The organism is Paraburkholderia sp. EB58 (assembly GCF_050436665.1).
Lineage (GTDB): Bacteria > Pseudomonadota > Gammaproteobacteria > Burkholderiales > Burkholderiaceae > Paraburkholderia.
In genome coordinates this window covers 1-54,495 of the sequence record NZ_JBNDMQ010000052.1, presented here as the reverse complement: position 1 = coordinate 54,495, position 54,495 = coordinate 1, and the positions used below count along the sequence as shown (strand labels likewise).

Genomic DNA, 54,495 nt, shown 5'->3' with positions numbered 1-54,495 from the left:
ACAGATCTACCCGTAGACAGAAACCGGAACCCCGAACTCAACCCGAGTGCATGTGGCACAAGGGCTAACTCGCCCAGTCGCCACTGGAACTTCGGTTTAGCGCATACGCCATAGCGATGATGACGCCGACGAGCGCCGCGCATTGTGGGTCCGACATCATTCGGATAACGAAAGACCGGTCGATTTTGAGCCGGTTTAGCGGAAAGCGCGTCAGATACGCGAGACTCGAATAGCTGGTGCCGAAATCGTCCACCGCCACTTCGACGCCCAGCTTGCGCAGTGCATGCAAGGTTTGCAACGCCTCTTCGGTATCGCCGAGCAACACACCCTCGGTGATTTCAACCTCGAGGCAGGACGGGTCGAGCCCCGCATCGCGCAGCGCGCTCTCGATTGTCGCGCGCCGCACTGATGCCGGCCCACGCGTGAGCAGATGGAAAACGCCGTCGAAATCTACTCCTGCCCATAACCAGCCCGCTCTCAGAATTCTTTGAATGGTGACTCCCGCAACCGCAGCTCCTCAGCGCGCAGCCGCTAACGGCCTGGCAACACCCTGCCGCTCTCCCCGCCCTGCCCAGATATCATCATAGTGATTTCGGCTTGACCATCCGCATTTACGCCGCCATGCGACGGTCGGGATGTCTGAAATTTTCACCATGTCAGCCGCAACAGACCGGCTGCTAAACCTGTGCGCGAAAGTCGCGTAATTTCCGCCTGAGGTCTCATGAGCGCCCCCACTACTCTCCCGCTCGATGGCATGCGCGTCGTCGAATTCACCCACGTGGTCATGGGTCCGACCTGCGGCATGATCCTCGCCGACCTGGGCGCCGAAGTCATCAAGATCGAGCCGCCCGGCGGCGATAAGACGCGCAGGCTGCCGGGCCTCGGCATCGGTTTCTTTCGCTCCTTCAACCGCAACAAAAAGAGCGTGGTGCTCGACATCACGACGCCCGAAGGCCACGCCGCCGCGGTCGAACTGATCGGCCAGTGCGACGTGATGCTGGAAAACTTCCGCCCCGGCCTGATGAGCCAACTGGGGCTCGACTACGAGACGCTGTCCAAGCGCTATCCGCGTCTGATCTACGTTTCGCACAAAGGCTTTCTGCCTGGCCCCTATGAGAAGCGCCTCGCGCTCGACGAGGTCGTGCAGATGATGGGCGGCCTTGCCTACATGACCGGCCCGGCGGGCAGGCCTTTGCGCGCCGGCACCTCGGTCAACGACATCATGGGCGGCATGTTCGGCGCCATCGGTGTGCTGGCCGCGCTGCGCGAGCGCGACACCACCGGCCGCGGCCAGGAGGTGCAAAGCGCGCTGTTTGAAAACTGTGTGTTCCTGAGCGCCCAGCACATGCAGCAGTTTTCGATGACGCACGAAGCGCCGCCACCGATGCCCTCGCGCGTCTCCGCATGGAGCGTCTACGACGTATTCACGCTGGCGGACGGCGAACAGCTCTTTATCGGCGCCGTCAGCGACAAGCAGTTCGTCACGCTGTGCGAAGTGCTGCAATGCCCGGAACTCGCCGCCGAACCGCAATTCGCCACCAACGCACTGCGCGTCGCCGCGCGGCCGCAACTGCTCGCGCGGCTTGGCGCGATTCTCGAGGACCACCGCGCGGACGCGCTCTCGCTGCAACTAGAAGCTGCGGGAATTCCCTACGCGCCGATCGTGCGGCCCGACCAGTTGCTCGACGATCCGCACCTGAAAGCAAGCGGCGGACTGGTGCCGATGGAGACCGAGGACGGCGGCACCACCGACGTCGTGCTGCTGCCGCTCCTGATGGGCGGCCGCCGGCCGGGCGTGCGCCAGGCGCTTGCGAAGGTGGGCGAGCACACGCAGGAAATTCTTGCGCGGCTGAAAGCACGCAAACCGTGACCTGGCGCGCCGAATCGGCGTGCTCGGGAGCCGCGCACCCGCGGGCTCAGATTCGAAGGAACCTTGCATTTATCTCGGGGACGCCCACTCACGCGGCCGTTGCGAAAAATTTTTTTGCGCCCGTGTCGATTTCCCGTCTATTCGCTCGTCATGGTGATGAAGCCCCGCTGAACGCAGCAGGATCTTCCGACTCACGAACCCGCTTATACAAGGAGCGACCGCCATGTCCGCACCCGCTGTCAAACCGATTCCGGAAGGAATGCACTCGCTGACGCCGCATCTGATCTGCGCCGGCGCCGCCGACGCTATCAAGTTCTACACCGAGGCGTTTGGCGCCGTCGAACAGTTCCGTTTGCCCGGTCCGGAGGGCAAATTGATGCATGCCTGCGTGAAGATCGGCGACTCGATGCTGATGCTGGTCGACGAAATGGCCGGCTGCTCGATGCTTGGGCCGAGGTCCCTGAAAGGCTCGCCGGTGGCGATTCATCTGTACGTCCCAAACGTCGATGCCGTGGTCGCACAGGCCGAAGCGGCCGGCGCCCGTGTCACGATGCCCGCCGCCGACATGTTCTGGGGCGACCGCTTCGCCCAGCTCGAAGATCCGTTCGGCCATCGCTGGTCTGTGGCGACACATCAACGCGATGTACCGATGGAGGAGATGCAGGCAGCCGTTCGCGCGATGCAGCAGTGAATCGGCGGCCGTGCGAGCATGCGGCGACGCAGGGCGCGTCCGCATGCTCGCGCCAAATCGAAGTCACGCTACACCGGAGGCCGCGCCGTGCACGCGCCGGTATGACGCGGCCCACCCGCTCAGCGCGTCACCGCATCGAACGAAAACGTGCCGAGCGCCGCCCGCACCTCGTCCAGCGTGCCTTGCGTGACCTCTTTCGCTTGCTGCGTTCCGGCACGCAGGACGTCGAACACATAACCGGGCTCGCGCGCGAGTTGTTCGCGCCGCTCGCGGATGGGCGCAATCAGTGCCTGCAACTGCTCTTCGAGGCGGCGCTTGACCACCATGTCCCCGAGGCCTCCCGCGCGATATTCGGCTTTCAGGCGCTCGACGGTGGCGCGATCTTCGTCGAAGGCATCGAGATACGTGAAGACCATGTTGCCTTCCACCGTACCCGGGTCGGACGCACGCAGATGGTTCGGATCGGTGTACATGCTGCGGACCGACTCACGGACTGCATCGGCCGAGGACGACAGCGGAATCGAGTTGCCCTGCGATTTGCTCATCTTGGCCTTGCCGTCGACTCCGGGCAGACGGCCCATGGTCGGAATCAACGCTTGCGCCTCGAGCAGCACATCCTTACCGACTTGCCGGTTGATGCGGCGGACGATCTCGTTGGTCTGTTCGATCAGCGGTGCCTGGTCTTCGCCGACCGGCACAACGTGGGCCTTGAAAGCGGTAATGTCGGCAGCCTGAGCGACCGGATAGCAGAGAAAGCCCGCCGGAATATCCCGGCCGAAGCCACGCGCCTGAATCTCTTCCTTGATCGTCGGATTGCGCTCGAGGCGCGCAACCGTGACGAAGTTCAGATACAGCAGGGTCAATTCGGCCAGCGCCGGCAGTGCCGACTGCACCGCAATGGTGGTCTTGTCAGGATCGATACCGACCGCCAGATAGTCGAGCGCGACCTCCAGCACGTTGCGGCGCACCTTGTCGGGATCGTGCGCGTTGTCGGTCATGGCCTGCGTGTCCGCGACCAGCACGAACTGCTGGTGCGTCTCCTGCAACGCCAGACGGGTCTTCAACGAGCCGACATAGTGGCCAAGGTGCAGCGCGCCGGTCGGACGGTCGCCTGTCAGTACAGTACGGCGCGGGGATGCGGTGTTGGTGTTGTCTTGCATAAAACGGGCTCTCTGAAAGAGCCGCCGCAAGACAAGCTAACCGGGGATACAGCACCATGTCAGCCGGACTGCGGCGGTCATGGTCGTAGTAAAGACGTGACGATGCCGCTCCTTCAGGAGCACCACCAGGCGTAGATCAGGGAAGAGGTCATCGTGCACATGACGTAAGGATGCCATAGGTGCGCGGGGATTGACAACGCGGGGGCTGGCGACGAACCGAAGAAGAACTACGAGAAGAAAGCAAACGGCAGCGTAGCGGCCAGATAAATCGCCAGTCCCGTCGCCGGCAGCCCCACTGCAATCGCGCCAGTGGCGACCACGCTCGCCGCCACCGCCAGCGCAACCAGACGGGCACGACGCGCGCGACGCGCCGTCAACGCAGGGCAGCGTGGGGCCAGCCGAGTGTCTTCGGATAATGAAGTGACGTGTTGACCGATATTCAGACTCGACATGATCGTGCCTCGCTCATTGACCAGCGGATTCTGGCACCACACGCATATCGGACGTCTAAATAGTGCAGCGGGAAACGCAAAGGCCATGTATAGGAAGGCCGAACAAACCACGCAACGTTGCCGCAGCCCAAGCGGCCCCAGCAACCCTCACGTCTCAGACCAGCGGCGCAACCGTCGACTCCGCTTCCGGTGCGCAATGCACGTTGAACCCGATCAGCTTGGAGGGTCCAAAGGTATTGCTCAACGCCACATCAGCAGCATCGCGCCCGAGCGCCATCAGCACCCGGCCCGTGCGGGCCACGTTATTGCGTGGGTCGAATGTCTGCCAGGTTCCGCCCAGGTAAGCCTCGAACCATGCGGCGAAATCCATCGCACTATACGGCGGTGGCACGCCGATATCGCTGATATAGCCCGTGCAATAGCGCGCCGGAATATTCATCGCACGGCACAGCGCCACAGCCAGATGCGCGAAATCGCGGCACACGCCAGTGCGCTCGTTCCATGCCTGCCACGCCGTTTTGGTCGGCCGCGCGTGCCCGTAGCCAAACACGATATGACGATGCACGAAATCGCAGATCGCCTGGACCCGTGGCCGTCCGAGCGGCGTTTTGCCGAACAGGCGCCACGCGAGGTCGGAAAGCAGATCGGTCTCGCAATAGCGGCTGCCGAGCAGAAACATCAGCGTTTCATTAGGCAACTCTTCGACCGGATGCTGGTAACTGTTCGGCGCGATCGTTTCGGGCTCGGCGGAAATCTCGAGCACCGCCGTGGTCGACAGCGAGATGCGTCCCGCCGGCGCAACGATGCGGCTGCACAGATTGCCGAAGACGTCCCTGTACTGCGTAATCGGAACCGGCGGATCGACCTTCAACACATCGGCGGTCAGTACATCCTGCACCCGCGAATAGTGCGTGTTCAGCATGAGCATCATCGGAGTGGCTTGCTCACACTCGTAGACCAGATCGTAACCAACGCGCAATTTCATCGGACCACCCTTGCTTCAGTTAAGACCTTCAATTAGGACCTTCAAACGTCTTCCGTCACGGATACGTCGACCTGCAGGCCGCGGAACGAATGGGCCGCTCCATGCCAGGTGCCCCACAGCGGCAACGCCTGGTAGTAGTTCCAGGCCACCGCCACGCGAATCAGATGGCGATTGCCGATAATGCTATTGGTCGGATCGAAATCCACCCAGCCGGCACCCGGCAGGTAAATCTGCAGCCACGCGTGGGTCGCGCCGCCGCCGAGCGTCGTGTCGAAATCGGGCACGAAAATGTAGCCGCTCACAAAGCGTGCGGCGAGTCCAAGCGAGCGCACCGCATCCATCATCAACACCGCAAAATCGCGGCAGCTGCCGCTGCGGTGACGCAATGTATCGGCGGGACGGTAGACGCCCTTCTCCGTACGCCGTACGTAGCGAAAACCGCTCTTGATCTCCTGCGTCATGGCCCGCAACAGCGTCATGGTGGCAGTCGAGCCACGCGGCGCGAGAAAGCGGCGGGCCCAGAGATCCACCTCGGCATCGGGGTATTGCCGGCTGCGCGCGTTCACGAGATCCGAGGCTTCCTCGTTGGTGTACGCGAGGGGCCATGTGGCGGCGTACCGTTCGAGCGCGTACTCCGGCAGCGGCGATTCGTAATGCTCGAGCGCCACCTGGCTATCGAAATGCAGTTCGGACGCCTCGCCGGAAAACGTGGCGACTCCTACCGAATTGTCGAACACATCGTGCAGCCAGTGCAGCCGCGACGGCGCCGGCCTAATCACGAGGTGAGTGGCGACGACGCGCACATCGTGCCCCGAGCGCGGCCGGAACATCATCCGGTGTTCGCCGAAGCGCACCGGCTCCGAATAGCGGTAGACACTCACATGCCGCACGGTCAGGCGTTGCGGCTCAGTAGTTTTACCGGCCCCCTGGATCAACTCGATGGTCACGTTACCGCCCATGAAAACCTGCTGGAACAGCAGGGACGGCAGCGGCTGCCGCCGGCGTTATGTCGCCGCGTCTGACATTCAGGGTGGTGGCACTGATTGCGCAGAAAACATCCTCCGGCCCAGCATACACCCGCCAGATTGGTTGAAAGCACTCATTTGGGCGCAGCTTGCGGTGGGGTGTGCGGAGAAACTGATAGTTATCCCCAGTTTCTGTCCATAAATCTGTTGATAACTATCTGACGAAACGACTAAGCGGTTGATGCGGTTCGACTTTATCGGGCGACATCGAAACGGAGCAGACCGCCCTGACAGACAGCGGGTTTCGAACCCACCTGAACGTCATCAGTTCAGACGCCGCGACCCGCCGTATCGGTATCCCCGGCCTCGCGCACGTTCGACGCCGCCTTCTCCTCCTGCGCCCATCGCTGCCGCGAGCGGTACATCTTGCCGAGCGCGAGCCGCGCCATCCTCACCCAGCCGGACGGCCTCGGGTCGGCCAGCATGCTCAGCGCACGCGCATAGTCGAGTGTGAGCCCGGGTGTCCACGCCATCGTCGCGGCGCGTTTGCGCACTTGCGCGGCCACCCACAATTCCGGCGTCGTGACCACCCGCAAGAAAGGCTTCCAGCCATTGTGACGACCCCATACGCGCGCGGACGCCCCTTCGATCGCCGCTTCGAGCGCACGCGAGACAGTGCTGGAGCAATTGCGGTAAGTGAGGTTGTAGGTCGTGTCCTCGCGGTAGGTTTCCCAGAAGCGCCGCAGCCGCTCCGGATCGTAGTTGCGGATGCGCACCTGCACCGTCGACGGACACCAGGCCTTCGATTCGGTCCCGTAGTCAGGTTGAAACAGACCCGGCACGTCGTTCTCACGCGTGGCCCGCAAGAGCCGTGTGAATTCATCGGGCGACCGGTCGATCTCCACCCCAGGATACAGGCTGATATAGACGCCCTCGGGCGATTCGAGGGCAGCGTGTCCGGTCGAGATCACACCGTTGCGGTCCACCGCGGCAATGTACCGATCGATGATCGGCTGGCGGCGCGCCTCGCCCTTCGACGATCCAACCGGCGTCCACACGTGCACGGTCAGCGCGGCCTCATCAGCGGCCGGCGGGCCGTCCCACACCGCAATGGCCGGCGCTGCCTGCTGCGGCTCGGCGGTCGCGCTGGCGGCCTGTTCGGCACCATCCGCTGCTACCGCCGGGTTCGACGACAACCGCCGCACGCGCGACGCCAGCAAGATCATGTTCCAGCCGCCGAACATCAGGCCAAGGCCGAGGCAATATGGAACAGTGCCCACGTAGTGGGTCGGAAACGGCTGATAGAAGAAAATGGCGAGCGCGATTTCGACGACGCCCCCCGCTACCGCAACGCGCCAGGTGCGATAGCGCACGACACGCGCGGAGATGATCTGCAACAGACCATCGGCAAGAAAGAGCGTGCCGAAAATCATCGACAGGATAAAGTTACCGTGATGATGCCCGGCGAGGATCAGGAGCGCGGCTACACAAAACGCCAGCCCCTTCACGTAACGCAGCGTGCGTTGGCCGCCCATGCCGGTCCAGGCGACCGTGAGCGTGGCGAGACCTTCGAGCAGGAGCAGGCAGGCAAACGGTGTGATCGGGAAGTACAGCGCGCTGTCGAGCGCGTCGATGAAGACGGCAATGCCGACTAACAGACTGATCCAGCCTGCCGTCGTCAGCGCGCGCCAACGGGTACGCAGATAGTCGACTCCCAACAGGATCATCACCAGGCGAACCATCGTCAGTCTCCGGATGCCAGCGCTGTGTTCGAGCGTTGCCGCACCTCAGAACCTGCGAAGGGGGCGGCAATGCGCGTTTCACGGTTTTATAGCACGCTCGCGGCATGCTGCAATGGCGCCGCACCGAAGCTGCGAAAAAATGCGGGAACTCGCACCGCCCGTTCAGGCAGTGCGTCTGCGCTAGCGATCACCTCGACCGTCGCGCTATCTTGCCCTTAGGTGGATTGCCTCAACCGTCGCGCCGCCCTGCCCGCACGGGCACAGTCGCGCCGCGCAGCGGTACGGGACGCGCTTTCTGCGCCTTCCATTTCTTCGCGATGGCGGCGAGCAGCAACAGCGCGCCGATCACGACCACGTCGCCCGCCAGCCCGTTTAGCCACGCAGGACCTCTCGCGAGCCGAACGGCCGTATCGACGCCAATCGACACGACCGTGCCGCCGACGAAGCACACGAGGCCCTGCTTGCCGACTGTCACAACGGCTGGCAACCGCTCGGCCAGCCAGCGTACTGCCTGCACGCGCACCGCCTGGGCTACGAGCCAGGCAATCGCCACAAAACTGACGACGCGCACCGCCGCGAGGTTCTGCTTCATATAACCCGGCGTGGCCTGGGTTTCGAGGCACAGTTTTATAAACGCGAACGTGAGCGCCACCACGATGGCCGCGATGGTCAGCGAACGTCCCGCCTTCGCGACCTGAAACGCGTTCGACACTGGATGCAGACGGCACAGGATACCGAGCATAAACATCAGTTGCCATGCGAACGGATTGAAGGCCCAGCCGCCGGGGTCGGCACTCGGCAAAACACGCGCGAGCCATGCACCGGCCAGCCATACTGCCAGACTGGCGAACAGCGCCACCGCTGGCCGTCGGTTGGCCAACGGCACAGAGAGCGGCACGCACAGTGCAAACAGCGTGTACATCGGCAGCACAGCGGACAAGAACGGCTGATGACGCAACGTGACGATGCCCAACAGTGTGCCCACCGGGTGACGCAGCAGATCGCCCCATCCTGTCTCCCCCACTACCGGGGAGTCGACATGCCAGACCATGAGCGCCGCACCAGCCAGCAGCATCAGGGCCGCCGTCAACAGATACGCGCGGTAGATTTCCCATGCGCGCACCACAAAACGCCTCTTGGCCGCATGGACGCTGCGATACGTTGCAACATTCATAAAGGCCGCCGCCGAGGCGTAGCCGCCAAGAAACACGAACACCTCGGCCGCGTCGCAATACGCATAGTTGTGCAGCATGAAACGCGACAGCACGCTGCCCTGAACATGGTCGAGCGCGATCACGATTAACACGACTCCGCGCAGGAAGTCGACTTCGAGTGATCGCCGAGCGGGGGAATTCATTAACGGCAACTCCGTTTGCTGTTCGGCCGGAATTTGTACCGGCGCGCATTGCGTTACTGATCGGGCAGTTCTCTCGACGCCGCCAAGCAGTACTGAACGCTAGGTCATGAGAGACCGCAATTCAATGACGCGCATACACAGCGATTTTTCAGCGTATTACATCACGGATGCAGGCCGCGCTATCCCTGTGCGACACGGGTGCGCACGAGCGGTTCCCCGCACAAATTGCTTCGATATATTTCATGCGATCTGCATGCGACGCGGCCACGCATGGGGTCAGGAGAACCACCAGCTCAGGCGATCCGAGCGGCCCAGTTCATTGCTCAGCGGCGAAGTGGAGAGCATCGCGACAAGTAGCATTGCAGCCAGCGTAACAAACACCAGCAAGTACCCCACCGGCGTCAGGGGCGCGCCGAAATGCGCGAGCCGCAGGGCCGCACGCGCGACGCGCTTGCCCATCGCTGCGATGCGTCGCGCAGGCGCATGCCGCAGCGCAAGCGGGCACGTCAATGCCGGCGCGAGCGCCACCCTCGGCAGGCGCACTGCGCCTTTCAACTGCAACACCAGTGACTCGATGAACATGAACCGATCCCGTCGAGCCCGCGTTGTGCGGGCGCTGTATCAAGACGTGACGACGCGTTGCAGGGCAACCCCGCAACGGGCGTCAAACTTTGGGAGCGTGCTGAAAACAGGCCTTAAACAGCCTGTCGATCGTGAAGCGCGCTAGCCCGGCCGAAGCGAGCTAGCGGCGAAGGAGGACCCTGCGTTACGCTATTTCGCGGCGGAAAAACCGGCTGATACCGGCATCGAACTTCGACCACTCAAGCAACCATCCACGAGGGACTCCTGTGATGTAACGACCATGATTCTATTCGGCGCGCGAGCGCGACGGCAAGTAAAAAAGTCATAAAGCAGCTCGGATTCACGGCTCACCGTGACACCTGGTTACAAAATAAATCCTGCGATATTCCAGAGACTTTCTGCCCGCTTGCACGCCCCTTTCACCTTGCCAAACGCGAGAGCATCAAGCCGCCGCGGCTTGCAACATCGCGTCGCCCTGCTCACCGCCCAACACCTCGACGATGTCGGCAAACATGCGCGCGAGCTCGCCTGTCATCAACGTCATATCCGAGTCGAATACCTCGTCGTCATTTTGCGCGGTGGGATCGCTCGCGTCCTTGATCACATCGAGCGCCGTGACGCGCTTGATGGTCAGCGACGGTGTGAGGACAAATGAAACGCGATCGTTCCATGTCATCGCCAGACGCATGCATTGCTTGCCGGCTTCGATGTGGCGGCGCATGTCGTCGACATCCAGCGAATGTCCGACGTAGCGTACGGTCGCATTGCCTTGTGCGGGGGAAACCAGCTCGGTGTCCTGATCGAGCGTGAAGCCGGCGGGCGCCTCGCCCGACAGCAGCCACTCCGTCATCGCGGCCACCGGCGACTGCGCGACGCGCACGCTTGCGAGCGGCAACTGATCGATCGATTTGACCAGTAAGCCGAGCACTTCGTCAGCCACCGCTTGCGACGCCGCATCGATCACGAGCCAGCCATGCACCGTGTCGATCCAGACGCGCGTGTCGCGGCGGATGCTGAAGGCGCGCGGCAGCAGTTCGTCGGTGACCTGCTCCTTGAGTTCGCGCATCTGTTTGCGGCCGAGCTTGAAACCCTGCTGCTCTTCGACTTCGAGCGCACGCGCCTTGGTTACCTGCGTCACCACCGACGCGGGAAGCAGCTTCTTTTCGACGCGGAATACCAGCAGCATCTGGCGGTTGATGGAATAGACGAGCGCGTCGTTATCGCGCGGTGACGCCCATCCCTGGGTTTGCATCTCGACGCTGCTGCCCGGCTGGAACGCATGCGGCGCGAGCCACTTTTCCATCTGTTCGGGGGTGACGGTCCACGGAACGGGGAGACGATGAAGCTGAAGGTTTTTGAACCACATGAGCGTACGGGCAAAGCGCATCATTCTATACGACACGCTGGCGCGGACCGCCGCGTCGTCGAAAACTGGCACCTGGAAGACAACCTGACGCTGCCCCAGGCAACTGGGCGTCGTCAAACTGTAAAAAGGCGCGGATCACCGGACCGCCATCCGTCATTTTTCGCCAGATCACCTAGACTTTTGTCATGTAGTGGAAATGGATGGAGGCTGCCATGGCTGAATCAATGGTCAGCATCGTGGTAGGACTGGTGGTCATCGTCACCGGCGTCATGATCTTCGGCGCGCACTACCGGCGCGACCATCACAAGACGGGACAGCCCTCGCGGCTCTACAGCCACCGGCTTTGGGACAGGATGCGGCACCGGCATTAACACCCGTCGGCACCCGGACGCCGCAGCACCGCCGACCGGGCGCCCGGCTGCGGCGCTCGAAGAGCGCACCACGCACCCTGCACGCACGGCCCGAACGGAGACAACCATGTCCGATGAAACCCACGCCTGGCAAATGGTTGAATACGAAGGCTTCGAGATCCACACGTCGCCGCGCCCGAAACAGCCCGACGCGAGCCGCTTTACCTACATCGGCTATGTGTGTCATCCGGGGGCCGACCCGGCACTGCCGGGTCACGTGGTGCCATTCCATGCAGACGGCGAAGAGTCGTTTGGCAGCCTCGCGGATGCGCTTTACGAAGCCGTGCACGCCGGGCGCAGTATCGTCGACGGTACGCATCCGGATTTGTCTGTGCTGGCGCTCGTCACGAGTGGCGTGTGAGCAGGCGGAGGTAGCGACTGGCCTCGCAACCTGATCGGCAACTGAGTTGCCAACCAGTACGGAAGCTAAGGCAGCCGCCCCGCGACCGCCGAGTCGCGGCCGTTCCACGCTAGCCCGGACGGACCGTCGCCGCCGCCGGAAATCTGCTGCGCGAGCGTCAACATGCGCTGATTCGCGCTCTCTGGCGCGAAGGTGGCCACTTTCCTGTTCCCGTTCTGCACCACGCTTCGACGCAGCAGGGTGTCCGTGTGCAGCCGCTCGATGGCACGCGCCATTTCGTCAACATCGCCAATCGGTACCAGCAAGCCGGCCTTGCCGCCCTCCAGCAGATCGCGCGGCCCCGTGGGGCAATCGGTCGAGATCACCGGCGTGCCGAGCGCCATCGCCTCGCCGAGCACCATGCCGAAACCTTCGTAGCGGCTGCTGAGCACAAGCATTTCCGCCTGACGAATGAAAGGAAACGGGTTCGAGCAGAAACCGAGGAAATGGACGGACTTGCGAATCCCGAGTTCGACGGCCAGTTGCTCCAGCGCCACCTGGTCGGGCCCTTCGCCGATCAGCACGAGGTCGGCCGAGCTCAGCCGTTGCGCACGCACCTGGGCAAACGCGCGCAGCAGGGTCTTGTGATCCTTTTGGCCTTCGTCGAGGCGTGCCACCGAGACGATAAACGTCTCCGCCGGACGCTCGATCGCCGCACGCGCCTTCTGGCGCAGTGATTCGACGTCGATGACGTTCGGCAATTCGACGAGATTCACCCGGTCGGCCGGGAACAGCGCCTGTCCCTCGCGCAACATGTCGGGCGTCAGAACCGCGATTGCGGCATAACGGGAATACTGCTTGACGCGGCGCGCCAGATAGCGCGCGCTCTTCTCGCCAAGCCGCGCGGCGAGACTGAAGTGACTCACACCGATCCACGGTACGTTGCAGGTGCCGGCAAGGTGCCGCAGCGAAAAATCGAAGTCGCAGACAATATCCTGGTCCCGCGCGATCTGCCGAAAACGAAACGCGGCGAGCGGCCGGATCACCCCATAGGTCAGCACCTTGTACAGCAGCTTCAGGTGGCCGCCCAGTTTGCCCTGCCGGCGTGTCTCGTGCAGCGTGTACATCCATTGCGAGGGCGCCAGCACGTGAACCGGGACGTCGTCGGGAATCGAATGGGCACGCCAGAACAGCAGTTCGTCAGTCGGATAGGTCACGCAGACGCTGGGCGCAAAGAGTTGCCGGTCAAGCGTCTTCAACCACGCCAGCAAGGAGGTTTCCGTACCACCTTTGCCGAAATCGTTGATGTGAAACAGGATGCGCCGCGGCGGATCGAGCGATTCGGTGCGGTCGTGTCGACTATCGTATTTCATGCTCTCAATGCGTCCAGACCTGACTTCAACGGGTGAACGGCCCGCGCGAGCCGCGCCGCGATCCGTCCTGAACAAGCTGCTGCGCAGTGCCCAACAAAAGGCCCGCGAACGACCAGAAAGCGAGGATGGTGGTCTGCCACATGAAATCATCCGTAGTATTTTTCGCGATCATACCGGCAACCAGCGCAATGCCCGCGGCACACAGCCACGGATCCTCCCGCCGCACTTTCCAGAAGCTGGCCACGAGGCACAGCAGCAGCGCTGTTTCCAGCACGACACCGATCACGCCCGTCTGCAGCCAGGTGTTCAGAAACAGATTGTGCGCGTGAGTCAGCGCCTGCGGTTCGATCACCAACAGGCTATGCGGCACTTCCTGCTGATACACCATGCCCGGCAACGGCTTGCCGAAGCCGACGCCGATCCACGTATGCCGCTTCGCTTCAGCGGTGTAAAAGGCCCACAATTTAGGCCGCGTGTCGGACGACACCGTGTCGCCGATACTGGAAAACGCCTGCGGGACCAACACTTCGTGCCCCTCGATCGCCATATCGTGCGCCGCTGCCGCGGGCACGGCGGCGCCGAGGCGCAAGCGCGCACTGTATTCGAGCGTGCCGACGCCCGCCGCGCCGATCACGGCAAACGCGAGCAAGGCGAGCAGCACATGCCGCCGATACAACGGAAACAGCGCCACTAGCAGCACCGCAGCGGCGGCCGGCCAGAAAAACCGGTTGAGTGTGGCAAGGCCAATGAACAGACACAGCACGAGGCCGCTCAGGCCGAACACGCGCCAGCCGGGGCGCAACAGCACGCCGGCAAACAACGCCATGGCAAACACCGCCAAGGTGCTGGTGTGGCCGACCCGGTTATAGAAATGCAGCGGAAACGTGTTCGCGGTAGGCGGCTGCAGATGCCCCCAATAGAGCGCGCTGATCAAGGCGAGCAGGACGCACGCAACCCATGTCACCAGTACGAAGGGGGCAAGCCGTTGCGTGCGTGTGCCGAGCAGCCAGAAGCCCCAGAACGACACCAGCGGATACAACACCTCATCGCACCACGCATGCATGCTGACCGCCGGGTAGCCGGACCATGCTACGGCAGCGAGACTCCAGAGCGCCCAGCAGGCGATCGGCACGACGAGCGGCCAACGCCACAGGGATGGGCGCTGCGGCGAAAATATCGCAGCCAGCGTGCCGAGCGCGAGCAGCGCCAGCGCGATGAACACGATGGCTGTCATGTGGCCGAACATCACCGCGAACAGGATAACCGGACACGCAATCCACAGGACGCGCTCAACGCGCGCGAACGTGTTAGTCATTACACTTCCATCAGAACGTTTTGCAATGCGTGGTACACCGATTCGACCGAGATGCGCCCCATGCAGTCAGCGTGATCGCCCTTCCAGGCAACACAGGTCTTCCAGTTACGGTCACAGCGCCGAACCCATGCAACCTCGCGCCGGAAAATAAACGGTTGATCGCGGCACGGCATCTGCGCAATCGTCACCGGTGCGAACGGCACCTCACTCCAATAGCGGCCCGCGCCATGAATCTGCGCGTTGCCTGGGCCGAATAGCGCGACCGTCGGCACGCCGATCAGGCGCGCCAGATGCGCGACGCCCGTATCCGGACACACCACGGCATTGGCACCGGCAAACAGATGCCACAACTCGCCGAGTCCGACCCGCCCCGCCATATTCGGATGATGCGGGTCCGGATCGATGGTGCGTATCAGTTCGGCCTCGCCCGGACCGCCGCTCCACACGGGAATATAGCCGAGTGACTCGACCCGCTGCGCAAGTTCACGCCAGCGCGCATCGGGCCAGCGCTTGACTTCGGTACTCGCGCCAGGATGCAGGACGACGTAAGGATGCGCCAGCAGATCGGCATCCGGCAACGCCGCATGCCGGGGGGCCGGCCAGTCGGCGGGCCGGTAAGCGCGGGGCGGCGGCCCATCTACCAGTTCGGTTGCCAGATCTGCCCACGCTGCCGGCGTATCGGGATACGGCACGCTCTGATTGACCGGCCAGTTCTTCCATGCGGGCACGTCGCCGGCATGCGCCACGATCCAGCGGCAGCCCGCGCCGAGCGCGAGCCAGCTATGCCGGTTGTCACCAAGCACAAAGCCGAGATCATACGGTCCGGAGTCGAGCACCGCCTTGACGGAGGCGAGGTCACGCGGGTCGAACGGCAAGGCGTTCACGCCAAACGGCCGCCCTGCGTAAAGCGGCACGATCGCCTTCGGACAGGTGAGGTCGATCTGCGCCTGCGGATATTGCGCACGCAGCTTGGCCAGCAAGGGCGTCAGCAGCAACGTGTCGCCGAGCAACAAATGGTGCGCAAGGAGAATGCGTTGCACCGACGACGGCTGGCGGCGCAAGGGCTTTAAAACGAGGCGCGGAATGGCACGCGCAAAGATGCGAATACGCCCGGAAAGTCGGCTCATTGGGTCATCGGCACGTTGCTCGCGTCCGCGATCTGGCTAGGCGCCGGTACCCGGCTTGAGGTGGCGTTCCCCATGCAGAATCTCCAGCAGTCTTCTTGTCGATGACTCTCGCTTCAATGCCACCCGGAGGCGCGCACGGCAACGCTGACGCGGTGGCTGCGGGCAACCTGCACCCGCGGTCTGACTGCGCCGACACTGAAAGCGAAGTGAAAAAATGGAGTGACTGGCTCGTGGTCGAACCACAGGCTCTATATGCAAAAAGTATAACATGGGCGCCCGGCTGGACCGCAGGACGGACGGGGCTGTGCGGGATTTCACCGAGGACAGGCAAGCGTTTCCGGCACCCCAAGTGCATCAGTCAATTCTCGCCGCGGATACGCCTCGCCAACGCCAGCAGGGCGTCGACGTGGCCGGCCACGCTGGCGTCGTACAGCACCGCGCCGTGCGCCACTTCGGCCTGCTCCCGCGGCGCTGCGGCGAGCCGCTGCTGTACGGCACGCTCGAGAGTCGCGCGCAGGTCCGCCTCGTCATCCGGTGCGAAGACGAACTTCGCGTGCGGCGCGATCGCGTCGCAGCAACCGATGCTCGACGGAAAGATCACCGGCGTGCCGCACATCACCGATTCGACGCCGACGAGTCCAAACGGCTCGTACTTCGACGCGAGCAACGTGAAATCGGCGGCGCGGTAGCCGTCCTCGATGTCCTTCACGTAGCCGATGTAGCGCACCCGTTCCGAGGTGCGCGCGGGCGGACGCCCCGCCACCGCAAGCACCACGGGCAAAGCGGTATCGCGCAGCGCGGCTTCGATCAGCGGCAGGCCCTTGCGCTCGTGACTGCTCGAGGGAAACAGCAGGACGACTTCGTGATCCGCGAAGCCGAACTTGCGCCGCAGTTCGGCACGCCGTGCGGGGTCCACGGGCGTGAAGCGCGCGCCGTCGACCGGCGGATACAGCACGCGGATCTTCGTTTCTTCGACACCGTAGAGTTCGCGCAGCTCGTCATGCATCAACTGCGAATGCGCGACGATCACGCTCGACTGCTCGTATTGGCGGTGCTCGAGCGCAATCTGCCAGCTGTCCGAACGCTTTTCCGGCCGCCCGGTGGCGCGCAGGAAACCGAGGTGGGTGCCGCCGCAAATTGCGATCTCGGACGAGTCGACGCGGTTGCAGCCGATCAGCACGTCGACCTTGGCGGCGCGGCGCGCGCGGCGCAGCCGCCAGGAGAACCAGCGGTCGCGCAGCTTGCCGGGCAGGAACGAGACCTTGATACGATGCCGCTCGACCATCCGGCTTTCCGGCACCGACATGTCGAAACGGCGCGCAAAGAACGCCAGCTCGATGCCCGCGGCAGCGAAGCCGCGCACCAGATCCATCGCATAGCGCTCGAGGCCGCCACTATGTTTCAGCGCATTACTGGAGAGTCCGATTTTCATTATTCAGACGGGCACGCGCGGGGCGTCGGGTCAAACGTCAAGGGAAAGGCGGCCGAGCATGGCTTCCCGCCGGCCGCGGCACGCCCGCGCTCAGCGAACGTGCCGCGGCACGGCACGGATTAGAGCACACCAAGTATGCGTTTAACTTTCAACGCAGCACAGTGCATCAGGCCGCGTTCTGCTGGAACTGGATGCGGTGCAGATGCGCGTACAGACCGTCTTGCTCCAGCAGTTCGCGATGACTGCCGCGTTCGACGATACGCCCTGCTTCCAGCACGAGAATCCGGTCCGCGCGTTCGATGGTCGACAGCCGGTGCGCGATGACGAGCGTGGTGCGCCCCTTCATCAGCGTTTCCAGCGCGGACTGCACATGGCGTTCCGATTCCGAATCGAGCGCCGAGGTGGCCTCGTCGAGGATCAGAATTGGCGCATCCTTGTAGATGGCGCGCGCGATCGCGAGGCGCTGGCGCTGACCGCCCGAAAGCATCAGGCCGTTGTCGCCGACCAGCGTCTCGGTGCCCTTCGGCATGGACCGTACGGTGTCCCACAGGTTCGCAGCCTGCAGCGCAGCCTTGACCTTCTCCGGATCCGCCGGTTGACCGTAGGCGACGTTGTGCGCGATCGTGTCGTTGAACAGCACGACGTCCTGGCTCACCATTGCAATCTGGCTGCGCAGCGCGTGAATGCCGTATTCCGGCAACGCCACGCCATCGACCAGGATCTCGCCGTCGGTCGGATCGAAGAAACGCGGCAGCAGATTGACGAGGGTGGTCTTGCCGCTGCCCGACGGGCCGGCCAAGGCCACCATTTCGCCCGGCGCGACCTTGAACGAGACGCGGTCGAGCGTATGCCGGTCGTGCGTGCTGGTCGCGCCGTAGTTGAACGAGACGTCGCGGAACTCGACCTCGCCCGAGGCGTGCTCGAGCGGCTTGCCGCCGCCTTGCGGCTCGGACGGCTCGTCGATCAGGCCGAAGATCAGTTCGGCCGCGGTCAAGCCGCGTTGCAGCGGCTGGTTGACGTCCATCACGTGCTTCAGCGGCGAGACGATCAGCAGCATCGACGTGATGTACGAGACAAAGCCGCCGACCGTGGTGTCCCCATGCGCCGATTGCACGACCGCAATCGTGACGACGACAGCGAGCGCGATCGCCGCCAGAAACTGCGTAAGCGGCTGAGCCAGCCCGCCGGAAGTCACCATGCGCAGCGAGTACCCGCGCAGGCGCCGGCTCATTTCGGCAAAGCGGTCGGCCTCGTACTTTTCGCCGTTGTGCACCTTGACCACCTTGTAGCCGGCCACCGTCTCTTCGACGATGTACGACAACTCGTTGGTGAGCATCTGGTTTTCGCGGTTGAGCCGGCGCAGCTTCCGGTTGATCTTGCTGGTCACCCAGCCGATGGTGGGCAGCATCACCGCGAGGATCAGGGTCAACTTCCAGTCCAGATAGAACAGATAGCAGAGCAGAAAGAAGACCGTTAGCGAATCGCGCACGAGCGTGACCATCACGCCCAGCAGCACGTTGAGAATCTGGTTGACCTCGAAGACGATTGCGTTGATGACGGTACTGGCGGTTTCACGCTGGAAGAAGCCCACGCTGGCGTGGACCAGCCGGTCGAACATCTCGAGGCGCAAGCGAAGCAGGATCGTATTCGATACGTAGGCAATCAGATATCCCGAAGCGTATTGGCTGACGCTTCGTACCAACGCAAGTGCGATCATGCCGAGCGGCACCAGCCACACCAGGTTGTGGCTGGCATTCGGGCCGAAGCCCTTGTCCAGCAGCGGCTTGAGCAGCATCGCAATGAGCGCGTCGCTGCCGGCGCTGACGCCCATCGCGACAACGGCGCCAACCAGGGTCCACAGGATCGGCTTGATATACGGCCAAAGCCGGCGCAATAAGGCGAACGGGGAAGAGGCGTCGCCTGATGAACCGATGACTTTGCTTAACGTGGGCTTCGCGCTCAAGGAATCCTCTGGAAAGGCGAACAGCGCGTCCACCCGGAGGGCAGACGCACAAAATACCGCATTGTAATCGCTTGGACGATCCCGGCGCCGGAGCCGTTGCGCCGGGCTAACACCCGTGCCGACAGGCGGCGGAGATGAGGCTGCCTCGCGCTGTGTATACTTGCGCGACGCATTTTGCCCACTCCGCACCCTCTACGCTATTCAGGCATGAAAGAAACCACCCTCGGCGTCGCCATCATCACCAAAAATGCGGCGCCGCGCCTGGCCGAGTGCCTTTCCGCGGTGGCCTTCGCCGACGCGATCGTCGTAATCGACGGCGGCAGCACCGACGGCACCGTCGAGATTGCCCAGGCACATGGCGCGCGAGTGCTAGCGCAGGCCGACTGGCCGGGCTTCGGGCCGCAGAAAAACCGCGCGCTCGACGCGCTCGACACTGACTGGATCCTCTCGATCGACGCCGACGAAATTGTCTCGCCGGAACTGGCTGCGGCAATCCGCGCCGCGATGGCCGCACCGGCCGCCGATGTGTACGCGGTGGACCGGCTGTCGAGCTTCTGCGGACACTGGATCCGCCATAGCGGCTGGTATCCGGACTGGATCCCGCGTCTGTTCAAACGCGGCGGCGCCCGTTTCTCCGACGACCTCGTGCACGAGCGGCTGGTGTTCGACACCCCGGCGCAGCGGCTGACGGGCAAGCTGATGCACTACTCGTACGAAGACTTCGAAACCGTGCTGCGCAAGCTGGACGCGTACTCGACAGCGGGTGCGCAACAGCGCCATGCGGCAGGCAAAAGCGGAAGTTTCGGCAAGGCACTCGGGCGCGGGGCGTGGGCGTTCATCCGCACTTACGTGCTGCGGCGCGGATTTCTCGATGGCCGCGCCGGATTCATGATCGCGGTGTTCAATGCGGAGACGGTGTACTACCGGTTTCTGAAGCTGGCGCAGTTGGGCTCGCGGGAGCGGTAAGCGCGTTCTTCTGCGCCGGTGGCCAGGGGGCCGGGCGCCGGATGCTGACGCGCCCAGTGCCAGGCGCCGCTAAGCAGCCCGCGCAGGAAAGCGCGGGCCGTTTTTTCTATCAATAGACAATCTCAATCGAACTTCCGGCGAACTCGCCGCGCAAGGCTGCGAGCAGTTCGTCGGTGGGCTTTACTCGCCAGGCATCGCCGAGTCGCACCTCGCCTTCCGCGTTCCCGCTGCGATAGACGATCTGCACCGCCAGTCCATTCGGAATCTGCACGGCCTGACGCTGACGGCCGCCGTCACCACCAAAGCCTCCACCGCCGAAGCCTCCTCCATTGCGGCCACCGCCACCACCGCCCCGCGTTGGCGCCGCAGGTGCTTGCGCGGCTTGCGGTTCATCCGCACCGGCGCTGTGCGCCTCCAGCACGCGACGCAGCGCAAGCGCATCGGCATTGCCGTTCATCTGCACCTTCACGGCTTCCGCATAACGGCAACGCGCGCGACCGAGATCCATCACGGTGTCGACCGTAAAGCGGATGCCACCCGTGAACGCGTCGTTCCGCGCCTGCCCCTGCACCACCAGCAGTTCGTCTTCCTTGAAGAGTTGCTTGTGGGCTTCGAACGTCTCGTTGAAGACCGTCACTTCGCATTGACCGGTGCCGTCGTCGAGCAGCGCGATCAGCATCTTGCCGCGCTGGGTCATCTGCGTGCGCAGCGAGGCGATCACGCCCGCGATCAGCTTGTCGCGGCCTTCCTTCAGCTCGCCGATCTTCTGGCGCGCGAAGCGACGCACTTCGTCCTTGTAGGCGTCGAACAGGTGGCCCGACAGATAGAAACCGAGCGCGCCCTTCTCTTCCTGCAGCTTCTTCTTCTCGGGCCATTCGGCCTCGTCGACCAGTTCGTGGCCTTGCGACGGCGCGTCGCCCATGTCGAACAGGCCCGCCTGCATCGCGTTGGCGCTCGCCTGGTCGGCAGCTTCCATGGCTAGCGACACCGACGCAATCAACTGCGCGCGATTCGCGTGGAGCGAATCGAACGCACCGGCGCGGATCAATGCTTCGACCGTGCGGCGATTGACCACGCGACGGTCGATCCGGTTGCAGAAGTCGAACAGGTCGATAAACGGACCTTCTTCGCGCGCCCGCAGGATTTCTTCGATCGCGTTCTGGCCGCTGCCCTTGATGGCGCCAAGACCATAGCGGATCGTCTTTGAACGCTTGCCGTCGGCTTCCGCCACTGGCTCGAAGCGATACGCGGACATATTGATGTCCGGCGGCAACACGGCCATCTTGTTCGTGATGCAGTCTTCGAACAGGATCTTGACCTTGTCGGTGTCGTCCATGGCGAGCGACATATTCGCTGCCATGAATTCGGCCGGATGGTGCGCCTTCAGCCACGCGGTGTGATACGCGAGCAGCGCATACGCAGCAGCGTGCGACTTGTTGAAGCCGTAGCCGGCGAACTTCTCCATCAAGTCGAAGATTTCGTCGGCCTTCTCGCCGGTCAGGCCGTTCTTGGCCGCACCTTCGCGGAACAACGCGCGGTGCTCGGCCATCTCTTCGGCCTTCTTCTTACCCATCGCGCGACGCAGCAAGTCAGCGCCACCGAGCGAGTAACCGCCGATGATCTGCGCCATCTGCATCACCTGCTCCTGATAGACCATGATGCCGTAGGTCTCTTTCAGGATGGGCTCGACGCGCGGATCGGGATACTCGACCACCTCGCGGCCGTGCTTACGCGCACAGAAGCTCGGAATCAGGTCCATTGGGCCCGGACGGTAGAGCGCCACGAGCGCGATGATGTCCTCAAAGCGGTCAGGCTGTGCGTCTTTCAGCATGCCCTGCATGCCGCGGCTTTCCAGCTGAAACACGGCGACCGTGTTGGCCTTCTTGAGGATCGAGAACGACGCCGGGTCATCGAGCGGCACTTGCGCGAGCGACCAGTCTTGCTTCGACGGATCGAGACGGCGGATATAGCGCTCGGCCCAGTCGAGGATCGTCAGCGTGGTCAGACCCAAGAAGTCGAACTTCACGAGGCCGACCGCTTCAACGTCGTCCTTGTCGTACTGGCTCACTACGCCGCTTTCGTCGCCCTGCGTGTACAGGGGACAGAAGTCGGTCAACTTGCCGGGCGCAATCAGCACGCCGCCCGCGTGCATGCCGACGTTACGCGTCAGCCCTTCCACGCGCTGCGCAAGTTCGATCAGTTGATGCACTTCGTCTTCGTTGTCGAAGCGCTCCTGCAGCAGTGGCTCTTCCTTCATCGCGTCGGCGATGGTGACGTGCTTGCCGGGCTTGAACGGAATCAGCTTGGCGATACCGTCCGTAAACATGTAGCCGAGATCGAGCACGCGACCGATGTCGCGCACGGCTGCCTTCGCGGCCATCGTGCCGAAGGTGGCGATCTGCGACACCGCGTCCGCGCCGTACTTTTCCTTCACGTACTGGATGACGCGATCACGCCCGTGCTGGCAGAAGTCGATGTCGAAGTCAGGCATCGACACCCGTTCCGGATTCAGGAAACGTTCGAACAGCAGGTTGTAGCGCAGCGGATCGAGGTCGGTCACGCCGAGCGCATACGCGACCAGCGATCCTGCGCCCGAACCGCGGCCCGGCCCCACCGGCACACCGTTGTTCTTGGCCCAGTTGATGAAGTCCGCCACGATCAGGAAGTAGCCGGGGAAGCCCATCTTGATGATCGTGCCGCACTCGAATTCGAGGCGCTTGTAGTAGGTTTCGCGCTGTGCTTCGCGCTCCGCCTCATTCGGATACAACTGTTCGAGGCGTTTTTCCAGCCCTTCCTTGGACAGATGCACCAGGTAGTCGTCGAGCGACATGCCGTCCGGCGTGGGGAACAGCGGCAACTTCGGCTTGCCGAGTTCGAGCGTCAGGTTACAGCGACGGGCAATTTCAACCGTATTGGCGAGCGCCGACGGAATGTCCGCGAACAGCGCCGTCATTTCCTCTTGCGAGCGGAAATACTGCTCGGTCGTGAAGCGCTTCTGGCGACGCGGATTCGCGAGCATGTCGCCTTCCGAAATACACACGCGCGCCTCGTGCGCGGTGAAGTCGTCGGGCGTCATGAATTGCAACGGATGCGTGGCGACCACTGGCAGTTTCAGCGACGCTGCCAGCGTCACCGCCTGCTGCACGTACGCCTCGCCGCCAGGTTGGCCGCAGCGTTGCAACTCGATATAGAAACCGCTAGGGAAAACCTTCGCCCAGTGTTGCGCGTTACGCTTGGCCGCTTCTTCGTTGCCGGCCGCGAGCGCCATGCCGATATCGCCTTGCTGCGCACCGGAGAGTGCAAGCAGCCCCTCACCCAGGCCGGTTTCGAGCCAGCCGGCTTCAACTTCTGCGCGGCCGCGGTATTGATTTGTGAGCCATGCCTTGGTCAGCAATTCGCACAGATTCAGGTAGCCGCGTTTGTCCTTGACCAGCAGCAGCAGGCGCGAAGGCTTGTCGCGATCATCCGGATTGGTGATCCAGACGTCGCAGCCGGCAATGGGTTTGACCCCTTTGCCGCGGGCTTCCTTGTAGAAACGGACGAGGCCGAAGGCGTTGCCGAGGTCGGTAAGGGCGAGCGCGCCCTGACCGTCTTTGGCCGCGGCCGCGACGATGTCGTCAAGGCGCACGATGCCATCGGCAATCGAGAATTCGGAGTGAACGCGGAGATGAACGAAGCGGGGATCTGACATGGACGTTATTGTAACTCCACCCTTCCGAAGATTTGAGTCGAAACCGGCGCGTTAGCCATCTGGCCAGGAGGTGACTCGCGCGCGGCGGATGAGCGTTGCGGCGCCAACCATTTGCATAGCCCGCGAGCCACGGGCGGCGCGCCGCGCGGCGGGTGTGAATTGCGGGCTGCACAGGACAATACGCCCACGTCTTGCGCTGCCTCAACCGGATAACCATTCGGCCGACTCGGGCAATCCGGCCGGTTGAGGGATAATACGGGTTTCGCCCTGTTTGCCGTGGCCGCGCCACGCGCGTGGCCACCTTGTGCCGCTTGCGCTGTTTGCTGCGCCGCCGGGCCACTTTACCGCTGGACCATCATGAGCATCGTCAATCTCGCCGCCTATCAATTCGCGACCCTCAAAGCCACTGCCGAATGGCGCCCGCTCGTTACTGAGCGGTGCAACGCCCTCGGTCTGCGCGGCACGATCCTGCTCGCGCCGGAGGGCATCAACCTGTTCGTCGCGGGCACGCCGGAAGCCGCGCGTGGGTTTATCGACTACATCCGCAACGATCCGCTGTTCGAAGGCAAATTCGCGAGCCTGCAGTTCAAGGAGAGCGTGTCTGAGAAGCAACCATTCCGCCGCATGCTGGTGAAACTCAAGCGCGAGATCATCACCATGAAGAAGCCGGCGATCCGCCCCGAACTGGGGCGCGCGCCGTCGGTGGATGCGCCTACACTCAAGGCCTGGCTCGACCGCGGCCACGACGACGAAGGCCGTCCGGTGGTGATGCTGGACACACGCAATGCGTTCGAAGTGGACGTCGGCACGTTCGACGACGCGCTTGACTACCGCATTACGAAATTCAGCGAGTTCCCGGCAGTCATTGAGCAGAACCGCGCGGACCTGGAAGGCAAGACGGTGGTGTCTTTCTGCACAGGCGGCATCCGTTGCGAAAAGGCGGCGATCCACATGAAGGAAGTGGGCATCGAGAACGTGTACCAGCTCGAAGGCGGCATCCTGAAGTATTTCGAGGAAGTAGGTGGCGCCCATTACCACGGCGAGTGCTTCGTATTCGACTACCGCACGGCGCTCGATCCCGAACTGAAACCGACCGCGACTGCGCAATGCTTCGGCTGCCGCGCGGTGGTAAGCCCGGAGGCCCAACTGTCACCGCTCTACGTCCCCGGCAAAACGTGCCCGGAATGCCATCCGGAGCGGAACGCCGCGCGCGCAGCGTGATGGCCGAGACGGCTATTGCGCGCGGATTCTTGCGTGGCATCGTGCGTGGATGACGATCCCACGCGTGATTCGATACGCGGCCCGAGACGTCTCCCGCCGAGACGTCTCCCGATAGGTGAGCCGACGCTCTGCATGAAGGCCCTTGGATCAGCGGCGGCAACGCGCAAGCGTCGGAGCAAGAGCGAGAGCGGCACCGGACCGAAAACCCGAACATGAGCTACCGCGGCCGATTTGCCCCGTCTCCTACAGGGCCATTGCATTTTGGCTCGCTGGTCAGCGCACTTGCGAGCTGGCTGGACGCACGCGCGCATGAGGGCGTGTGGCTGGTCCGGATCGAGGACATCGACGGACCGCGAACAGTGCCTGGCGCAGCCGAGGACATCCTGGCGACGCTCGACCAGTTCGGCCTACGCGCAGACGAACCGCCCACTTGGCAAAGCGAGCGCATCGGACGCTACCAACAGGCGCTGGACCAGCTCCGGGGCGCGGGCCTTGTGTATCCGTGCGGCTGTACACGCAAAGAGATCAGCGATTCGCTGCTAAACGCCCGCGCCCGCAACACCACCCTTGCTTACCCGGGCACATGCCGCAACGGCCTGCACGGCAAACCTGCGCGCGCATGGCGGCTGCGCGTACCGGACGGGGATGACGGGGAAAACGCCGGCGCGGCCTCTGCTCGGGACGCAGCGGGAAACGTCGGAGAGGCCGCTGCCTGGAAGGCTGCGGGGAACGCCAGCGCCTCTGCATGGAACGCTGCAGCGAAAGCCGGCGGCGACGCCGCGGCAAAAACTGCGCTGGATGCTGACCGAGATACTGCGGGGAAAACTGCCGAAGACGCTGCAGGAATCACGGAACGGAGCACTGCGACGATCACGTTCGACGACCGCTGGCAGGGTGTGCAGACCCAGAACCTGGCGACAGAGGTTGGTGATTTTGTTTTGCGGCGAGCGGACGACCAGTGGGCGTATCAACTGGCGGTGGTGGTGGACGACGCCGACGCGGGTATCACGCACATTGTGCGGGGAGCGGACTTGCTGGACTCGACGGCGCGTCAGATTTATTTGCAGCATTGCCTGGGCGTCCCGACACCGGCGTACCTGCATGTCCCGGTGGTAACGAACAGCGAAGGCGAGAAGCTAAGCAAGCAAACCGGCGCAACGGCGCTCGACGCGAACCGCCCGCTGGATGCACTGCACGCGGCGGCACGGCACCTGATCCTGGAAGTGAACGTGGACGGCCAGAAGCACACCTCGCTGGAATCGTTCTACGACGCCGCGACAAAAGCCTGGGCAAGACGCTTCAAATGAAGCAGTAATGCGGTGAGAAAGTGGCGCAATAACGCCGCGACTAATTTGTGCGGGGACGACGAACGATCAAATCGCGGCGCGAAGCCAGCACGGGGCACAAACAGGGAAAGTAAAGACCGAAGGGAGAATGACCCATCGGCGGCGCGCAGCGCACGCTGGAGCGGATGACTGCTGTGTCACGGGGGGGAGCGGTGCGAGAGCGCAACTCGTCTCGGACCACTACCGGGGGGGGGACACAGAGGTGGACACCTACAAGCTGGCGGTGTGAGCCCGCTTTCTTTTGCCTACTTTTCTTTGCGGCCGGCAAAGAAAAGTAGGTGCCGCCCCGCACAGGGGCAACGCCAATCGACCACTAAGCAAGCAAGGAAAGGCCAACACCCGAAGAGCGCCCCCAAAAAACCGCCGGAGGCAAACAAGCCAAGTTACGACGAAGTACTCTTCCGAACAGGCATCCCAAACCCACCCAGCAACGCAGCAAGCGGCTGCTTGGAAGCCACCTTAGTGACACCAACATCAGCAACTTCATCGGCTTTACGACTAGAAGGCGACGGCTCATACGGCCTGGAGAAAAAATCATCGACAGGCGCTTGCCGATGATGATGCGGCCGCTCAAACGAAGACGAAGCAGCACCAGAACCAGAAGCACGCCGACGGCCACCACCGCGCTCCTCACGCCCTTCCCGCTCACGCCGCGGACTACGCTCTTCATGATGGTGCCGCACAGGCACATCCACGGTAAGCCGTTGCACATCAAGCGGCCGCTTGATCAGCTTCTCGATATCGGCGAGTTGTTTGCGCTCATTCGGGCTACACAAAGAAAGCGCATCGCCCGACGCCCCAGCCCGCCCGGTACGCCCGATCCGATGCACATAATCTTCGGCATTGAACGGCAGATCGAAATTAATCACAGCCGGCAATTCGACAATATCGAGCCCACGCGCAGCGACATCAGTCGCCACTAAAGCCTCAATCTCACCACGCTTGAAAGCGTCGAGAGCCTGCATGCGCTCGCTCTGCGTGCGATCACCGTGAATTGCGGTCGCCACGACACCATCGCGCTCGAGACTTCGCGCCAGACGGCTCGCGCCGATCTTGCTGTTACAGAACACGATCACCTGCTTCAGACCGCGCTCGCGAATCAATTGCACCACCGCGCCCGTCTTGTCGCCTTCGGCCACTTCATAGACGGTCTGCGTGACATTGGTGGCCGTCGAATTGCTGCGTGCCACTTCGATAGTCTGCGGGTTGCGCAGATACGTCGCGGCCAGCTTCTTGATTTCACCGGAGAAGGTCGCCGAAAACAGCAGGGTCTGACGTTCCTTCGGCAGCAGATTCAGAATGCGCTGCAAATCCGGCAGGAAGCCCATGTCTAGCATGCGGTCGGCTTCATCCAGCACCAGCATCTGCACCTGGCCCAGATTGGCTGTCTTCTGCTGCACGTGATCGAGCAGACGCCCAGGCGTCGCGATCAGGATCTCGACGCCGCGGCGCAGTTGCTCGGACTGCGGATTCATATCCACTCCACCGAACACCACCGCGCTGCGCAGCGCCGTATGCTTCGCGTAAGCATGCACGTTGGCGGCAACCTGGTCGGCCAATTCGCGGGTCGGCGTGAGAATCAGCGCGCGCACCGGGTGGCGAGCCGGCGAAGCGCTCGTGCTCGCGTGCTGCAGCAGTCGCTGGATGATCGGCAGCGAAAAGCTCGCGGTCTTGCCGGTACCCGTCTGGGCAGCGCCCATGACGTCGCGACCTGACAACACGACAGGGATCGCCTGCTCCTGGATCGGCGTGGGCGTGGTGTAGCCCTGCTCGACAATCGCTCTCAGGATGTCGGGCGCGAGGCCAAACTGGTCAAAGGTCGCGGTACTGGGCGTGACAGCTGTGTCGGACATGGTGGCTTTCGCTAAAAATGCGCCTGCGCGGGGGGCGCGGCAGCGGCCGGGGCCGCGGAGGGCATCAGGATGAAGCGGAGCCACGGCGTGCCGCACGGTACCCGATTTAGTCAGGGAAGGATGCAGCCGGCTCCGGCCGACGGAAACACCCGCCGGAAAGGCCGGTATTGTAGCACTTCAGCAAAAACACTCATGGCGCACGCGCCCGCTTTCTGCTCACGCCCCGGCCAGGCAGGCGACGGCATGCGGGGAACGACCACAGGCTCGCACAGACTAGGGCACGCAGACGACAGTCCTGTGACAGCGGCGCAGCAGTGCGCCAACCCCGCTCTGCGTGCGACGAGGCGTCAGCGGCCGGCATTGGAGACACGCGGCGCTTAGACCACCAACCGGCCCGGCGGAGGCGCCAGCGCCTCGGCCAGCCATCACCCGTCGCCCACTTACCACGTCTCGCGCATCACCATCAGCCGCAGCTCGGTCATATCCTCGATGGCGTAACGGATGCCCTCGCGCCCCAACCCGGAGTCCTTTACCCCACCATACGGCATGTTGTCCACGCGGAACGACGGCACGTCGTTAATCACGACACCGCCCACGTCCAGCCGGTCCCACGCCTGGTGGGCATGCGCGAGCGAATCCGTGAATACGCCCGCCTGCAGGCCAAAGTCGCTATCGTTGACGGCCGCGAGCGCCTTCTCGAAGTCGTCGAAACGCTCCAGGATCGCCACCGGACCGAACGCTTCCTTGCGGTACAGGTCCGAATCGCGCTTCACACCTTCGAGCAGGGTCGCCTCGAAGTTCGCGCCGTCCACCTTGCCGCCGGCCACGATCTTCGCACCGTCCTGCACCGCGCTCTCCATCCAGCCGGCCAGACGCTTCGACTCCGATTCGGAGATCATCGGCCCGACAAACGTCTTCTCGTCCTTCGGATCGCCCATGATCAGCGACTTCGTCTTTGCGATCAGCTTCTCGCGCAGCGTGTCGTAGATGCTCGAGTGGACGAGAATCCGCTGCACGCCGATACAGCTCTGCCCCGACTGATAGAACGCGCCGAACGCCAGCCGGTCGACCACATAGTCGAGCTTGCCGCCCTGATCGCCGTCCACAATCGCCGCCGCGTTGCCGCCCAGCTCCAGAATCACCTTCTTCTTGCCGGCCTTTTTCTTCAGCTCCCAGCCCACTGCCGGCGAACCGGTGAAGGACAGCAGCTTGAACCGCTCATCGGTGGTGAACAGGTCCGCGCCATCGCGATGGGCCGGCAAGATCGAAAACGCGCCCTTGGGCAGATCCGTTTCCGCGAGGATTTCGCCCATGATCAGCGCCCCGACCGGCGTGCGGCTGGCCGGTTTCAGCACGAACGGAACGCCCACGGCCAGTGCCGGCGCCACTTTGTGCGCGGTCAGGTTGAGCGGAAAATTGAACGGTGAGATGAACGAGCACGGCCCGATCGGCACGCGCTTCACATAGCCGTGATAGCCCTTCGCGCGCGGCGAAATCTCCAGATTGACGATCTCACCGTCAATGCGCACCGCTTCCTCCGCGGCCACCTTGAACGTGTCGATCAGCCGCGTGACTTCGCCGCGCGAATCGTTGATCGGCTTGCCGGCTTCGATGCACAGTGCCATCGCCAGTTCGTCGTAGCGCTCGCGAAAACGGCTCACGCAGTGTTCGAGCACGGCCTGGCGTTTGAACGGTGGAAACTCGCGCATGGCGGGCATCGCGTCGACGGCGTAGCCGATCGCCTTATCAATCGCCGCGGCATCCGCCATCGCGACGCGGGTGGCCACCTCGCCGCTAAACTTGTCGGTGACTTCGAGATCGGTATTGGCTGCCACCGCAACATTGGCGAGGTAGTACGGGTAAGTCTTGTTCAACATGACACGTTCTCCTTGATGCGAGCTGTCCCAAGCGGTTCCACGCAGCAAACCGCATGCCCCGCCTGCGTTCAGAGTTGCGCGCTCAGGCGCTTGATCTCGCGGTTCAGCACGCGCTCGTTGTCCGAATAGTCGATCGGCAGATCGATCACATGCACACCCGGCGTCGCAAAGCATTCACGCAGGAGCGGCGCAAATTCCTCTGCCGATGAAATGCGATGACCCTGTGCCCCGTAGCTCTGTGCATAGGCCACGAAATCGGGGTTCTTCAGCGTCATGCCGTAGTCAGGGAAGTTCATGTTTTCCTGCTTCCAGCGGATCATCCCGAAGGCGTCGTCGCGCAGAATCAGCACCACCAGATCGAGCTTCAGACGCACCGCCGTCTCGAGCTCCTGCGAATTCATCATGAAGCCGCCGTCGCCGCACACGGCCATCACCTTGCGGTCCGGATGCACGATCTTGGTCGCAATCGCCGACGGCAACCCCGCCCCCATCGAGGCAAGCGCGTTGTCGAGCAGCAGCGAGTTCGGCTCGTGGGCACGGTAGTAACGCGCGAACCAGATCTTGTACATGCCGTTGTCCAGACACACGATGCCGTCCACCGGCGTCGTCTCGTAGACATCGTTGACGATCCGCACCGGGTACATCGGGAAACGGTTGTCGAGCTGGCCTTTGATCAGATGCTCTTCGAAGTGCTGCTTGATCTCCTTGAAGCGCGAAAAGTCCCAGTGTTCCTGGCGCTGCTTGAGACTCTCCTTGAGTTGCCACACCGCATTGGCGATATCGCCCACCACTTCAATCTGCGGGAAATACACCGGATCGACTTCGGCGCCGAGAAAATTGACGTGAATCACGGTCTTCTCACCCGAGTCGCCGGCGCGCATGAAGAACGGCGGCTTCTCGATCACGTCGTGGCCAACATTGATGATGCAGTCCGCGTGATCGATGGCGCGGTGCACGAAATCGCCATCGGACAGCGTGGCGTTGCCGAGCCACATGGGATGCGACTCGTCGATCACGCCCTTGCCCATCTGCGTCGTAAAGAACGGAATCCCGATCTGGTCGACGAATTCGCGCAGCATCTTGGTGGTGGTCTTGCGATTGCCGCCCGCACCGATCATCAGCAGCGGATGCTTCGCGCCGGTAATGGCCTCGACCGCCCGCGCGATCGCCTTTTCTTCGGCAATCGGGCGGCGGCTGAAGCTCTTGGGAATCGGCTTGCCGTCCCCCTCTTCGTCGGCGACGTCTTCCGGCAATTCCAGATGCGTGGCGCCGGGCCGTTCTTCTTCGGCCTGACGCACCGCTTCGCGCACCAGCGCAGGGATATTGCCAATGGAAACGATCTGCCGCGTGTACTTGGTGAGCGGCTCCATCATGCGCACCACGTCGACAATCTGGAAATGTCCCTGCTTGCTGGTCTTGATCGGCTTCTGGCCGGTGACCATCAGCATCGGCATGGCGCCCAGTTGGGCATACGCCGCTGCGGTGACGAGGTTGGTGGCGCCAGGACCGAGCGTCGACAGGCACACGCCGATGCGGCCCGTCAGACGCCCATACGTCGCGGCCATGAAGCCGGCCGCCTGTTCGTGGCGAGTGAGGATCAGCCTGATTTTTGAGCGGCGCAGCGACTCGAGGAGATCGAGATTTTCTTCCCCTGGAATGCCGAATACGTATTCGACACCTTCGGCTTCCAGCGACTTGACGAACAGATCCGATGCTTTCATTGAGAGTCTCGCTTGACGAACGAGCGCGGACGGCTGCCCACGCAGGGGGATCCGGAACGGATGATCGAAGACGATGACGGGCGCAGCCACGTGTGAAGCCGTGACGCGTGGAACAGCTTACTACCTGGGAGAAAAAACTGCGCGCAGATGAGCATTGATGCCGGGCGTGCGGCGATGCAGCATTGGGTGGGGAGGTGGGGTGCCGTCCGGGTGCCTTGGGTGCCGTTTGGGCGAGTGGGCGGTCTGCCCGGCTAACGCACAATCGTGACGCAGTCGGACAGAATCGGTGGGGCGTTCTCACCCGCCGTCGCATCGTAGAGGTCGGCGCGCGGCCCCTTGGTCCACCAGGTATAGCTGCCCGCCTGGTATTTCGCACCGGACGCGGAGAGCGTATTGACGAACAACATCTGCTGACCCTTTACGGGCACGAGCGCGAAGCTCTGGCCATTCGCCGCGTTCCAGTAGGTCACCTGCAGGATCTTGCCGGTAGCACAGGTGTATTTGTGAGTCTGCCGGCCTTTTGTCTGAATTTCGGCGAGGCGTAGGGGCGCAGCAGAGGCACTGCCTATCGACGCTGCTACTGCCAGCACACCTGTTACCGCAACGAGCCGCTTCCGCATCCGCTTCCTCGCTTGGTGGTTTTATCTGCCTGAAACCTGTCTGGACGGGTTGCCGGCGCGCCCTGACGATTAAGCCATGGCAATCAAGCCTAGACTCACCGCCGGTTCAATCGCCGCTGACCTGCAAACCGGTCACGGATCGATCACATCCGCGCACGCGTCGGTCGGCGCGGCCGCCACATGGCCGACCACCGGCACGATCTTCAAGCCGGCAGAAGCGACGCGGCACGGTGCAGCGGCAAGGCCGCAGCCCGCCAGCCCCGCGCACAGCGCGACCAGCACGCCCAGCGCACCGAGGCGGCCGGTCCGGCGAAGCCGCGCGATCTTGCAGGTGTCTGAGCTCATTTGTCCTTCTCCTGCCTTCATTACTTCAACGATTCGCGCGTCTGCGGGATGCTTGACGAACGAACTGCGCGAGTTGCGCCAGCGCCAACCTTACTGCGCCGCTTACTCCGCCAGCTTACTGGCCGACACCGGACGCACCGCTGCCGCAGCCTGCTTCGCGCGGGCGCGGGCTTCATCAGTGTCGGCACCGGTGGCGAGCGCCACACCCATGCGACGCTTGACGAAGCTCTCCGGCTTGCCGAACAGCCGCAGATCGGCATCCGGCACGGCCAGCGCAGCCGCCACGCCTTCGAACGCGATGCCCGCTTCGTCCAGACCCCCGTAGATCACCGCTGACGCACCCGGCGCGCGCAGCGACGTATCCACCGGCAAACCGAGAATCGCCCGCGCATGCAACTCGAACTCGGACAGACGTTGCGAGCACAGCGTGACGAGACCCGTGTCGTGCGGACGCGGACTCACTTCCGAAAACCATACGTCATTTCCGCGCACGAAAAGTTCCACCCCAAACAGGCCGCGGCCACCGAGTGCCGCCGTCACCTTGTGCGCGATTTCGCGGGACCGCTCGAGCGCGAGCGGGCTCATCGGCTGCGGCTGCCAGGACTCGACGTAGTCGCCGGCAACCTGCACGTGGCCAATCGGATCGCAGAAATACGTGCTGGTCTCGCCCGTTGCCGGATCGATCGCACGCACGGTCAATTGCGTGATTTCGTACTCGAAGTCGATAAAACCTTCGACGATCACGCGGCCATGATTGACGCGGCCGCCGGCCATCGCGTATTGCCAGGCGGGTTCGACGTCGGCATCGCTCTTCAACACCGACTGCCCCTTACCCGACGACGACATCACCGGCTTGACGACGCACGGATAGCCCACCTTCGCGATGCCCGCCTTCAGTTCCTCGAGCGAATCCGCGAACGCGTACGGCGAGGTCGGCAATCCGAGCTCTTCGGCAGCGAGACGACGGATGCCTTCGCGGTTCATCGTCAGTTGTGTGGCGCGCGCGGTGGGGATCACTTCGGCCAGACCGTCAGCTTCAATCGCGGCAAGCGCGTCAGTGGCGATGGCTTCGATCTCCGGCACGATCAGATGCGGCCGTTCCTGTTCGACCAGCGCGCGCAACGCGGCGCGATCGGTCATGTCGATCACATGGGCGCGATGTGCGACCTGATGACCCGGTGCGTTCGGATAACGGTCGACCGCGATCACTTCCACGCCGAGGCGCTGCAACGCGATGATCACTTCCTTGCCCAGTTCTCCCGCGCCGAGCAGCATCACGCGCGTCGCCGAGTTCGAAAGCGGGGTGCCGATCCGTTGGCCGATCTGCATGGGGTCTCCAGAAAAATGTCAGATGAGATGGAATGGGTAGATCAGCGATGTTAACATGCGCAACCTCTGCACCGGGCGCGCAGCGCCGGGCGCAGAGCGCTCGCGTGCGGCAACCCGAGTGCGTTACCCTTACGCCTTCGCCAGTTTGAAGAGGACCGACGCCATGTTCCCAACGTCTTCAGCGCGACGTGTTGCGCGTCTCGTTGCAGCGCTCTTTGCACCCCGTGTTGCAACGGTTTTTGCACCGTTTTTTGCAACCCGTGTTGCACCATCCGCCGCGCCCCGGCTTGCGCCGTCCGGCTCGCGCTTGCGTCTGCCAACCCGCACGACGCTCGCCGCGCTGAGCGTTGCCGCGCTGTTGACCGCCTGCTCCATGCCCACGCACCCGGATGCCAAAGCGCCGCCGCCTGACCCGTTCAACCCGGCGGCGACGCAATTGCTCGACGACACGTCTTGGGACCTCACCAGTTGGAAGCAGGCGGACGGCACGATGCGCGCCATTCCCAGCGGCGACAGCGGTATGCCGATCACGCTCACGCTGTCGACGGCTACCGGCCAGCGCCACGCGAGCGGCTTCTCCGGATGCAACCGTTATATGGGCACCTACGCCCTGAAGGACGGCAAGCTGAGCTTCGGGACGCTGGGCGGAACGCGGATGGCGTGCGCGACGCCGGGCGGCCAGGTCGAAGCCGCTTATCTCGACGCGCTGGGACACATCGACCACACCGGCGTGCAGATGCGCACGCCGCAGGAGTTGCAATTGATCCTCGACAATGGCGACAAGCTGGTTTTCGCGCGGCACGCTCAATGATGAGCGTGCGGGCGGCTGGCAGCCTGAGCGTCGCGGCGATCAACGACGCCCGTTCAGGCTGGGCCGCGCACTGTCCGGTTTTTCAAGCAGGTCAAGCAGGTGCAGGCCCGCTTGCCGCTGTCTTCGAAGCGTCGTGCTTCGCCGGTTTAAACTCGACGGGTTGCGTTTTCGCGGATCCGTCATTCGTTGATGTCTAGCATGCACACGGTAGTTTTCGGCTGGTTCGGCGGGTCAGCCGTCTGGTTCCTCCCTCTCTTGTGGCGTCTTGTGAAGTCTGTGCTGCCAGGCGGCGTCGGCGTGCGCGGGCCCGGCACGATCCGGCTCTGGCTCGGCTTTATCTGCGTCCTCGTGGCGAGCTGCACGCTGGAAGCGTCGCTGCTCGGCATGGTGGGCGTCGACGGTTTTGGGCACGCGCTGGCGGGCGGCTTCGGCCGGCTGCTGGGACACATCGGCACGCCGCTCGTCATGCTCGGGTTGTTGGCCGTGAGCCTGCCGTGGCTGCTCGAGTTTCGCTGGAGCAGCGTCGCCATGTGGGCGGACGGCGCATTCGGCCTCGGCCTGAGCCGCGGGCTTGCCAAACGCGATGAGGACGCGCGCCGGCGCAGCAGTATCGACGACACGCTGCCCCCGTATGCGTCGACCCCGACCAACACGATGGCCCCGAAGACCAAGGGCCGCTACGCACGTCCAACCGTATGGCGGCCGCCGGCCGCGACACGTGGAGTGAGTGCGGGCGCAGCTGGCCAGGCTAGCGGGAAGGAAGCGCCGGGCAAGGATGCGCTGGGAGGCGACGCGCGCGGGACCGCAGCGCAAGGCAACGCAGGTTGGCGAGCGGGGAATGCGGCGGCGCGCGGTCAGGCGGCAGCAGATAGCACTGGCCGATTGCGGGTTGGCACGCCAGTTCGGCAAGGCGGCGGACCGTCGCCGGCGCAGAAGCCCGGCGTGGCGCTCGATAAGGCCGCTCCCTGGACACCAGCTGAACCCGTCGCGCCAGCGGGCTGGTTGCGCGAGCCGGGCTCGACGCCGCGCGGTGCCGCGGCAGCGCGTGGTGTGGGTGCCGGCGACGGTACCCGCGCTGGTTCAGGTTTTGGCTCGGCTTCGGGCGTCGGCGCGGCTTCGAGCGTTAGCTCCGGTACTGGCCTCGGCGCAGGCGCAGGCGTGAGCGCCAATGCGGCCTCGGGCTTCGGCACGGGGATTGGCACGGGTTCGGGTATAGGCGGCGCTCGCGTCACGGGCCACTCCGCGGTGAACCTCGATGGCCGCTCACCTGGCCGGCCGAGCTCATCTGGCACGACGCCGAGCTCCATGACAGCCGTGAACCGCGCGCCGTCGATGCAACACGTCAGCCAACCGGTGCGCCCCAGCACACCGTCCGCGGCCACGCGCAACGCGCCGCCGCCCACTCCGATGCAAGCGCAGCGGCCAGTCGCCAACGCGGCTGAGACGCGTCGGCGTTCGGACATCTCCGGTTCGCGCGCTCCGAGCTTTTCCCGGCCCGCCGCGACGACCGAACGCATCACTCCGCCCGCCAGCGTGCAGGAGACGCTGCGCAGCATCGAAGAGAACGCCGCACGCTGGACTACGATTGCAGGCGCCAGCCTCGCTCGACGCACCGGTCCCGAGACGATCAGGATCACGAGCGACGCGCCTGCTACGCCGGACGCGGAAGATGCAGCGCTTGAGGCGCCAATGTCGACGTCAACGTCAACGCCAGCGAACGGGGCAGCGACGGACGGCAACTCCAGCGCCGATCTGTCCGGCCAGTTGGCGACCCAGGCGCCCGTTGCGACCCCTGAGCTTACCGAACCGGTGACGTGGCCGATCGTGCCGCCGGAAGCTGGGCAGCCCACTAGCAGCGCGCCGGCGGATGAACCCGTCGCGGCGATGCCGGGACCGAGCGCAACGGAATACGCCGCTGCGGTGCCGATGGCACCGATCGCGGGCCTCGCGTCGACCGCCGCACAAGCTCCCGTCATCTCACACTCGAACGCTCAACCGGCCGCGTCGGCGCAGTCGGAAGATCCCATTGAAGCGCCCGTCGCCACGTCACGTCTCGCTGCTGTCGACGCCCCTTCGCTCAAGGTGCTGGCAGACACGTCCCCGCGCGCAGACATTCGCGAGGCATCGACCGCCGCGCCGACGGCACCAGCCTCTGCGGCGGACGAAGCCGCCCTGCTGCGCTCCGAACCCATCGCAGAGACGTCAGCGCCGGCGACGCCCGACACTTGGGAACCCGCAACCGTGGCAGAGACCATAGTCGCGCAAAGCACGACAATGGCGACGCCCACCGCGAACGTCGACCCGACAGCCGCCGCGAACATGACGCCCGCACCGGCAGCGGAAGTCGTCATCGACAAAACGCTCGCGCCATGGGAAACAGAAATTGACGCCGTCGTAAAAATTGACGCCGTCGCTGCGCTTCCCGCCGCGTCACCGAACGCGCCCGTGCATATAGTCACCGAAGCTGCCGGTCCAGACTACAGCTCACGCGCGCCGAGCGTTACGCCAACGTCTCCACCGCTTCAAGCTGCAACGCCAGCGGCCGCACCCGCCCCTGCCGCATCGAACGTCGTCCGTTTCCCCAGCTTCGCTGCGGCGAACGTAACGAGCATCGAGGCTCAAGCCACACGTGAACCGCTGGAAGCAACCATCGACAGTCTCGACGACGGCCCGCCCGACCACACTGCGGCGACAACTGCCGCCCGAGCCCTCGCGCCGACTTTTGGCGAAACCGACAACGAAGCCGACGACGCCGTCACCGCCCCCCTGGACGGCCCCGCCCCCGCGCCGCTCACCCTGCCGCGCAGCGAACCGGCCAACGAACCCATCGCGCCGCGCCCGCCTGTGCGCGGCCACGCACCGACGGTGTTCGAATTCCACGCACCCGCTGCGTCGATGGTCGAACTACCGACGCTCGACCTGCTCGCGCGCGCCGACACTGACGTCGAACCCGTCTCGGAAGAACGCCTCGCCGAAACCGGCCAGTTGATCGAACAGCGCCTGCAGGAGTTCAAGGTGCCGGTGACGGTAGTAGGCGCATCGGCGGGCCCGGTGATCACGCGCTTCGAAGTCGAGCCCGCGCTCGGCGTGCGCGGCAGCCAGATCGTAGGCCTGATGAAGGACCTGTCGCGCGGCCTCGGTCTCACGTCGATCCGCGTGGTCGAAACGATTCCCGGCAAGACCTGCATGGGTCTCGAGTTGCCGAACGCGAAGCGGCAGACCATCCGCCTGTCAGAAATTCTCGAGGCGAATGTCTATCAGCACTCGCACTCCATGCTCACGCTCGCGATGGGCAAGGACATCACCGGCCATCCCGTGGTGGCCGACCTGGCCAAGGCGCCGCATATGCTGGTGGCCGGCACGACCGGTTCGGGCAAATCGGTGGCGATCAACGCGATGATCGTGTCCTTGCTCTACAAGGCGACACCCGAAGAAGTGCGGCTGATCATGATCGACCCGAAGATGCTCGAGCTGTCGGTCTATGAAGGCATTCCGCACCTGCTCGCACCGGTCGTCACGGACATGAAGCTTGCCGCCAACGCGCTCAACTGGTGCGTCGGCGAAATGGAGAAGCGCTACCGGCTGATGTCGGCTGTCGGCGTGCGCAACCTCGCGGGCTTCAACCAGAAAATCCGCGACGCCGAGGCCGCCGGCAAGAAACTCGGCAATCCGTTCTCGCTGACGCCCGAAGCCCCTGAGCCGCTCGCGACGCTGCCATTGATCGTGGTCGTGATCGACGAGCTGGCCGACCTGATGATGGTCGCAGGCAAGAAGATTGAAGAACTGATCGCCCGTCTCGCGCAGAAAGCCCGCGCGGCCGGTATCCACCTAATCCTCGCCACGCAGCGTCCCTCAGTCGACGTCATTACCGGCCTCATCAAGGCCAACATCCCCACACGCGTTGCCTTCCAGGTTTCGTCGAAGATCGACTCGCGCACGATTCTCGACCAGATGGGCGCCGAATCCCTGCTCGGCCAGGGCGACATGCTGTTCCTGCCGCCGGGCACCGGCTATCCGCAGCGTGTGCACGGCGCGTTCGTCGCCGACGAGGAAGTGCATCGGATCGTCGAATATCTGAAGCAGTTCGGCGAGCCGCAATATGAGGAAGGGATTCTCGACGGCCCCGCTTCCGAAGGCGCGACCCAAGACCTGTTCGGCGACACACCGGACGCCGAAGCCGACCCGCTCTACGACGAAGCCGTGGCCTTCGTGGTCCGCACGCGGCGCGCGTCGATCTCGTCGGTGCAGCGGCAATTGCGCATCGGCTACAACCGCGCAGCTCGGCTCGTCGAGCAGATGGAGACGGCGGGACTGGTATCGGCGATGGGCATCAACGGCAGCCGCGAAGTGCTCGCGCCCGGACCCGCTGAATAAGCAAAGGCCGCCGCTTCAATGAAACGGGCCTCGGAAGCATGCATGCTTGCGAGGCCCGTTTTTGCTTAGGGTTCAAGACGCCGCGTCACACTCCAACCTCAAGACGGTGAAACCCACTTGAAATCGACCGGCGAACCCATTTCGATCTCCTTCGGATTCGCTTCAAGCAAACCGGTCTGCTGATCACGCTTGAAGACGTAGGCCGTGTCGCTGTTCTGATTGCCGACGATCAGCCAGTTACCTGTCGGATCGATTGCAAACTCGCGCGGCGACTTGCCGAGACTTGACTGGCGGCCAATCAGCTTCAGATGGCCGTTGGCCTGATCAACCGAGAAGATCACGATCTGGTTCGCGTCGCCCCGGTTGGTCGCATAGAGGAAACGTCCATCCGGCGAAAGATGGATCGCCGCGGCCCCCACCTGCCCCTTGAAGCCCGGCTCGGTGAGCGGCGACACCTGCAGCAGCGTGAGTCTGCCGTTGTCGTAGCGGAACGTGCTGACAGTGGCAGCCAGTTCGCTCGTCAGATACGCGTATTTGCCATCCGACCCGAACACCAGGTGACGCGGACCGCTGCCGGCCTTCACATCCGTATAACGCCACTCGGTGGGACCGAACAGACCCCGGCTGCCATCCGGCGTGTAGCGGTACGAGTACAGCTTGTCCGCGCCGAGATCCTGCGCGAACAGATACTGGCCATCCGGCGAGAACACCGTCGAATGCACATGGGAGTTGTCCTGACGACCCTTCACCGGACCACCGCCTTCATGATGCACGGTCAACACCGCCTGACCCACCTGGCCATCAGCCTGCAGCGGAAACACCGCGAAGCTGCCGCCCGGGTCCGCCGCCACCGAATAGTTCGCGGTCAGCAGATACTTGCCGTCCGGCGAAATCTTCAGATAGCACGGGTCATTGCCCTCCGACGACACCTTGTTGAGAAACGTCAACTGGCCGCTCGCCGGATCGAAACCAAACGCGCTGATGCCGCCGCGTTGCGAAGCCGGTCCATTGTCGCCAGGAAGTTCGTTGACCGAGTAGACATGGCGGCGGTCGCTGCTCACCACCACATACGACGGGTTGACCGTCTTTGCGACCGACACGGGGGTGGCCTCACCGGTCTTCGTATCGAACCGGTAGACGTAGATCCCCTCGCTTTTGCCACCCGTGTAGGTGCCGACAATCATGTCGTAGACACCGTCGGCGGGCGCCGGGCCGGCATCCTGGGCAAACGCATGGGAAGCAACTAGCGAGACCATAAGCACGAAACCTTTTATTATCGAATGGGCAGACCGGGCTGGCTGGAGAAACGCGGCCTTCCGGACAGACTGAAGCGAGGGCTGTGACGAGGGCTGTGACGAGGGCTGTGACCCGGCACTTGCGGCGACTCTGGCGCTACGATGCATGTCGACCTCCTGGACATCGGGTTATTCGGCTTTGGTGGTGTCGCTGGTCTGCCACGCGATTTGGAACGTTTTAGTTATCGGCGCAAGTATAGAAGATAGAAGCAAAGCGTTGAGCCGGATCGCGCAGCCCGCGAGGCTGGCAACCGGTGCTGGCGGGCGGTGTACCTTGGCGCCCGATGAGAACCCTCTCTCACACCGTCCCACCACTCGGAGTCTCCATGAACGTCACATTCAGTCTGGGCCCGCTTGTTTCGCTGATCGCCGGCATTCTCATTCTCGTGATGCCGCGCCTTCTGAACTACATCGTCGCGGTCTATCTGATCATCATCGGGGTCATCGGAATCTTTGGCGTAGGAGCCTCTCACTTTTGAGTTTGCGGGGCCGACGGGTGGCCCATGACGCGTCGCCCACCACCCGCGGCATGCCGCGTGCTATAGACGGCAAACGCCGCGCGGCAAGCTTCAGGGCAAATGCAAGGTAAACGTCAGGACGCACAGATCCAACCGGGCGCCTGTTGGCCTCGGCCGGTTGACGTGAAGATGGCAGCAGAAGTCGCCGCTGACCAGTTCTTCGGGACTACCCGCGTGGCTTAGCCGTTCGCGAGCTGGTCGAGCCGCAAGCGTCCCTGCAGCGACAGGCCGCCGACGGCATAATGGCCGTCACCCTCCCGATAACGCTTAAAGCAGGCGCGCTCGATCAGGAAGGAGAGAGCGGCCAGCATCCCGTTGCGGGACAGGCCCAGGCGGCCGGCATCGAGCGGCAGCATGGAATCGTCAGTGAGTTCGCTGGCGGCCGAGAGAATGGTGATGCAATCGGATTTCGACGGGTTGAGCATGGCTTTCGTCCTCGAAAACAGCGTTTGCGTGCGCGACGACCCAGCATTCCTGCACTTGCGTGCCAAATCCTCGCCCATCATTCAAAAGTCCGATTGTAGGCAGCACTTCTCAAAATGCCAATGCGAGGTTGCCCAGAATCTATTCCGACCCTGCCCGTCAGGCAGTCTGAACCAAACCGAATGCCCGAGGTCCGGTAATAACAACGTCCCGAGGTTCCAGGCGTACGCTTGACACCCTGCTACGCTCCGCTCATTCCGCTTACCCAGTCACCTATGCCCGCACTCATCGAAGACTATGCCCTCGTCGGCGACGGCCACACGGCCGCACTGATCTCCCGTGACGGTTCCGTCGACTGGCTCTGCTGGCCGCGTTTCGACTCCGGCGCGTGTTTTGCCGCACTCCTCGGCACCGAAAAGAACGGCCGCTGGCTGATCGCCCCCGTCTCCGACAAGCCGGCGAAGATCACCCGCCGCTATCGGGGCGAAACGCTGATCCTCGAGACCGACTTCGAGACCGACGAAGGCGCGGTCACCGTGATCGACTTCATGCCGCCCGGCAACGGCTGGTCGGAACTGGTGCGGATCGTGGTAGGCCGGCGCGGCACGGTGCGCATGAAGATGGAACTGGTGCTGCGCTTCGATTACGGCTTTTCGATTCCGTGGGTCAGCCGCCTGAAGCACGACAGCGGCATCAAGGCGATCGTCGGACCGGATACCGCCGTGCTGCGCACGCCGGTCGAATTGCGCGGCGAGAATATGCACACCGTCGCCGAATTCACCGTATCTCCCGGCGAACGGGTGCCATTTGCACTGGCCTATTCGCCGTCGCACCTGCGCATTCCGCCTGCCCGCGATCCGCACACAGCCCTCGCGCGCACCGAGAACCACTGGCTCGAGTGGTCGGCGCGCAGCACGGTTGAAGGCAAGTATGCCGAGCCGATCCGCCGTTCGCTGATTACCCTCAAGGCGCTCGCTTATGAGCCGACAGGCGGCATCGTGGCCGCCCCCACGACCTCCCTGCCCGAACAGCTCGGCGGCACTCGCAACTGGGACTACCGCTATTGCTGGCTGCGTGACGCCACCATCACACTGCTCGCCATGATGCGCGGCGGCTACTTCGACGAGGCGCGCGCGTGGCGTAGCTGGCTGGCTCGCGTGATGGCCGGCGCGCCCGAGCAGTTGCAGATCATGTACGGGATTAGCGGCGAGCGGCGCTTGCCCGAGTTCGAGGTGGACTGGCTGCCGGGCTACCAGGGCGCGAAGCCTGTGCGCATCGGCAATAACGCGGCCGGCCAGTTGCAGCTCGATGTGTACGGCGAAGTGATGAATGCGTTGCATCTGGCGCGGGTAGGCGGCCTGCAAGCGGACGAAACCACCTGGAACGTGCAGTGCGAGATGCTCGAACATCTGGAAACGATCTGGCAGGAGCCCGACGAAGGCATCTGGGAAACGCGTGGCGGACGCCAGCATTTCACCTTCTCGAAGGTAATGGCCTGGGTTGCGTTCGATCGCGCGATCAAGTCTGCCGAATCTTTCAATTTGCCTGGGCCGCTCGAGCACTGGCGCGAGATTCGCGAGCAGATTCACGCGCAAGTCTGCGAGAAGAGCTGGAACCCCCAGCTCAATGCCTTCACCCAGGTCTACGGCGGCGACGAACTCGACGCGAGCGTTCTGCTGTTGCCGCAGGTCGGCTTCCTGCGGCCGTCGGATCCGCGCGTGATCGGCACGCTCGCCGCCACCGAAAAATACCTGCTACGCGACGGCTTCGTGATGCGCTACCGCACCTCCGAAGTCGATGACGGCCTGCCGCCCGGCGAAGGTACCTTCCTTGCCTGCAGCTTCTGGATGGTCGACAACCTCGCGATGCAAGGGCGCGTCGCCGAAGCGGAGGAGATGTACGAACGCCTGCTCGGGCTCGTCAACGACGTCGGTCTGCTGGCCGAAGAATACGACCCGGCTGCGAAGCGCCTCGTCGGCAACTTCCCGCAGGCGTTTTCGCACGTCGCGCTGGTGCATACCGGGCTGAACCTGATGAAACACGAGCAGGAGATCGCGAAGGCGACCGGGCAACCGGCACATGATGGCGCGTCGACGGATAAAACGACCGCGGACGCTTGATGGGGCATAACGACACGCATGCGGACGAACTTGACCCTGCGGCAACCCCCGATAGCGGCACAGCAACATCGCTCGTACCATGATTTAATGACGTTTTAGCTGCTGAGGGCTCTCGCGTTGCTGCATTGCACAAATTCGCTTTGTCCGATATCATCAAGCGAGACTCTTGGCCGATAATCAAGCGCCTACAACCAAAACGGCCCGCCGCAACGCGATATGCGTGTTTGCGAAGCCCCATGCGAACCGCCCCAACACCGGAGCGCCCATGCTCTATCAATTGCACGAATTCCAGCGGGCTCTGCTCAGCCCGCTGACCGCCTGGGCCCAGGCCGCGTCGAAATCCTTCGCGAACCCGGCCAGCCCTTTCGCCTATGTCCCAGGCGCCACTCGTCTTTCCGCCGGTTACGAATTGCTCTACCGGCTGGGTAAAGACTACGAAAAACCCGAATTCAATCTGCACCAGATTGTTAAAGATGGTCATAACATCCCGATCATCGAACAAACAATCATCGAGAAGCCGTTCTGCCGTCTGCTGCGCTTCAAGCGTTTCGCTGACGACAGCGCCGCTGTCAGCCAACTGAAAGACGAGCCGATCGTACTGGTGTGCGCGCCGCTCTCCGGCCACCACTCCACGCTGCTGCGCGACACGGTGCGCACCCTGCTACAGGATCACAAGGTGTACATCACCGACTGGATCGACGCACGCATGGTGTCGCTCGAAGAAGGCGCGTTCCATCTCGACGATTACGTTGCTTACATTCAGGAATTCATCCGTCACATTGGCGCAAAAGATCTGCACGTGATCTCCGTGTGCCAGCCGACGGTGCCGGTGCTGGCCGCCATTTCGCTGATGGCGAGCCGCGGCGAAGAAACGCCGCGCACGATGACGATGATGGGTGGCCCGATTGACGCGCGCAAGAGCCCGACCTCGGTCAACTCGCTTGCCACCCAACACTCGTTCGAATGGTTCGACAACAACGTGATCTACACGGTGCCGCCGAACTATCCGGGCGTCGGGCGCAAAGTCTATCCGGGCTTCCTGCAGCACACGGGTTTTGTGGCCATGAATCCGGAGCGGCACGCAGCCTCGCACTGGGATTACTACCAGAGCCTCTTGCGTGGCGACGAAGACGACGCCGAAGCGCACCGCCGCTTCTATGACGAGTACAACGCTGTGCTCGACATGGACGCTGACTACTACCTCGACACGATCCGCGTGGTCTTCCAGGAATTCCGCCTGGCCGAAGGCACCTGGGATGTGGCGGGCGAACGCGTGCGGCCGCAGGACATCAAGAAGACCGCCCTCTTCACGATCGAAGGCGAGCTCGACGACATCTCCGGCGATGGCCAGACGCGCGCCGCGCAAGATCTGTGCAGCGGCATTCCGGCGGAGCACAAGCAGCATTTCACCGCAGAAAAGTGCGGCCACTACGGCATTTTCTCGGGCCGCCGCTGGCGCACCATCATTTACCCGCAACTGCGCGACTTCATCCTCGCACACAACAAAAGCCCGAAGGTTGCGAAGGAAAAAGTCGAAGCCTGAACGCGACTGCGCAGGGCGGTCCGGGTAAACCGGGACGTCACCCAGAAGGTTGCGCGCGCATCAAATGCAAACAACGGCCCCTGCGGGGGCCGTTGCTGTTTTGAGACTCGTGACTGTACGCGCAGCGTCGCTCCGTACACATGCACCCTGATCGCGCGCTTCTTGCCGCCAAAAACGCGGTGTGTGGCGTTTAATGCCTGGTGCAGCGCCTGGTTTTAACGCCTAAGCAGATACGCGAGCAGCAACTCGGTGTTCATCTGTATCACCTCACTGCGCTCGGAAGCAGTACTGAAATCGCGGCCGAGCGTCGCCTCCAGCGTGAAGCGATTCGACACGATGTAGTAGCCCATGCCCGAGAGCGTGACGTAAAAACGCAGTGGGTCGACATTGGTACGGAACAGGCCGGCGCGCTGGCCGCGCTCCAGGATGCTGCCCAGCGTCGCAACAATCGGCGAGATCATTTCCCGAATGCGCGTGGACTTTTGCATATAGCGCGCTTCGTGCAGGTTCTCGTTATTGATGAGACGCAGCAGCTCCGGGTGATCCCGGTAGTAGTCCCACACAAAATGCGCAAGACGCGTAATGGCCTCGACCGGCGCAATACCGTTCAATTCCAGCGTGCGTTCTGCCTCGTTCAACGCGCCAAAGGCGTGTTCGAGCACAGCCGTGAATAGCTGCTCCTTACTACCGAAGTAGTAATAGAGCATTCGTTCATTGGTTTCTGCGCGGCGGGCGATCTGGTCGACGCGTGCGCCGAACAAACCACCATTTGCAAATTCCTCAGCTGCCGCGAGCAGAATACGGCGCCGGGTGCCTTCAGGATCTCTTTTGATTTTCGGCTGATTCATGGTGGCATCATCGTGAGCCGCGTTATCCGGATCGCGCCGCCGGCCTCTCCTCGGGGCCTTGCACCGACAGCGTTAGCGGGCGCGCCATGGTTGGGGGACACCCTCCTGCGGTCTTTCGAAAAAGCGCTTCGATTATGGCACATGGTTTGACAATCGCAATCGGGGAAATCGGCGATAATGTGCTATTTCCCCTACGCCTGACGGAGTCAGCTAATTCGTACTGCTCCCGTCTGCCGCCAGGCGCCCCGGTGGCCTCTGCCGGCAAGCCTGACTGTCGTGACACTGTGACCGATTCCATAACACTCGCAGACCGCATCGAAGATCTGCTTCCCCAGACACAATGTACGAAGTGCGGCTATGCAGCATGCCGGCCGTACGCCGAAGCGGTAGCCGTTGGCACAGCCAACTACAACCAGTGCCCGCCGGGCGGTGCCGAAGGCGTGGCGCGGCTGGCCGTCCTGCTCGGCAAGCCATTGATCCCGCTTAATCCCGCCAATGGCGTTGAACGACCACGGCCTTTGGCGGTAATCGACGAGAGTCTGTGCATCGGCTGCACACTGTGCATGCAAGCGTGTCCGGTAGACGCGATCCTTGGCGCACCGAAGCAGATGCATACGGTGATCGAGGCGCTGTGCACCGGCTGCGACCTGTGCGTCGCGCCCTGCCCGGTCGACTGCATTGCGATGGTGCCCGTCACGGGCGTTGCAACCGGCTGGGATGCATGGACCGAAGAACAGGCCAAGGCCGCCCGCGAACGCCACGACCAGCGCGAGGCGCGTCTCGAGCGCGAACGCAATGCTTCAGAAGCACGCGTGGCGGCGCGCCGGGCAGCGAGTAGCGCAGCCCACGAGCCTGCCGCTGCCGTGACCGCTACGCAGGCCGGTGTGTCAGGACCTGCCGCCGGCACTTCTTCCGACGACGTCGACGCCAGGAAACGCGCGATCATCCAGGCCGCGCTCGAACGCGCTCGCCAGAAGAAGCAAGAACTGGCCGCCAAAGGCACCGGTCCGCAAAACACGGAGCGCGTGAGTGCCGACGTGCAAGCCCAGATCGACGCCGCGGAAGCCCGCCGCCGACGCCTCGGCATCGAAGCCGCTGAGCCGGCGCAAGCAGCGCCAGCCGACGAGGCTCCCATCACGCCTCGTGCACCCAAACCCTGATCACCCGCCCCGGTATGAACGCGAACAAACGCCGCGCCATCTACGAGACGCTTCAGAGCCTCAACCCGCATCCCACAACCGAACTCGAATACACCACGCCGTTTGAACTGCTGATCGCGGTGATGCTGTCCGCGCAAGCGACCGACGTGTCGGTCAACAAGGCGATGCGCAAGATGTTCCCGGTCGCGAACACGCCGCAACAGGTGTTCGCTCTCGGCGAAGAAGGCGTGGCCGACTACGTCAAGACCATCGGCCTCTATCGGACCAAGGCGAAGAACGTCATCGCAACCTGCCGCATTCTGCTCGATCAGTACGACGGCGTGGTGCCGGACGACCGCGAGGCGCTCGAAAGTCTGCCGGGGGTCGGCCGCAAGACGGCCAATGTGGTGCTGAACACGGCCTTCGGCCATCCGACCATCGCGGTCGACACGCACATCTTTCGGGTTGCGAATCGAACTGGCCTGGCGCCGGGCAAGGACGTGCGCGCGGTCGAAGCGGCGCTGGAGAAATTCACGCCCGCCGAGTTCCTGCAGGATGCGCATCACTGGTTGATCCTGCACGGACGTTATGTCTGCAAGGCGCGCCGGCCCGAATGCTGGCATTGTGTAATCGAGCCGCTGTGCGAGTTCAGGCCGAAGACACCGCCGCCTGATCTGTAAGCATCGCGGAGTTTCCGGCAAAGCAACGCCACTGGCCCTTTGCCAAGGCCGCGTACCAGCACGACACCCGCCCCCGGCGTAAAATGACCGCTTGCCGTCGCGCACAGGGTTCGCCCTTCATGCGCGCACCCTTCAATACCGCTTCCAGTCCACGATGTTCAATCCCAGCCGCGACGAAGTCCGAAGCTTTTTCACCGAGACCTGGCGCAAGCAGCGCGAAGGCGCGATCCTGACACCGCTCGAGGCCATCGCCGCCGACTGGATCGTCGAACACCCCGAATACCATGCCGAATTGACGGAGGGCGACGCCGCGTCTGCTCAGGACTACTCGCCGGAGCGCGGCCAGACCAACCCGTTCCTGCATCTGTCGATGCATCTGGCGATCAGTGAACAGTTGTCGATCGATCAACCGCCCGGCATTCGCGCCGCCCACGAGCGCCTTGCCGCCCGTCTCGGCTCGACCCATGACGCGCAGCACGCGATCATGGAGTGCCTCGGGGAAACCCTGTGGGAAGCGCAGCGCAGCGGCACACCGCCCGACACTGACGCCTACCTGCAGCGTATCGAACGTCGCGCCTCGCGCGACTGACACGGCCCGTCGTTAGCGTGGCCGTAGTGCCAGGATCCATGAGTTCCAGTATCCCAGGTCCGCCCCAAAGCGAAACACCCCGCAAAGCGGGGTGTTTTCATATCAGCGAAGCCACGCGAAGCGGGAGCTAAGACGCTTACTTCTTCTCGACCAGATTGCCGCTCAGCGATTCGATGTACGCCGCGATGTCCTTCATATCGCTTTGCGAAAGGCTTTGCACCTGGGCCTGCATGATCGCGTTGTTGCGTCCGAAGTGCGGGTTGCCGTTGCCCATCTGATACTGGCGCAGCGCCCAATAGATATAGTCGGAATGCTGGCCTGCGAGCCTTGGATATTCCGGGCTCACCGGATTGTTGAGGTTCACACCATGGCAGGCTGCGCAGTTGTGCGCGTCGGCCAGCACCTTGCCGTTGCCGGCGTCGGCGGCATGCGCCACGTTGGCTGCTGCCAGACCGAGCAATGCCGCCGCTGCACATGCAGCCTTGAACATCTTATGGAGTGCCAGTTGAGGCTTCTTCATGAATTCTCCTGTCCCGCGAAAGTAAATAGCCGAATGACTGGATGGATGACCGCAGCCGATTACTTGTCGGGATTGCTTTTCGAAGCGGGGGTCTGCGCCGCATAGTACGCAGCGATGTCGGCAATGTCCTGGTCCGACAGCGACGCAGTGATGGCGTGCATCGTCTCGAAGTGACGGTCGCCCTTCTTGTATTCGTGCAGCGCGTTCTCAAGGTACGCCTGATTCTGGCCGCCGAGGATAGGCACCCGGTAGACCTCCGGGTACGCCGTGCGGTATTCGGGAATGCCGTGGCAGCCAATACACATCGCGACCTTGCCCTGACCTGCCTTGGCGTTGCCGACGACATCCGCTGCCTGCGCACTGGCCGCGTAGCCCGCTAGCACCGACAGCGCTGCGATTACGACGTGTTTGCCGACGAATTTATTCATAGCATGTAACCTGGCTTGAGGGGAAACGGACGCCCGAAAGGCAACGGCCTGCACCATTCTTCTTTTAGGGTTGCCACGCAGGCCAAAAAAATCGGGCTAATTGTACCGCGACGCCGCCGCGGGCGTCCACCGGGCGGGAGGCGCGGCCCGGCGCGCCTCCCCGCTCGCCACCGGCCGCCCTCGCGCGCCGCCCGTCCACCGGGCCGCGCACGCGGCAGCCGGTGCGGATGACACCATACGCCAGCCCGTCACAGCCCAACAGGGCTTCTGACTTATACTGGAATTTTTCCCCGAAAGAGCGTCTCGCCATGCGTTTCGAAGGCTCATCGCAATACGTCGCCACCGACGACCTCAAGCTCGCGGTCAACGCCGCGATGACCCTGCAGCGCCCGCTCCTCATCAAAGGGGAGCCCGGCACGGGCAAAACGATGCTCGCCGAGGAAGTGGCGGCAGCCCTCGACATGCCGCTCTTGCAATGGCATATCAAGTCCACCACGAAGGCGCAGCAAGGCCTGTATGAATACGACGCGGTATCGCGCCTGCGCGATTCGCAGCTTGGCGATGAGCGCGTCAAGGACATCCGCAACTACATCGTCAAGGGCGTGCTGTGGCAGGCGTTTGAAGCGGACCAGCAGACCGTGCTGCTGATCGACGAGATCGACAAGGCCGACATCGAATTCCCCAACGACCTGCTGCGCGAACTCGACCGTATGGAGTTCTACGTCTACGAGACGCACGAACTGGTGCGCGCGAAGCACCGCCCGCTCGTCATCATCACGTCGAACAACGAGAAGGAACTGCCGGACGCGTTCCTGCGCCGCTGCTTCTTCCACTACATCAAGTTCCCGGACCCGGTGACGATGCAGCAGATCGTCGAAGTGCATTTCCCCAATATCAAGAAGGACTTGCTGAGCGCGGCGATGGCGAGCTTTTTCGAACTGCGCAACGTGTCGGGGTTGAAGAAGAAGCCGTCCACCTCGGAACTGCTTGACTGGCTGAAGCTGCTGCTCGCCGAAGACATTCCGCCCGAAGCGTTGCGCTCATCGGACAACAAGCAGATCATTCCACCGCTGCATGGCGCGCTCCTGAAGAACGAGCAGGACGTGAGCCTGTTCGAGCGGCTCATTTTCATGAACCGCAACAACCGTTGAAACTGGCGCGTGCGCGGGAAACGGGAAGCGCACGCCATACGCCGCCACGCCGGACGCCCAACGCGCCGCGTGCGCTGACGAGAGAGGAAACCGCATGCTGATCGACTTCTTTTATTCGTTGCGCGCGGCCAGGTTGCCAGTCTCCGTGAAGGAGTACCTGACGCTGCTCGAAGCACTGAAAGCGAACGTGATCGCGCCGTCGCTCGATGAGTTCTACTACCTTGCCCGCCTGACGCTGGTGAAAGACGAGCAGTATTTCGATAAGTTCGACCAGGCATTCGGCGCGTATTTCAAAGGCGTGGCAACGAAGTCCGAACTGGCGCTCGACGTGCCGCTCGACTGGCTGAAAAAGAAGCTGGAGCGCGACCTGTCGCCGGAAGAAAAAGCGCAAATCGAAGCGATGGGCGGCCTCGACAAGCTGATGGACCGTCTGAAAGAGCTGTTCGACGAGCAGAAGGACCGCCACGAAGGCGGCAACAAATGGATCGGCACGGGCGGCACGTCGCCGTTCGGGAACGGCGGCTATAACCCGGAAGGCATCCGCATTGGCGGCGAGTCGAGCGGCAACCGCACTGGTGTAAAGGTTTGGGAAGCGCGCGCCTACCGCGACTACGACGACCAGGTGGAGATCGGCACACGCAACATCAAGGTCGCCCTGCGGCGGCTGCGGCGCTTCGCGCGCGAAGGCGCCGCCGAAGAGCTCGATCTGCCCGACACAATCCGCAGCACCGCGGCCAACGCCGGCTGGCTCGATCTGAAGATGGTGCCGGAGCGCCACAACAACGTGAAGGTGCTGATGCTGCTCGACGTGGGCGGCTCGATGGACGACCACATCAAGCGCACCGAGGAGCTGTTCTCCGCGGCCAAGGCCGAGTTCAAGCACCTCGAGTTCTATTACTTCCACAATTGCGTGTACGACTTCCTGTGGAAAAACAACCGCCGCCGTCATTCGGAACGCATGCCCACATGGGACGTGCTGCACAAGTTCACGCCGGAGTACAAGCTGATCTTCGTCGGCGACGCCACCATGAGTCCATACGAAGTGTTGCAGCCGGGCGGCTCGGTGGAATACAACAATCCTGAGGCAGGCGCGGTGTGGTTGCGGCGCCTGGCGGACCATTTTCCGCGTCATGCATGGCTGAATCCCGAGCCTGAGGGCCTATGGGAATACCGGCAATCCGTGTCGGTGATTCGCGAAGTGCTCGGCCATAGGATGTATCCTCTTACCCTCGCCGGCCTTGAAACAGCGATGCGTGCGTTGAGCAAATAAGCTTCATTAATGAGCCGGGCAAATAACCCGGCTCATTGAGTCCAGTCAGTCAAAGCTCTGCAAATCAGCTGGGCAATGCGTAGCGCCAGCAAGACCTTACCCAAAAGAAACTGAGACCTTCTGCATGAATTCCCCTTCGTCGCCCGAACTGTCCCCTTCCGCCGCACCGCCCGCGCGCCTTCGGCCGTTCTCGGACACGTCGCTATCGGCCGTGGTAGCCGGCTTCGTCGCGATGATGACGGGCTATACCAGCTCGCTCGTGCTGATGTTCCAGGCGGGCCAGGCGGCACATCTGTCCGACGCGCAGATTTCCTCGTGGATCTGGGCGCTTTCGATTGGCATGGCGCTGTGCACGATCGGTCTGTCGCTGCGCTTTCGCGCGCCGATTGTGATCGCGTGGTCGACGCCCGGCGCCGCGCTGCTGGTCTCTTCCTTGCCGCATGTGGCGTATCCGGAGGCGATTGGCGCATTTATCGTCTGCGCGCTGCTCCTGACCGTGGTTGGTCTGACCGGCTGGTTCGACACGCTGATGAAAAAGATTCCGGCGGGGATCGCCTCCGCGCTACTGGCGGGCATCCTGTTCGAGATCGGCATCGAAATCTTCCGCGCTGCGCAATTCCAGACCGCGCTGGTGCTGGCAATGTTCTTCACGTATCTCGTTCTCAAGCGTCTCGCGCCCCGCTATGCGATCGTGACCACGCTGATCGTCGGCACGGCGGTGGCCGGCGGCCTCGGCCTGCTCGACTTCAGCCGCTTTCATGTGGCCCTCGCACGACCGGTGCTGACCCTGCCCACCTTCTCGGTCGCGGCAATCGTCAGCATCGGCATTCCGCTGTTTGTGGTCGCGATGGCCTCGCAGAACGTGCCGGGCATCGCCGTGCTGCGCGCCGACGGCTATACGACGCCGTCCGCCCCGCTGATCGCCACCACCGGCATCGCCTCGCTGCTGCTCGCGCCGTTTGGCTCGCACGGCATCAATCTTGCGGCGATTACCGCAGCCATCTGTACCGGCCCCGAAGCCCACGAGGATCGCAACAAGCGCTACACCGCCGCCGTCTGGGCGGGTGTGTTTTACCTGATCGCCGGAATTTTCGGCGCGACCATCGCCGCCCTGTTCGCCTCGCTACCCAAGGCGCTGGTGGTGTCGGTGGCGGCGCTCGCGCTATTCGGCTCGATCATGAGCGGTCTGGCCAACGCGATGCAGGATCTGAAACAGCGCGAAGCGGCGCTGGTCACCTTCATGGTGACCGCCTCCGGCCTCACGCTGCTGTCGATCGGCTCGGCCTTCTGGGGGCTGGTGGCGGGCGTGCTGACGCAGCTTGTGTTGAACGCGCGGCGCACCTGAGCGAAGTCTGGAAATGCGGTCCGGAAACGCAGCCTGGACGCAGCTCTGACCAGAGCCAGAGTCTCAGCGAAGGCTGAACGGATCGGCAGAGGCGCGGTTTTGAAGCCTCATCATCCGATCCGCCATAGAATAGAAGTACCGGGCGGCGTTCCTGGCAGGATCATGGGAGTGCCGCAGCGTGAAATGCTGCCGCCGGAGCAACCGCCCCCGGTTACCCCTGCGGCACCCTCCACCTTTGGACCATTGCGCTTGTGCGCCTTGAAGGCTCGACATGACTACCGCACTCGATCAACTCAAGCAATTCACGACCGTCGTCGCCGATACCGGTGACTTCCAGCAACTCGCCCAATACAAGCCGCGAGACGCGACCACCAACCCGTCGCTGATCCTCAAGGCCGTGCAGAAAGACGACTACCGTCCGCTGCTCGAAAAAACCGTGCGCGACCACGCGTCAAAGCCGATTGGCGCGATTATCGACAACCTGCTGATCGCCTTTGGCACCGAAATCCTCAAGATCATCCCGGGCCGCGTCTCGACCGAAGTCGACGCGCGCCTGTCGTTCGACGTCAAGGGCTCGATCGCCAAGGGTCACGAACTGATCAAACTGTACGAAGCCGCCGGCATCGGCCGCGAGCGCATCCTCATCAAGCTAGCCTCCACGTGGGAAGGGATCCGCGCGGCCGAACAACTGCAGAAAGACGGCATCCACTGCAACATGACGCTGCTGTTCTCGCTCGCCCAGGCATCCGCCGCCGCCGAAGCGGGCGCGCAACTGATCTCGCCGTTCGTGGGCCGCATTTACGACTGGTACAAGAAGAACGCCGGCAGCGCGTGGGACGAGGCGAAGGACGGTGGCGCGAACGATCCGGGCGTGCAATCGGTGCGCCGCATCTATGCGTACTACAAGAAATTCGGCTACAAGACGGAGGTGATGGGCGCGAGCTTCCGCACGCCAGGTCAGGTCCTCGAACTGGCGGGCTGCGACCTGCTGACGATCAGCCCCGACCTGCTGCAAAAGCTGCAGGACAGCACCGACAAGGTGGAGCGCAAGCTGTCGCCGGAACTGGGCCAGGGTGCGAATATTGAACGCGTGCCGGTCGACGAGTCGACGTTCCGCTTCCTCGTCAACGACGAAGCCATGGCCACCGAAAAGCTCGCCGAAGGCATCCGCGCGTTCGCGGCTGACGCCGTCAAGCTGGAAAAACTGATCGAAGGGCTGCGTTAAAGCCTGCCTCCCCCGTGGCTTGATAGATCCTATGTGGGCAGGGGACTCGCCGGCGAACTGATATGTAGAATCAGCGCGTCGAGTCCTGTTCAATGGAGAACATCATGCGCACGGATC

General features: G+C 63.3%; 44 protein-coding genes and 1 pseudogene. 19 read left to right on the top strand and 26 right to left on the bottom strand.

From position 1 onward, the window contains the following. Positions 1–97: 97 nt before the first annotated feature. Positions 98–394: pseudogene (locus P3T40_RS40955) on the bottom strand (EAL domain-containing protein); the annotation flags it as partial. A 327-nt stretch (positions 395–721) separates the two neighbouring features. Here P3T40_RS40955 and P3T40_RS40950 point away from each other — a divergent pair. Further along, a complete protein-coding gene (locus P3T40_RS40950; RefSeq protein WP_429273393.1) occupies positions 722–1,870 on the top strand; it encodes a CaiB/BaiF CoA transferase family protein in 1,149 nt (382 codons plus the stop codon). A gap of 223 nt (positions 1,871–2,093) precedes the next feature. Then, positions 2,094–2,561, top strand: a complete 468-nt coding sequence (locus tag P3T40_RS40945) for a VOC family protein (RefSeq protein WP_429273392.1) — start codon at positions 2,094–2,096, stop codon at positions 2,559–2,561. Positions 2,562–2,680: 119 nt separating this feature from the next. Here the strand turns inward: P3T40_RS40945 and trpS are convergent, their stop codons facing one another. The 8 genes from trpS to P3T40_RS40905 all read right to left on the bottom strand — a co-directional run bounded on the left by trpS (position 2,681) and on the right by P3T40_RS40905 (position 11,170). Continuing rightward, complete coding sequence (gene trpS, locus P3T40_RS40940) at positions 2,681–3,721, bottom strand: tryptophan--tRNA ligase (protein WP_429273391.1); 1,041 nt, start codon at positions 3,719–3,721, stop codon at positions 2,681–2,683. A 227-nt stretch (positions 3,722–3,948) separates the two neighbouring features. Beyond that, positions 3,949–4,173, bottom strand: coding sequence for a hypothetical protein (locus tag P3T40_RS40935; protein WP_429273390.1), 225 nt, complete (start codon positions 4,171–4,173; stop codon positions 3,949–3,951). Positions 4,174–4,327: 154 nt separating this feature from the next. Next, a complete protein-coding gene (locus P3T40_RS40930; protein ID WP_429273389.1) occupies positions 4,328–5,158 on the bottom strand; it encodes a transglutaminase-like domain-containing protein in 831 nt (276 codons plus the stop codon). A gap of 41 nt (positions 5,159–5,199) precedes the next feature. After that, entirely contained in the window at positions 5,200–6,117 is a 918-nt protein-coding gene (locus P3T40_RS40925; RefSeq protein WP_429273388.1) for a transglutaminase family protein, read from the bottom strand. Between the two features lie 335 nt (positions 6,118–6,452). Beyond that, on the bottom strand, positions 6,453–7,865 hold the full coding sequence (locus P3T40_RS40920) for an HdeD family acid-resistance protein (RefSeq protein WP_429273387.1): 1,413 nt from the start codon (positions 7,863–7,865) through the stop codon (positions 6,453–6,455). A gap of 229 nt (positions 7,866–8,094) precedes the next feature. Next, on the bottom strand, positions 8,095–9,222 hold the full coding sequence (locus tag P3T40_RS40915; RefSeq protein ID WP_429273386.1) for an OpgC domain-containing protein: 1,128 nt from the start codon (positions 9,220–9,222) through the stop codon (positions 8,095–8,097). 276 nt (positions 9,223–9,498) lie between these two features. Next, positions 9,499–9,804 (bottom strand): hypothetical protein, encoded by a 306-nt coding sequence (locus tag P3T40_RS40910; RefSeq protein WP_429273385.1) that lies wholly within the window; start codon positions 9,802–9,804, stop codon positions 9,499–9,501. 442 nt (positions 9,805–10,246) lie between these two features. Next, complete coding sequence (locus P3T40_RS40905) at positions 10,247–11,170, bottom strand: recombination-associated protein RdgC (RefSeq protein WP_429273384.1); 924 nt, start codon at positions 11,168–11,170, stop codon at positions 10,247–10,249. A gap of 212 nt (positions 11,171–11,382) precedes the next feature. On the opposite strand from P3T40_RS40905, the gene P3T40_RS40900 reads away from it, so the two are divergent. Together P3T40_RS40900 and P3T40_RS40895 are read left to right on the top strand one after the other, a co-directional pair. Further along, positions 11,383–11,541, top strand: a complete 159-nt coding sequence (locus P3T40_RS40900; RefSeq protein WP_429273383.1) for a hypothetical protein — start codon at positions 11,383–11,385, stop codon at positions 11,539–11,541. A 106-nt stretch (positions 11,542–11,647) separates the two neighbouring features. Further along, entirely contained in the window at positions 11,648–11,941 is a 294-nt protein-coding gene (locus P3T40_RS40895) for a hypothetical protein (RefSeq protein ID WP_429273382.1), read from the top strand. A 65-nt stretch (positions 11,942–12,006) separates the two neighbouring features. Here P3T40_RS40895 and P3T40_RS40890 read toward each other — a convergent pair whose 3' ends face one another. The 5 genes from P3T40_RS40890 to msbA form a co-directional block, all read right to left on the bottom strand. Then, complete coding sequence (locus tag P3T40_RS40890) at positions 12,007–13,293, bottom strand: glycosyltransferase (protein ID WP_429273381.1); 1,287 nt, start codon at positions 13,291–13,293, stop codon at positions 12,007–12,009. 25 nt (positions 13,294–13,318) lie between these two features. Beyond that, positions 13,319–14,608: an O-antigen ligase family protein gene (locus P3T40_RS40885; protein ID WP_429273380.1), complete on the bottom strand. Its 1,290-nt coding sequence runs from the start codon at positions 14,606–14,608 to the stop codon at positions 13,319–13,321. Beyond that, positions 14,608–15,735, bottom strand: coding sequence for a glycosyltransferase family 9 protein (locus P3T40_RS40880; RefSeq protein ID WP_429273379.1), 1,128 nt, complete (start codon positions 15,733–15,735; stop codon positions 14,608–14,610). Before P3T40_RS40880 ends, P3T40_RS40885 begins: the two co-directional genes overlap by 1 nt. Positions 15,736–16,093: 358 nt before the next feature. Further along, complete coding sequence (locus P3T40_RS40875; protein ID WP_429273378.1) at positions 16,094–17,167, bottom strand: glycosyltransferase family 4 protein; 1,074 nt, start codon at positions 17,165–17,167, stop codon at positions 16,094–16,096. 166 nt (positions 17,168–17,333) lie between these two features. Further along, positions 17,334–19,130, bottom strand: coding sequence for a lipid A export permease/ATP-binding protein MsbA (msbA, locus tag P3T40_RS40870; protein ID WP_429273377.1), 1,797 nt, complete (start codon positions 19,128–19,130; stop codon positions 17,334–17,336). A gap of 207 nt (positions 19,131–19,337) precedes the next feature. On the opposite strand from msbA, the gene P3T40_RS40865 reads away from it, so the two are divergent. Further along, positions 19,338–20,096 (top strand): glycosyltransferase family 2 protein, encoded by a 759-nt coding sequence (locus tag P3T40_RS40865; RefSeq protein ID WP_429273376.1) that lies wholly within the window; start codon positions 19,338–19,340, stop codon positions 20,094–20,096. 109 nt (positions 20,097–20,205) lie between these two features. On the opposite strand, the gene dnaE is transcribed toward P3T40_RS40865, so the two are convergent. Continuing rightward, positions 20,206–23,796 (bottom strand): DNA polymerase III subunit alpha, encoded by a 3,591-nt coding sequence (dnaE, locus tag P3T40_RS40860; RefSeq protein ID WP_429273394.1) that lies wholly within the window; start codon positions 23,794–23,796, stop codon positions 20,206–20,208. Positions 23,797–24,144: 348 nt separating this feature from the next. On the opposite strand from dnaE, the gene P3T40_RS40855 reads away from it, so the two are divergent. Next, positions 24,145–25,008 (top strand): sulfurtransferase, encoded by an 864-nt coding sequence (locus P3T40_RS40855; RefSeq protein WP_429273375.1) that lies wholly within the window; start codon positions 24,145–24,147, stop codon positions 25,006–25,008. 212 nt (positions 25,009–25,220) lie between these two features. Beyond that, positions 25,221–26,315: a tRNA glutamyl-Q(34) synthetase GluQRS gene (gene gluQRS / locus P3T40_RS40850; RefSeq protein ID WP_429273374.1), complete on the top strand. Its 1,095-nt coding sequence runs from the start codon at positions 25,221–25,223 to the stop codon at positions 26,313–26,315. A gap of 422 nt (positions 26,316–26,737) precedes the next feature. On the opposite strand, the gene P3T40_RS40845 is transcribed toward gluQRS, so the two are convergent. The 6 genes from P3T40_RS40845 to purT form a co-directional block, all read right to left on the bottom strand. Then, a complete protein-coding gene (locus tag P3T40_RS40845) occupies positions 26,738–28,207 on the bottom strand; it encodes a DEAD/DEAH box helicase (protein ID WP_429273373.1) in 1,470 nt (489 codons plus the stop codon). 440 nt (positions 28,208–28,647) lie between these two features. Continuing rightward, entirely contained in the window at positions 28,648–30,084 is a 1,437-nt protein-coding gene (locus P3T40_RS40840; RefSeq protein WP_429273372.1) for an aldehyde dehydrogenase family protein, read from the bottom strand. Positions 30,085–30,152: 68 nt separating this feature from the next. Continuing rightward, on the bottom strand, positions 30,153–31,805 hold the full coding sequence (locus P3T40_RS40835) for an acetolactate synthase large subunit (protein WP_429273371.1): 1,653 nt from the start codon (positions 31,803–31,805) through the stop codon (positions 30,153–30,155). 251 nt (positions 31,806–32,056) lie between these two features. Then, entirely contained in the window at positions 32,057–32,425 is a 369-nt protein-coding gene (locus P3T40_RS40830) for an MliC family protein (RefSeq protein WP_429273370.1), read from the bottom strand. 132 nt (positions 32,426–32,557) lie between these two features. Beyond that, positions 32,558–32,770, bottom strand: coding sequence for a DUF6726 family protein (locus P3T40_RS40825; RefSeq protein ID WP_429273369.1), 213 nt, complete (start codon positions 32,768–32,770; stop codon positions 32,558–32,560). A gap of 102 nt (positions 32,771–32,872) precedes the next feature. Then, positions 32,873–34,099: a formate-dependent phosphoribosylglycinamide formyltransferase gene (gene purT / locus P3T40_RS40820; RefSeq protein WP_429273368.1), complete on the bottom strand. Its 1,227-nt coding sequence runs from the start codon at positions 34,097–34,099 to the stop codon at positions 32,873–32,875. A gap of 307 nt (positions 34,100–34,406) precedes the next feature. On the opposite strand from purT, the gene P3T40_RS40815 reads away from it, so the two are divergent. Next, positions 34,407–34,910 carry an META domain-containing protein gene (locus P3T40_RS40815; protein ID WP_429273367.1) on the top strand — a complete coding sequence of 168 codons (504 nt, stop codon included), beginning with the start codon at positions 34,407–34,409 and terminating at the stop codon, positions 34,908–34,910. A 198-nt stretch (positions 34,911–35,108) separates the two neighbouring features. Continuing rightward, the gene (locus P3T40_RS40810; RefSeq protein ID WP_429273366.1) at positions 35,109–39,284 is read left to right on the top strand and encodes a DNA translocase FtsK; all 4,176 of its coding nucleotides are present in this window, start codon (positions 35,109–35,111) and stop codon (positions 39,282–39,284) included. A gap of 98 nt (positions 39,285–39,382) precedes the next feature. Here P3T40_RS40810 and P3T40_RS40805 read toward each other — a convergent pair whose 3' ends face one another. Beyond that, positions 39,383–40,540: a lactonase family protein gene (locus P3T40_RS40805; RefSeq protein WP_429273365.1), complete on the bottom strand. Its 1,158-nt coding sequence runs from the start codon at positions 40,538–40,540 to the stop codon at positions 39,383–39,385. Between the two features lie 365 nt (positions 40,541–40,905). Here P3T40_RS40805 and P3T40_RS40800 point away from each other — a divergent pair, with 365 nt between their 5' ends. After that, the gene (locus P3T40_RS40800) at positions 40,906–41,058 is read left to right on the top strand and encodes a DUF3096 domain-containing protein (protein WP_429273364.1); all 153 of its coding nucleotides are present in this window, start codon (positions 40,906–40,908) and stop codon (positions 41,056–41,058) included. A gap of 218 nt (positions 41,059–41,276) precedes the next feature. On the opposite strand, the gene P3T40_RS40795 is transcribed toward P3T40_RS40800, so the two are convergent. Then, positions 41,277–41,522, bottom strand: coding sequence for a hypothetical protein (locus tag P3T40_RS40795; RefSeq protein ID WP_429273363.1), 246 nt, complete (start codon positions 41,520–41,522; stop codon positions 41,277–41,279). A gap of 273 nt (positions 41,523–41,795) precedes the next feature. Between P3T40_RS40795 and P3T40_RS40790 the strand changes: the two genes are divergently transcribed. Together P3T40_RS40790 and P3T40_RS40785 are read left to right on the top strand one after the other, a co-directional pair. Continuing rightward, positions 41,796–43,640 (top strand): glycoside hydrolase family 15 protein, encoded by a 1,845-nt coding sequence (locus P3T40_RS40790; protein ID WP_429273362.1) that lies wholly within the window; start codon positions 41,796–41,798, stop codon positions 43,638–43,640. A 265-nt stretch (positions 43,641–43,905) separates the two neighbouring features. Further along, complete coding sequence (locus P3T40_RS40785) at positions 43,906–45,183, top strand: polyhydroxyalkanoate depolymerase (protein WP_429273361.1); 1,278 nt, start codon at positions 43,906–43,908, stop codon at positions 45,181–45,183. 215 nt (positions 45,184–45,398) lie between these two features. On the opposite strand, the gene P3T40_RS40780 is transcribed toward P3T40_RS40785, so the two are convergent. Next, positions 45,399–46,031 carry a TetR family transcriptional regulator gene (locus P3T40_RS40780; protein WP_429273360.1) on the bottom strand — a complete coding sequence of 211 codons (633 nt, stop codon included), beginning with the start codon at positions 46,029–46,031 and terminating at the stop codon, positions 45,399–45,401. A 284-nt stretch (positions 46,032–46,315) separates the two neighbouring features. Here P3T40_RS40780 and rsxB point away from each other — a divergent pair, with 284 nt between their 5' ends. The 3 genes from rsxB to P3T40_RS40765 all read left to right on the top strand — a co-directional run bounded on the left by rsxB (position 46,316) and on the right by P3T40_RS40765 (position 48,439). Then, positions 46,316–47,191, top strand: a complete 876-nt coding sequence (rsxB, locus tag P3T40_RS40775) for an electron transport complex subunit RsxB (protein ID WP_429273359.1) — start codon at positions 46,316–46,318, stop codon at positions 47,189–47,191. Positions 47,192–47,205: 14 nt separating this feature from the next. Then, entirely contained in the window at positions 47,206–47,850 is a 645-nt protein-coding gene (nth, locus tag P3T40_RS40770; RefSeq protein ID WP_429273358.1) for an endonuclease III, read from the top strand. A 154-nt stretch (positions 47,851–48,004) separates the two neighbouring features. Further along, positions 48,005–48,439 (top strand): DUF1841 family protein, encoded by a 435-nt coding sequence (locus P3T40_RS40765; protein WP_429273357.1) that lies wholly within the window; start codon positions 48,005–48,007, stop codon positions 48,437–48,439. 136 nt (positions 48,440–48,575) lie between these two features. On the opposite strand, the gene P3T40_RS40760 is transcribed toward P3T40_RS40765, so the two are convergent. Together P3T40_RS40760 and P3T40_RS40755 are read right to left on the bottom strand one after the other, a co-directional pair. Further along, a complete protein-coding gene (locus P3T40_RS40760) occupies positions 48,576–48,959 on the bottom strand; it encodes a c-type cytochrome (protein WP_429273356.1) in 384 nt (127 codons plus the stop codon). Positions 48,960–49,018: 59 nt separating this feature from the next. Beyond that, positions 49,019–49,387 (bottom strand): c-type cytochrome, encoded by a 369-nt coding sequence (locus P3T40_RS40755; RefSeq protein WP_429273355.1) that lies wholly within the window; start codon positions 49,385–49,387, stop codon positions 49,019–49,021. 308 nt (positions 49,388–49,695) lie between these two features. Here P3T40_RS40755 and P3T40_RS40750 point away from each other — a divergent pair, with 308 nt between their 5' ends. From P3T40_RS40750 to tal, 4 genes are all read left to right on the top strand, one after another. Beyond that, entirely contained in the window at positions 49,696–50,538 is an 843-nt protein-coding gene (locus tag P3T40_RS40750) for an AAA family ATPase (RefSeq protein WP_429273354.1), read from the top strand. Positions 50,539–50,632: 94 nt separating this feature from the next. Continuing rightward, complete coding sequence (locus tag P3T40_RS40745; protein WP_429273353.1) at positions 50,633–51,808, top strand: vWA domain-containing protein; 1,176 nt, start codon at positions 50,633–50,635, stop codon at positions 51,806–51,808. Between the two features lie 124 nt (positions 51,809–51,932). Next, positions 51,933–53,153: a benzoate/H(+) symporter BenE family transporter gene (locus P3T40_RS40740; protein ID WP_429273352.1), complete on the top strand. Its 1,221-nt coding sequence runs from the start codon at positions 51,933–51,935 to the stop codon at positions 53,151–53,153. 271 nt (positions 53,154–53,424) lie between these two features. Continuing rightward, positions 53,425–54,378, top strand: coding sequence for a transaldolase (tal, locus tag P3T40_RS40735; RefSeq protein ID WP_429273351.1), 954 nt, complete (start codon positions 53,425–53,427; stop codon positions 54,376–54,378). Positions 54,379–54,495 lie beyond the last annotated feature (117 nt).

Excerpts from the sequence above, each read along its gene's own strand:
- P3T40_RS40950 (WP_429273393.1), top strand. The coding sequence starts at position 722 with ATGAGCGCCCCCACTACTCTCCCGCTCGATGGCATGCGCGTCGTCGAA.
- P3T40_RS40945 (WP_429273392.1), top strand. The coding sequence starts at position 2,094 with ATGTCCGCACCCGCTGTCAAACCGATTCCGGAAGGAATGCACTCGCTG.
- trpS (WP_429273391.1), bottom strand. The coding sequence starts at position 3,721 with ATGCAAGACAACACCAACACCGCATCCCCGCGCCGTACTGTACTGACA.
- P3T40_RS40935 (WP_429273390.1), bottom strand. The coding sequence starts at position 4,173 with ATGTCGAGTCTGAATATCGGTCAACACGTCACTTCATTATCCGAAGAC.
- P3T40_RS40930 (WP_429273389.1), bottom strand. The coding sequence starts at position 5,158 with ATGAAATTGCGCGTTGGTTACGATCTGGTCTACGAGTGTGAGCAAGCC.
- P3T40_RS40925 (WP_429273388.1), bottom strand. The coding sequence starts at position 6,117 with ATGGGCGGTAACGTGACCATCGAGTTGATCCAGGGGGCCGGTAAAACT.
- P3T40_RS40920 (WP_429273387.1), bottom strand. The coding sequence starts at position 7,865 with ATGGTTCGCCTGGTGATGATCCTGTTGGGAGTCGACTATCTGCGTACC.
- P3T40_RS40915 (WP_429273386.1), bottom strand. The coding sequence starts at position 9,222 with ATGAATTCCCCCGCTCGGCGATCACTCGAAGTCGACTTCCTGCGCGGA.
- P3T40_RS40910 (WP_429273385.1), bottom strand. The coding sequence starts at position 9,804 with ATGTTCATCGAGTCACTGGTGTTGCAGTTGAAAGGCGCAGTGCGCCTG.
- P3T40_RS40905 (WP_429273384.1), bottom strand. The coding sequence starts at position 11,170 with ATGTGGTTCAAAAACCTTCAGCTTCATCGTCTCCCCGTTCCGTGGACC.
- P3T40_RS40900 (WP_429273383.1), top strand. The coding sequence starts at position 11,383 with ATGGCTGAATCAATGGTCAGCATCGTGGTAGGACTGGTGGTCATCGTC.
- P3T40_RS40895 (WP_429273382.1), top strand. The coding sequence starts at position 11,648 with ATGTCCGATGAAACCCACGCCTGGCAAATGGTTGAATACGAAGGCTTC.
- P3T40_RS40890 (WP_429273381.1), bottom strand. The coding sequence starts at position 13,293 with ATGAAATACGATAGTCGACACGACCGCACCGAATCGCTCGATCCGCCG.
- P3T40_RS40885 (WP_429273380.1), bottom strand. The coding sequence starts at position 14,608 with ATGACTAACACGTTCGCGCGCGTTGAGCGCGTCCTGTGGATTGCGTGT.
- P3T40_RS40880 (WP_429273379.1), bottom strand. The coding sequence starts at position 15,735 with ATGAGCCGACTTTCCGGGCGTATTCGCATCTTTGCGCGTGCCATTCCG.
- P3T40_RS40875 (WP_429273378.1), bottom strand. The coding sequence starts at position 17,167 with ATGAAAATCGGACTCTCCAGTAATGCGCTGAAACATAGTGGCGGCCTC.
- P3T40_RS40865 (WP_429273376.1), top strand. The coding sequence starts at position 19,338 with ATGAAAGAAACCACCCTCGGCGTCGCCATCATCACCAAAAATGCGGCG.
- P3T40_RS40855 (WP_429273375.1), top strand. The coding sequence starts at position 24,145 with ATGAGCATCGTCAATCTCGCCGCCTATCAATTCGCGACCCTCAAAGCC.
- gluQRS (WP_429273374.1), top strand. The coding sequence starts at position 25,221 with ATGAGCTACCGCGGCCGATTTGCCCCGTCTCCTACAGGGCCATTGCAT.
- P3T40_RS40845 (WP_429273373.1), bottom strand. The coding sequence starts at position 28,207 with ATGTCCGACACAGCTGTCACGCCCAGTACCGCGACCTTTGACCAGTTT.
- P3T40_RS40840 (WP_429273372.1), bottom strand. The coding sequence starts at position 30,084 with ATGTTGAACAAGACTTACCCGTACTACCTCGCCAATGTTGCGGTGGCA.
- P3T40_RS40835 (WP_429273371.1), bottom strand. The coding sequence starts at position 31,805 with ATGAAAGCATCGGATCTGTTCGTCAAGTCGCTGGAAGCCGAAGGTGTC.
- P3T40_RS40830 (WP_429273370.1), bottom strand. The coding sequence starts at position 32,425 with ATGCGGAAGCGGCTCGTTGCGGTAACAGGTGTGCTGGCAGTAGCAGCG.
- P3T40_RS40825 (WP_429273369.1), bottom strand. The coding sequence starts at position 32,770 with ATGAGCTCAGACACCTGCAAGATCGCGCGGCTTCGCCGGACCGGCCGC.
- purT (WP_429273368.1), bottom strand. The coding sequence starts at position 34,099 with ATGCAGATCGGCCAACGGATCGGCACCCCGCTTTCGAACTCGGCGACG.
- P3T40_RS40810 (WP_429273366.1), top strand. The coding sequence starts at position 35,109 with ATGCACACGGTAGTTTTCGGCTGGTTCGGCGGGTCAGCCGTCTGGTTC.
- P3T40_RS40805 (WP_429273365.1), bottom strand. The coding sequence starts at position 40,540 with ATGGTCTCGCTAGTTGCTTCCCATGCGTTTGCCCAGGATGCCGGCCCG.
- P3T40_RS40800 (WP_429273364.1), top strand. The coding sequence starts at position 40,906 with ATGAACGTCACATTCAGTCTGGGCCCGCTTGTTTCGCTGATCGCCGGC.
- P3T40_RS40795 (WP_429273363.1), bottom strand. The coding sequence starts at position 41,522 with ATGCTCAACCCGTCGAAATCCGATTGCATCACCATTCTCTCGGCCGCC.
- P3T40_RS40790 (WP_429273362.1), top strand. The coding sequence starts at position 41,796 with ATGCCCGCACTCATCGAAGACTATGCCCTCGTCGGCGACGGCCACACG.
- P3T40_RS40785 (WP_429273361.1), top strand. The coding sequence starts at position 43,906 with ATGCTCTATCAATTGCACGAATTCCAGCGGGCTCTGCTCAGCCCGCTG.
- P3T40_RS40780 (WP_429273360.1), bottom strand. The coding sequence starts at position 46,031 with ATGAATCAGCCGAAAATCAAAAGAGATCCTGAAGGCACCCGGCGCCGT.
- nth (WP_429273358.1), top strand. The coding sequence starts at position 47,206 with ATGAACGCGAACAAACGCCGCGCCATCTACGAGACGCTTCAGAGCCTC.
- P3T40_RS40765 (WP_429273357.1), top strand. The coding sequence starts at position 48,005 with ATGTTCAATCCCAGCCGCGACGAAGTCCGAAGCTTTTTCACCGAGACC.
- P3T40_RS40760 (WP_429273356.1), bottom strand. The coding sequence starts at position 48,959 with ATGAAGAAGCCTCAACTGGCACTCCATAAGATGTTCAAGGCTGCATGT.
- P3T40_RS40755 (WP_429273355.1), bottom strand. The coding sequence starts at position 49,387 with ATGAATAAATTCGTCGGCAAACACGTCGTAATCGCAGCGCTGTCGGTG.
- P3T40_RS40750 (WP_429273354.1), top strand. The coding sequence starts at position 49,696 with ATGCGTTTCGAAGGCTCATCGCAATACGTCGCCACCGACGACCTCAAG.
- P3T40_RS40745 (WP_429273353.1), top strand. The coding sequence starts at position 50,633 with ATGCTGATCGACTTCTTTTATTCGTTGCGCGCGGCCAGGTTGCCAGTC.
- P3T40_RS40740 (WP_429273352.1), top strand. The coding sequence starts at position 51,933 with ATGAATTCCCCTTCGTCGCCCGAACTGTCCCCTTCCGCCGCACCGCCC.
- tal (WP_429273351.1), top strand. The coding sequence starts at position 53,425 with ATGACTACCGCACTCGATCAACTCAAGCAATTCACGACCGTCGTCGCC.